Raw genomic sequence first — 56,631 nt, 5'->3', positions numbered from 1 at the left:
TATGCACTATAATAAAAAATTGTGATAAAAATATTCATCATTAGGTTTAGACTTACCACATAACGAATAAACTATTTATTGTGAGAAGTCAAGGCAGGCATCGGAAAAAAATTCGACATGAATCTCTTATGAAAAGTTGCTCTATTAAAGAAGGAATATGCGGAGTGATGTAGAATTACTAGTACATTAGGGAAAAGAAGCATCCTGGTTGACGCTGATTCTTGTCCTGTTAAGATGGAAATTGTCGAAATTGCCAAAGGCTTCGAAATCGAACCAGTATTCGTTGCTTCTTACGCACATATGGTAAATGACTTTGGCGGGGCTGTCTGGAAGTTTGTTGATTCAAGCAAGGAAGCGGCAGACCTGTTCATCATGAATCATGTGAAAAAGGGGGACGTTGCGGTCACACAGGATATCGGCCTTGCCTCAACCCTGCTGCCTAAAGGGGTTTATGTTCTTTCTCCCAGGGGAACCTTATACGAAGAAGAGCATATCCATACCGCTCTTGATATGAGGTATCTCAGCGCCAAAGCACGGCGCCGGGGGCAATACGGAAAAGGCCCTAAGCCTTTCACCCAGGAAGACCGGAGCAGGTTTGTGAAGCAATTGACAAAGATTTTGTCGAATCTTGCAGGAAAATAGCTTTTTTATCACGAATACCTCATAAGTAAAAATGGAGTTGTTCTCATGGCAGAGCGAATTTCCGAAGCGAAACTGGATGAAATCCGGCAGGCTACAGATATTGCCGATGTAATCGGCGATCATGTTCAGCTCAAGAAGCAGGGGCGGAATTATTTTGGCTTATGTCCATTCCATGGAGAAAACTCGCCATCTTTTTCTGTTTCCCCGGAAAAGCAGATTTACCATTGCTTCGGATGCGGCGCCGGAGGCAATGTATTTTCGTTCCTGATGGAGCATGAAGGCTATTCTTTCCAGGAAGCAGCTGTCAAACTTGCAGAAAGAGCCGGGATACAGCTCGATATCGAAGCCGCATCTGCAAAACAAAGCTCGCTGCCTGAAAATCTTCAACAGATGATTGAAGCGCATGAGCTTCTTCGGAAATTTTACCATCATTTGTTAATGAATACAAAGGATGGACAGCACGCACTGGAGTATTTGCTTGACAGAGGCTTTACCAAAGAGTCGATTGAGAAGTTCCAGATCGGATATTCCCTGGATTCATGGGATTTCGTCTGCAAATTCCTTGCAAAAAGGAAATTCAATCCTGAATTTATGGAAAGAGCTGGGCTTATCATCAAAAGGGACAGAGATGGCAGTCACTTTGACCGCTTTCGCGATCGGATCATGTTTCCGATCTTTGACCGCAAAGGAAACACGATTGCTTTTTCCGGAAGATCGCTCGGGGCCGGGAATGAGCCCAAATATCTGAACAGTCCGGAGACAGCAATCTTTAATAAAAGTAAAATTTTATATAATTTCCACCTGGCAAGACCGGCAATCCGCAAGACACACCAGGCGGTCCTTTTTGAAGGATTCGCAGATGTCATTGCTGCCGACCGTTCCTCTGTCGAGAACGGGGTTGCCACAATGGGGACTGCACTGACGCCTGAACATGTTGCAATGCTCAGGAGAAATACAGAGTCTGTCACCATTTGCTATGATTCCGATAATGCCGGGATAGAGGCGGCCTTCAAAGCCGCTAATATGCTGTCTGAGGCGGGCAGCGGCATCAAGATTGCAATGCTTCCTGATGGCATGGACCCGGATGATTACATCAAGCAGTACGGAGCTGAAAAATTCCGCAGTGATGTAATCGAATCCAGCATTACCCACATGGCGTTCAAGTTTCTCTATTATAGAAGAGGCAAAAAACTCCAGGCTGAAGGAGATCGCCTTCTATATATAGAGGAAGTACTTAAGGAAATCAGCCTTCTTGATAAGGCTGTAGAAAGAGATCATTACATGCGCCAGCTGGCAAATGAATTTTCTCTATCGCTGGAAGCGCTGAAGCAGGAGCAAAAGCAGATCTACTTTGCCGAGAAACGAAAAAACCAGGGCAGTTCTGCCCCAGCACAAAAGAAGCATATAATCGTTTCACGGCGCCAGGATTCGCTGAAGCCTGCTTTTCATACAGCTGAAAGAAGATTGATTGCCCATATGCTGAGAAACAGCGATACCGCTTATAAGGTTCAGGAGCTTCTCGGAGGCAGCACCTTTAACATTGATGATCATCAGGCTATCATTACTTATTTATTTGCTTTTTATGAGAAGGGGAACAGTCCCGATTCAAGCGCCTTCTTAAATTTCGTTGAAGATGCAAAGCTAAAGCGGATCATTGCGGATATCGAGATGATGTCGGTTAATGATGAGCTGACAGAGCAGGAGCTCAATGACTATATTAAGCAGGTGTTGAATTATCAAAAGATGTTAATGATAAAGGAAAAGCAGGCTGAAGGGAAGGAAGCTGAACGGCAGAATGACTTTGCCAGGGCGGCATCAATTGCAATGGAAATTATTCAACTGCGTAAATTGCTATAGATAAGCTTTTATACGATTGGTTTGTGATTTTTGGAAGGAGGGGGACTTATGGCTGAAAAGTCAGCCCGTTCAAAAGAGGTTGATTCAGAGTTGACCGTGGAACAAGTGAAAGAACAATTAACGGAAGTCGGAAAGAAAACCGGGGTTCTCGCATATGACGATATCGCGGAAAGGCTTTCCAACTTTGAGCTGGATTCCGATCAGATGGATGAGTTTTATGAGTTTCTTGGAGATCAGGGGGTAGAGCTTGTCGGCGACAACGATGATGCGGACCCTAATGTCCAGGAGCTTGCAAAGGGTGAAGAGGAATTTGATTTAAATGATTTAAGTGTTCCTCCCGGTGTTAAAATCAATGATCCTGTCCGCATGTACCTGAAAGAAATCGGCCGTGTGGATCTTCTTTCTGCACAGGAAGAAATTTCCCTGGCCAAGCGGATAGAAGAAGGCGATGAAGAGGCAAAAAGAAGGCTGGCAGAAGCCAACCTGCGGCTCGTAGTCAGCATTGCCAAAAGGTATGTCGGTAGAGGTATGCTGTTCCTTGATTTGATCCAGGAAGGGAATATGGGCCTCATCAAAGCGGTTGAGAAATTTGATTACCGTAAAGGCTATAAATTCAGTACGTATGCGACATGGTGGATCCGCCAGGCCATTACAAGGGCGATTGCCGACCAGGCAAGGACGATCCGGATTCCTGTCCATATGGTGGAAACAATCAATAAGCTGATCAGGGTTCAGCGCCAGCTTCTCCAGGATCTCGGCCGCGAACCGACTCCTGAAGAGATTGCGGAAGATATGGATCTGACACCGGATAAGGTCAGGGAGATCCTTAAGATTGCCCAGGAGCCTGTTTCACTCGAAACGCCTATCGGTGAAGAAGATGACTCCCACCTTGGCGACTTCATTGAAGACCAGGATGCTACTTCGCCATCTGAGCATGCAGCATATGAGCTCCTGAAAGAACAGCTCGAAGACGTTCTTGATACCCTTACAGACCGTGAGGAAAATGTCCTGAGGCTTCGTTTTGGACTCGATGACGGGCGTACGCGCACTTTGGAAGAGGTCGGAAAAGTCTTCGGCGTAACCAGGGAGCGAATCCGCCAAATTGAGGCGAAGGCACTGCGCAAGCTGAGGCATCCAAGCCGAAGCAAGCGGCTTAAAGACTTCCTCGAATAAAAAAACATTGTCAGGAAATAGTTTACTTCTTAAAATAGAGGTAAACTATTTTTTTTGAAAAAAATGCCTTTGGATTCCGGACAGGATGGGTGAATATGGATAAAGCGAGAAAAGACTTGATTGTAAAAGAAATTTTATACTGGAAGGATAACCGCATGCTTCCTGAGCATTATTGTGATTATCTGCTTGCTTTGTATACAGAAGGGAATCGGCCGAAGGATAAAGCGCGAAAGGCAAAAGGGTTTTATTTTCACAATATTATTCTCTTGCTGCTGATTCCTCTATCGCTGTTATTAATTTATTTTACTGAATTATCTTTCATTTTGCAAATGGGCCTTCTGATTTTTTTTACAATAACTGGAGTTTCTCTTGTCATTTATTTTACTAATAAAGGAATTGCACCGCAACTGCCTCTGGCTGTTTCTGCTTTATTATTGCTTTTGATATCAGTTGAGATCGCATCTCATTTGTTCCCCGGCAATAATGCAGCCTTGTATGGAGCTTTAATGCTCAATTGTCTGCTTTGGGTTGGAGCTGCCTGGAAATTCCATCTGCAGTATTTTGGAATTTCAGGCGCTGTTGGATTTATCATCATAATTATTTCTATTTTCATATAATAAATTAAATTTTAAAGTTTTTAAATGTTGAGAAAATTAATTCCTTCCTCGTATAATGGTAATGAAAGCGTATACAAACTTCGAGGGGGATTAGCATGAATTATGAATTGACTGCCGAACAGAATATGATTTTAAAAATGATCAGGGAGTTTGCTGATGAAGAAGTGGCTCCCGGTGCACTGGAAAGGGACAGGACGAAAGAATTTCCGAAAGAAATCTTTAATAAATTATCGGATATGGGTGTAATGGGGCTGCCGTTCCCTGAAGAATACGGCGGAGGCGGGGCGGATACAGTCAGTTTTGCTATTGTGACAGAAGAGCTCAGCAGGGCCTGCGGTTCGACGGGGATCACTTATTCTGCCCATATCTCCCTTGGCGGGGCGCCCCTTTATCTTTTTGGAACAGAAGAACAAAAGCAAAAGTATCTGGTTCCGATCTGTACAGGAGAATCATTCGGAGCATTTGGGCTGACAGAACCGAACGCTGGGTCAGATGCTGGCGGTACAAGGACGGGCGCGGTAGAAAAAGATGGGGAATTCATCATAAATGGCAGCAAATGTTATATTACCAATGCGAGCTATGCAAAGCATCTGGCCATTACTGCAGTTACAGGCGGTAGCGGAGCGGATAAAGAAATCAGCGCGATCATTGTGCCGACAGATGCAGAAGGCTTTAAGGTAATCGACAATTACGAAAAAATGGGTCTTAATGCTTCAAATACCACAGAGCTTGTCATGGAAGATGTGCGTGTTCCGACTGAGCACTTGCTCGGCAAAAAAGGTGAGGGGTTCAAGCAATTCCTGATCACATTGGATGGAGGCAGGATCGGGATAGGCGCCATGGCTGTCGGCATTGCCCAGGCCGCTTATGATAAGGCGCTGCAGTATGCAAAGGAGAGGACTCAGTTCGGCCGCTCGCTGTCCCAGTTCCAGGCAATTCAATTCAAGCTCGCCGATATGGCGATGAAAATTGAGCTTGCACGCAATATGGTCTACAAAGCAGCATGGCTCAAGGACCAGGGAAGGCCATTTACAAAGGAAGCATCTATGTGCAAGCTGTATGCTTCCGAAATTTGCATGGAGATTGCAGACCAGGCTGTCCAGATCCATGGAGGCTATGGCTATATGAAAGAATATCATGTAGAGCGCTATATGAGGGACGGAAAGCTGACGGAAATCGGCGAAGGCACGTCAGAGATTCAGCGTATGGTGATAGCGCGGCAGATAGGCTGTTAAGGGCAACTGGCTCCATTTTTATGGAGCTCTTTCATTTTATTGGCAAAATAGAGGCGGAATCTTCCAATTTCGAACATACTGTGACAAAGTTCAGTTTAGGGCTTTTCCTTCCAGGGGTTTTCAAGTAAAATAGAGATTGTTTGTATTATATAATATACTTGACTGAGATGTTCTTACATAAGGGAGGTTAAAACACATGAACCGAAATCCATTAATTCCGTTTCTTTTGATTGCTGTGTTAGGCATTGGGGCAATGTTCCTCGTTTCCTTCAAAGGACTGGGCGATGCTAAGGACCTTGCGGCCGAGCAGGAAGGCGGCGGAGAAGAGCAGACCGAAGAGGTTGCAGCCAACCCGGAAGACATTTATAAACAAACCTGTATCACCTGCCATGGCGACCAATATCAAGGCGGGGTAGGTCCTGCTTTGACAGGCGTTGGCGACCGCTACTCACAGGATGAAATCGCTGACATCGTTGTTAACGGTAAAGGATCCATGCCGCCAGGGCTTGTTCCGCAGGAAAAAGCTGGCGAAATGGCTGAATGGCTTGCAGGCCTGAAATAATGTACAGTTAAAGAAAAGCCTTTCTTTTGAAAGGCTTTTCTTTATTTTAGAACTCTATGCATGCTTCAAAAGGCTTGCAGGGCTGCTGGACATTGCTTTCCGGCTTTTTTATACTAAGAGAATATGGTTAATTCGAATCTATGTAAAGTGGTGTGATGTAAAAGATGAATACAGAACAGTTATCGCTGCGGCTTGCCAAGGTCGCCGAATATATTCCTGATGGTGCAGTCTTTGCTGATATAGGCTCAGACCATGCCTATCTTCCATGCCATGTAGTCTCTAAGGGTAAAGTGCCCTTTGCAGTCGCAGGCGAAGTGGCAGAGGGTCCTTTCCAGTCTGCAAGGAATCAAGTCATCCAGGAAGGGCTGGGCGATAAGATAGCTGTCAGGAAAGGGAGCGGCCTGGAAGTAATTGAAGGAGGAGAAGTCGATTGTGTAGCCATTGCCGGTATGGGGGGCGCATTGATCGCCAGCATCCTTGAAGAGGGGAAAGTAAAACTGCCTTCAGTGAAAAGGCTTGTCCTCCAGCCTAATATAAGCGCCATCTCAATCCGCAAATGGCTGGTTGAGAACGGTTGGGAGCTTATAGCAGAGGATATGCTTGAAGAAGATGGAAAGATCTATGAAATCCTGGTCGCAGAGCAGGGAGATCCGTTACGCGCCTATAGGGGGAAGGATGAGCAAAGCGCCTATCTTTTCGGGCCCTTCCTCACAGAGCGGAAAACAGATGTCTTCAAGAAAAAATGGTTGCATGAAATGAAGAATTGGCAAAGGATTCTTCAGGAGCTTGATAAAGCTGCAGATACAGAAGAGACGAGGATAAGGCGGCAGGAGCTCGGACGCAAAATTTCTATGGCAGAGGAGGCGGTAAAAGGTGAAAAAAGTTAATGGCCATCAAATCATCTCTTTGTTTGAAGAGTTTTCACCAAAAAACCTGGCGATGGAAAATGATAAAATCGGACTGCAGATTGGCGGCCTGAACAAAAAGACGGATAATGTCATGATTGCCCTTGATGTGCTGGAGGAGGTCGTTGATGAAGCCATTGAAAAGAATATTCAGCTCATCATCGCACACCATCCCCCGATTTTCAGGCCATTGCAGAAAATCAATACAGATACTTCAGCCGGAAGGATTATCGAGAAGCTTATTAAGCATGATATCAGCGTATATGCTGCACATACGAATCTTGATGTGGCTGAGGGCGGTGTGAATGATCTCCTGGCGGAAGCACTTGGCTTAGAGAACACAGAAGTCCTTGTGCCCACATATGAAACCAGCCTGAAGAAACTGGCTGTTTTCGTGCCGCTGGAAGCAACTGATGCTGTGAAAGAGGCACTGGGCAGGGCCGGTGCCGGGGCAATCGGAGATTACAGCTTCTGTGCCTTCTCTTCGGAAGGGACCGGACAGTTTATGCCCGGGGACTCAGCCAATCCATACATCGGGACGAGAGGCCAATTGGAGAAGGTAAAGGAAGTCAAGGTGGAAACAATTTTTCCGGATCATCTGGAAAAGAAAGTGATTTCTGCACTGATTAAAGCACATCCATATGAAGAGCCTGCGTATGATATTTATCACCTTGAAAATAAAGGCCAATCACTTGGGCTTGGACGGATCGGAACAGTTCCTGAAGCAACGCTTGAAGAATTTGCTGGAAAAATCAAAGAGGCATTCGGGCTTGACAGGGTCCGGGTAGTCGGAGATCTGAACTCCCCTGTCAGGAAAGTGGCTGTCCTGGGCGGGGACGGAAATAAATATTTTACCCAGGCAAAGTTCAAAGGTGCAGATGTGTATGTAACAGGGGATCTGTATTATCATACTGCACATGATGCAATGATGATGGGCCTGAACATCATTGATCCCGGCCATAATGTAGAGAAGGTAATGAAGAAGGGTGTGGCGCTCATCCTTGAAAAAATGGCCAGGGAAAAGGGTTATGATGTGAACTTTATTCCCTCAGAAGTGCATACAGATCCTTTCAAGTTTATTTAAAGAAAAGAGCTGCAGCGATTGCTGCAGCTCTTTTGTTTAGGCCCTCTTAATTTTTGGAAGCACTTTGCTGAGAGGCACTTTTTTCTCGGTTTTCCACGTTTCCGGGTCATTAGGATTGAACTGCTGAAGGAAAGTGATGACTTCTTTTGTGATTGGTGTTGGAGTCGAAGCTCCTGCTGTGACAGCTGCCTTTTTGGCATCTTTCAGCCATTCGATCTTCAGTTCTGAAAGATCGGCAATCCGGTATGCAGTAGTGCCCGCAATTTCCTCGGATACCTGGGCAAGCCGGTTGGAGTTATTGCTCTTTGGATCACCTACTACAATCAGTACATCGGCTTCTCCTGCCTGCTCAGCGACCGCTTCCTGCCGTACCTGGGTAGCCATGCAGATTTCTTTATGAAACTCTGCATGAGGATATTTCTCTTTTATTCTATCCATGACTGTGACAACATCCCATTGGCTCATAGTCGTCTGGTTGGTAACAATGATCTTGCTGCTGTCCAGGGTGAGCCTGCCGACATCTTCTGCAGTTTGTACAAGAGATACTGCATGCGGAGCAACCCCAAGGGCTCCTTCAGGCTCAGGATGGCCTTTTTTGCCGATGTAAATGATCTGATAGCCTTCTGCGTCTTTTTCCCTGATAAGGTCATGGGTCCTTGTCACATCAGGACAGGTGGCATCAATTGTTACGAGCCCCTTGGATTTTGCAATTTCGCGGATTTCAGGGGAGACGCCGTGCGCCGTGAATATAACAGTGCCTTTGTCGACTTTTTCAATGATATCTTTACGGTTCTCTCCATCCAGTGTTATGATGCCTTCTTCTTCAAATGCATCGGTGACATGTTTGTTATGGACAATCATGCCAAGTATATAAATCGGCCGCGGCAGGTTTTTGTCCAAAGCGGCATTCCTTGCTATGACCATTGCGTCGACAACCCCATAGCAATAGCCCCGCGGCGATATTTTTAAAACATCCATTCTCCAATCCTCCCATTGCAGTGGAACTGAAACTTATTTTTAAGAGAATCAACTGCACCTACATTATATAAGACTTGTTGAGATATTACAAAAGGGGGCATTCAATTGGCAGAAAAAATCAATAATCTTACATCGGTTTAGAAGGGAGGAGAGCCAAAACAAAAAAGAATGCCCCGAAAGCTGCATTCTTTACAGATTTATATATAAAGCTTTGGTGAAGAACTGCCTTTTCCTGGAACTCCGGCTCGTTTGGGAGCGTCCGAAGGCTGGTGGGAACCGGCTGTTTCAGGTTTTCTTTTCTCCGGCTGGGAGGGGGCTTTTTTTGTTTCAGAAGCTGTCTCCTTTTCACTTTCTTCACTTCCAGAGCTCTTCAACCCTCTGTACAATTTCCACATGGCCGGAAGATTTTTGACCATCGGGCCATACTGCTGTACCATCGGGCCGAATTGCTGGGCTGTATTGAGCATTTTCTGTGTGTTTGACAAAAATCCCGAGATGCTGGACGGATTGGCGATCGACTTCAGGAATCCGCCTGAACCTGCTGCATTGGCAGCGCCCGGAGCTGCGGCGCGCATGCTATTCAATCCGCCTGCTGCTGATGCTGGATTTCCGCCTTTGCCCAGCAGCTTGGCCAGCAGTCCTCCGCCTCCCTGGCGTGTCTGCTGCATAGGTCCCATCATGGGGCCAAAGTTGGGCCTGGCCTGCACCGGGCCTCTGAATTGCGGCGGCATTCCTCCGCCCTGCATCGGAAAACGGGGTCTAGGCTGCATAATTTGCCTCCTTTATTTAAAAGTTTCTCTTTATGTAAGCTATGCACCTGTCATGAAATTGGTTTAGGTTTCTGCGGAGGTTTCCTTATTTTCATGTCTTGGCAGGGATTTTATTAAAAAGCGTCCGTATGGCTAAAATAATAATATCAACAGTATTGGTGGTCTTTTGCATGAATCTTTATTATAATAATATGATGGACAAAGACTGGTGAGACAAGTTGTCCACTCAGCCAGCGGCCACTAACTATAAGGAGTTAATTATGACGGAAACAAAATTCGAACGATACGAACTTAAGCCATTTATTATAGAAGCTGTCAAAAAGCTCGGGTTTTATGAGCCCACGGAAATTCAGGAACGCCTGATCCCGATCATCCTTAAAGGGGATAGTGCGATTGGGCAGTCCCAGACAGGCACCGGCAAGACACATTCTTATATTTTGCCGATCCTGCAGAAGATCGATCCTTCGAGACAGGAGGTCCAAGCTGTCATTACGGCCCCGACGAGGGAGCTTGCCACCCAAATATATAAGGAAGTCCTTAAAGTAACAGAGCAGGCTGAAGGTGAAGAAATAATCAGCTCCAAACTGTTTATTGGGGGAACAGATAAACAAAGAACGATTGAGAAGCTGAAAGTGCAGCCTCAGGTAGTAGTAGGGACTCCTGGACGGATAAATGACCTGGTTAAGGAAAATGCCCTGTTCGTCTATACCGCTCCAATGCTGGTAGTGGATGAAGCCGACCTGATGCTGGATATGGGCTTCCTAGAAGATGTGGACCAGGTTGCCGGCAAGATGCCTGAAAAGCTTCAGATGCTTGTATTCTCAGCAACAATCCCTGAGAAGCTGAAGCCTTTCCTGAAGAAATATCTGGAAAACCCTAAATTCGTGCACATAGAGCCAAAGCAGATTGCCGCTGCAAAAATTGAGCATTTTCTGCTTCCTTCAAAGCACAAAAGTAAGACGGAAATTGTCTTCCGTGCGCTGGAGGCATTCAACCCATATTTGGCGATCGTTTTTACAAATACAAAGAAAAAGGCCGATGAAGTGGCCGATGCCCTCATGCAAAAAGGTTTGAAGGTAGGCCGCATCCATGGCGACCTCAGCCCGCGTGAACGGAAAAAAATGATGAAGCAGATCATGGATTTGGAATTCCAGTATATTGTTGCGACGGATCTTGCTGCCAGAGGCATCGATATCCAGGGAATCAGCCATGTCATTAATTATGAGCTGCCGACAGATCTTGATTTTTACATCCACCGTGTCGGCCGGACGGCAAGAGCGGGTTCTTCCGGCGTCGCTCTCACGATTTATGAGACGTCAGATGAAGATGCTCTGAACAGGCTGGAAAAGCTGGGAATCGAGTTTAAGCATGTTGATCTTCAAAAGGGTGAATGGATCGATTTAGGCGACCGCAACAGACGGAAAAAACGGCAAAGGCAGACAGATGAGATTGATGCCCGTGCTCAATCCCGTGTGAAAAAGCCGAAAAATGTAAAGCCCGGTTATAAGAAGAAGATTCAAAGGGAAGTCGAAAGCATTAAAAAACGCCAGAGAAGGCTTAAAAAGAAATAAAGGCAGTGCTGCCGGAGGGAGAGAATGCAATGCTTAAAATTGGTTCGCATGTATCGATGAGCGGGAAGAAAATGCTACTTGCTGCAAGTGAGGAAGCTGTATCTTATGGCTCCAGCACTTTCATGATTTACACAGGGGCCCCTCAGAACACGCGCAGGAAGAAAATCGAGGATTTGAATATTGAAGAAGGCAGGCGCCATATGGAGGCTAATGGAATTGACAATATCATCGTCCATGCCCCCTACATCATCAATATTGGAAATACCACAAATCCTTCGACTTTTGAGCTGGGAGTCAACTTTTTGCGTTCGGAAATAGATCGTACTGAAGCAATCGGCGCCCGCCAGATTGTCCTCCATCCCGGTGCGCATGTCGGTGCAGGAACAGAAGAGGGCATAAAAAAAATCATTGAAGGGCTGAATGAAGTCCTGAATGGCGAGGAAAATGTCCAGATTGCTCTGGAAACGATGGCAGGCAAAGGTTCTGAATGCGGAAGAAACTTTGAAGAGCTCGCCATGATCATCGATGGGGTCAAGTATAATGATCATCTATCGGTCTGCTTTGATACATGCCACACGCATGATGCAGGCTATAATATCGTCGAAGACTTTGACGGCGTTTTGAATGAGTTCGATAAAATTGTGGGGATTGACCGCCTGAAGGTGCTTCATATCAATGACAGCAAAAATGAACGCGGAATGAAAAAGGACCGCCATGAAAACATCGGCTTCGGCCATATCGGCTTCGATGCTTTAAGCTATATCGTCCATCATCCGCAGCTCGCAGAAATCCCGAAAATCCTTGAAACACCTTTTGTCGGGGAAGATAAGAACAGCAAGATGCCTCCGTACAAATACGAAATAGAGATGCTCAGAAGCAAGGAATTCAATGAAAACCTTCTTGCGGACATCCTGGAAGGCAAATAAGTGAAATACAGCTGCAGGATGCTGCAGCTGTATTTTTATGAGAAGAGGCTTCAGGCTAAAGAGGTAATTAGTTGCTGCCGATTAGGTGTTAAGCAGAAAAGAATTACAATAACCCTGTTGGTTGCAGTGGAAGGCACGCAGACTCCAGCGGGATTGCAGCGAAAAAGTTGAGACCCCGCAGCACGGAGCGTGAGGAGGCTCAACTTCGCCCCGCGGAAAGCGAAGTGCCTGCAACGGAATTCAACAGCCCCATACTAACAACTATGGTTTTTTATATTGGGTATAGGCTGCGGACTTAACTGAAGTTTTGAGTATATGTTCCTCTAATGAGCAAGGCTTTTCCGCATTTCTATTTGTCCAGCTCCAAAGCCTAGCCCCTCGAGTCATAAGTCACTTAGGAATTGAAGGTAAAGAACACCTTCTATTCCTAAGCGCCTTATGCTTGAGGCCCACAGGATGTGGGTCATGCAGACGTTGCCACAGGACGTGGCGTTTTTAGTCTGCGTTCCTCTAATGAGCAAGGCTTTTCCGCATTTCTATTTGTCCAGCTCCAGCGGCTAGAGACTCGAGTCATAAGCCACCTGAGAATTAAGGGCAAAGAACGCCTTTTATTCTCAGGCGTCTTATGCTGTCGTCTCTGGGCGAGCCGCTTGCGCATTTCTATTTGTCCAGCTCCAAAGCCTAGCCCCTCGAGTCATAAGTCACCAAGGAATTGAAGGCAAAGAACGCCTTCTATTCCTTGGCCCTTATGCTTGTCGGGGCTGAGCAAGGCTTTTCCGCATTTCTATTTCGTAAATTGCATGAACAGCTTGTTTACTTCCCTTGCTGTGTCCGGTCCGGCAATTTTGGCGATTTCCTTAACAATCTTGGAACGTTCTGAATCCTCAAAGATGTTGACCTGTTTACCTCTTAAGTAATTGGCAATTTGCTTTGCCTGCGCCTGATTTATGGATATTTTAAACTGCTTTGCGTATTTTAAAAGCTCTTCTGCCGTTATCGTACTGACTTTATGATTGATGATATTCTCAAATATTTTCACTATCTCCCACCTCCTCTGTACCATATGTACAAAAGCCCGGAAATGTGACTGAAAAGTGCTTACTGTGTAAAAATAAGCCAATGAATCCGGTTCTCTTTACATTCGGGAAGAGTTCCGTTATACTACATAAGTTAAATCGGAATCATTCTTATGTTAAAAGGTGATAAAATATGAAAGACCAAAAACCCATTATTGAGATATCCAACCTCACTTATAGATATGAAAAAGAAAATGTGCTGGAAAATATTAATTTAACTGTCCCTGAAGGGGCGTTCCTTGGGATCGTGGGGCCGAATGGTTCAGGGAAATCGACTCTCCTTAAAATGGTCCTCGGGCTTTTAAAGCCCCAAAAAGGCGAAATTTATCTGTTCGGACAGCCGATCGGAAAATTCAGGGATCAGTCAAAAATCGGTTTTGTGTCCCAAAAGGCAAACTCCTTCAATACCGGATTTCCTGCCACTGTATTTGAGGTGGTTTCAAGCGGCCTGACCAAAAAGCTTGGCCTGTTCCGTTTTGCAGGCAGGCAGGAGCGGGAAAAAGTTGCAGAAGCAATTGAATCTGTCGGCTTGACTGCCTTTTCAGGCCGCAATATCGGCGAGCTTTCCGGGGGCCAGCAGCAGCGGGTCTTCATTGCCAGGGCTCTTGTCAGCAGTCCTAAGCTGATGATCCTCGACGAACCGACGGTCGGGGTCGATGCTCAGAATGTACAGTCGTTTTATCAGATGCTTGGCGATTTGAATAACAAACTGGGCATTACACTGGTTCTGGTAACACATGACATCGGCACGATAACTGATAGGGTGACACATGTAGCCTGCCTGAATAAGCATCTTCATTTTCACGGCAGGACAGAAGAATTTGAAGAGTTCGATCAGAATGAGGTTTCTGAGTTCTACGGACACGGGCTCCATGTCCTTAACCATGACGGCCACCATCATCACCATCATGAAGGAGGCACATTATGATATCCGCGATCCTTCAATATGAATTTTTGCAGAACGCCTTTTTGACAGGAATTATCATCGGCACCATTGCTCCGGTTCTTGGCGTATTCATCGTGGTCCGCAGGCTGTCGCTGATAGCAGATGCCCTGAGCCATGTCACGCTTGCCGGGATTGCAGCCAGCCTTCTCCTGGAAAAAAAGTTCGCAGCATTCAGCGGCCTTAACCCGATGTATATGGGGATGCTGTTTTCTGTTGCAGGCTCCCTCTTCATAGAAAAACTGAGAGCTGTATACAAGCATTACCAGGAACTGGCCATTCCGATCATTCTTTCGGGAGGAATCGGGATCGGAGTCATCTTCATTTCTCTGGCAGACGGCTTCAATACAGATCTGTTCAGCTACCTGTTTGGAAGTGTAAGTGCGGTCAGCAGGACAGACCTTTGGATAATTTTAATCATTAGCGCCGTTGTGGCGGTTCTTATAGTATTATTATATAAAGAACTATTTTTGCTTTCCTTTGATGAAGAGCACGCAAAGGCATCCGGGATTGCGGCGAAGAGTGTGCATTTTATCTTCATCGTAATGGTTGCCCTGGTCATTGCGGCGTCCATGCGGATCGTCGGGATATTGCTTGTTTCCTCCCTGATGACCCTCCCTGTCGCTGCCAGCATCCGCATTGCCAAAGGGTTCAAGCAGACCATTCTTTTCTCGGTGATTTTCGGGGAAATCTCTGTCCTTGGAGGACTGTCGGTTTCCTATTACCTGGATCTTGCTCCAGGGGGGACGATTGTGATGATCAGCGTCCTTATTCTTGTTTTAACCATCCTGATAAAATCCCTGTTCCTGAAACTTGCTTCCGGTGCTGAAAAAGCCGGGGCATAGGCAGGGCCCAGAAAAGCTGCCAGGAAGCAAGGCAGCGCGATTTAAAGAGGTGATTGCAATGAATGTGGAAGAGGCCTTGATTCTTTTAAAAGAAAAAGGATATAAACATACAGGAAAGCGCGAAGAAATGCTGCAGTTCTTTTCTGACAGCAATAAATATCTGACTGCTAAAGATGTATTAGATAAATTGAAGGACGATTACCCGGGGTTAAGCTTTGATACGATTTACCGGAATCTTTCTTTATTTGTGGATTTGGGGATATTTGAGATGACTGAGCTGTCAGGAGAAAAACATTTCCGTTTTACATGCTCTCATCATCATCACCATCATCACTTTATCTGTCTTGACTGCGGAAAAACGAAGGAAATTGATACATGCCCGATGAATGAGCTCCAGGAAAATCTGAAAGGCTACGATGTATCCGGCCATAAATTTGAAATTTACGGCCGCTGTCCGGATTGTGTTCATTGATAATAGAAAAAACCGGCCTTGGGGCCGGTTTTTTCTGTTATTTATCTTCTTTCAGCCACTGTTCCACTGCTGTCTTTGCCTCAAACCAGCTCTTCACCCTTATAACTCCTTCAGGGATCGGGTCGCGGTTATAAGGTGTATCGAAAAGGATGACGGGTATCCCGCATTCTTCATGTATCCTGACCGCATTATCATGCTTGTCTTCAAAGAAAATATCCACATGATGCTTCTTCGCTGTGCTGATTTTGTCATGTGAGCCAATCAATTCAACATGATGGAACTTCAGCTGATTTTCCAGGAACCATTTTTCAGTCAAATTCTGCAGATATGAGCCGCGTGCACTGATGAAGTAAAGCTCATGTTCAGGCTCCCATTCTTTAAGAACCTGTTTTGCTCCTGGCGCCAGGGGGGAATTGGCGTAAATTCTTGGTTCATTATCAAGGAACCATTGGGCAAATTCTTCTTCGCTTATGTCGACCAGAGGATTTAAGTCATATTGTTTTACATCCTCCAGTGTCAGGTTTAATTGGAAAGCTTCATTCAAGTAGGGAATGATCGAGGAAGGGCAGGTCACTGTCCCATCGATATCAATGCCGAATCTTTTCATATGTGTGTTCTCCTTATATGGATGTCTTTTACCATCTTACCAGAACTTGTCCACTCTAAAAAGGACTGCGGGGGAAGAAGCAGGAGAATTGCCTGTTTTTTATCCATACATTAGCATTGTAAAACAGGGAGAAAGTACAGATAATATATAATGCCCCTATAAAAGGGGGCAGCTAATTTGCCATTACTAACAAATCAGGCTTCTGAAAGCGGAGGGATTATATTGGCAGATCAAGAACGCTCTCAGCAAGAACAAGACCTTCGGCACAGTGAAGAGATTGGTGAAAAAAATGAATACGGATCAAGGAATTATACAGAAGAAACAGCCGCCGAAATCGCAGCGCCTGTTTCGTTAGGAAGGGACAGCGGCCGGGAGGACTACCGCGAAGAAGAAAATAGCGGAATGGACCTCTCAGGCGGCATGATGGGTTATGGGGCCTTAGCGCTTTCCATCCTTTCACTGTTTGTCCTGCCGATCCTGTTTGGCGCCGCCGGCATCATTATCGGCTTCATAGCGCGCAGGAGAGGGGCTCGTACCACCGGAGCCTGGGCAATCGGAATCGGAGCCGTATCCATTATCATCGGAATCTTTATCCTTCCGTTCTTTTAAGGCGGGAGCAGAAAAAGACCGGCTCAATTTGAGCCGGTCTTTATTTGCTTTGATTTAAGCGGCTGGCAAGCCGTTTCTAATCATTCATTTGAAGCTGCTTTTCAGCCTCTTGTTTAGCATAGTATTCTTCTGCAATTTTGTCGATTTCAATTTTCAATTCTTCTACCATTGTTGCTTCAGGAACTTTGCGGACAATTTTCCCTTTGCGGAACAATAGGCCTTCCCCGCGGGCGCCGGCAATGCCGATATCTGCTTCGCGTGCTTCTCCGGGGCCATTCACAGCACAGCCGAGCACGGCCACTTTGATAGGTGCTTTGATTTTCTGGATATATTCTTCCACTTCATTTGCAATGCTGATTAAATCGATTTCAATCCTGCCGCATGTAGGGCAGGAAATAAGCGTAGCAGCATTAGATGAGAGGCCGAATGACTTCAGCAGTTCCCTGGCAACTTTCACTTCCTCGACAGGGTCGGCACTCAAGGAAATCCTTAAAGTATTGCCGATGCCTTTGCTTAATATGGCACCAAGGCCCGCGGCGCTTTTCACTGTGCCGGCAAACAATGTCCCTGATTCTGTAATTCCAAGGTGAAGCGGGTAATCAAACGCCATGGCTGCTTTTTCATATGCCTCGATGGCCAGGTTGACGTCAGAAGCCTTCATGGAAACAATGATGTCATGGAAATCAAGGTCTTCAAGGATTTTAATATGATGAAGGGCGCTTTCCACCATACCGTCGGCAGTCGGGTAGCCGTATTTCTCGATGATCCGCTTTTCCAGTGAACCGGCATTGACACCGATCCGGATAGGGATGCCTTTTTCCTTTGCAGCTTTGACAACTGCTTCGACTTTTTCGCGGCGGCCGATATTCCCGGGATTGATCCTGATTTTGTCAGCTCCGCCCTCAATAGCCTTTAGGGCCAGTTTATAATCAAAATGGATATCCACTACAAGGGGAATATTGATCCTTTTCTTTATTTCAGCGATCGCATTTGCCGCTCTTTCGTCAGGGCACGCCACCCGGACGACCTGGCAGCCCGCTTCTTCAAGCCGCTTGATTTCCGCGACAGTCGCCTCAACATCATGCGTCTTAGTGGTCGTCATGCTTTGGATCACAAGTTCATTATTGCCGCCGATGGTCAGGTTGCCTACTTTGACCGGGCGGGTTTTGGTACGATGTATAATTTCACTCAATGGTGATTCGCTCCTTTAAGTATGGAATTGGAACAATATAAGATGAATTTTCGGCAGTGCATTGCAAGATGCCTGCCGGTGTCAAACTATTTCCTATTGTATCAATGAACCGGCTGAGTTGACAAGAATGATGGTTCTGGGATTTATCTTTTCAATTGCTAGTTTTTGCGTAATCCGGAAATTTATAATTTTTGCCTGCCTGGATCCTCCCGGCCTGCACTCCGCTGTTAAGCTTTTCAAAATCAGCTGCTACCTGGGAGATGGAAACAGGAACTGAGCTGTCCAGATGCCTTTCGATGATTGTCAGGACAGTTTCTCCTGGAGCAGCCTTCTGTTCGAAATATGCTAAAGCATCTTCGGCTGGTTCCACAGTGGAAGAGGCTTCAAGCGCAGTACCTTGATCAGGGGCGGGGAGCGTCCCGCGGCTCAGATCATAAAAAATGATATATATGGCAAGCGAAGCAAACAGCAGTACAGCAACCCGTTTCATAGGCACAGCCTCCGATCGGCAGTCTTTTTCCTGAATGTATGCTTGTCCAATAAAGATTAGAACAAACTCAGCTTATAATGAAGGATTTAGGTAAATGTTACTGCTTTTTTACATTCTCTTAACAATTAGTTCCTATAATGGAAGAGAATACAGAGGGGGAGCGATTCATTTTGGCAGGAACAACACAGTATGTAAACACACTCAAAAAAGCCGGCAGCCTATTGCTGAAGCCTTACAAATCAAACAGATTGGATACAGCAAGGAAATCATTAATGGCGAGGCTGTCCTTGCAATTCAGACTGCTGTTCCTTATTTTGGGACTGCTTATCGCGACCATTTCGGCAGTGGCCTATATCTCTTATGAGAAATCTAAAGAAACAACGATAGAGCTTATGGAACAAAGGCTGGAAAGAGAGACCAAAACCTTTTACCAGCTTGCACAAAACCTGATGTTCATTTATGTAGGCAAAGAGGAAGAATTCAATAAAAAAGTGAATCAAGTATTAAAAGGGCAGGAAGCAGACCTGGCAAAGGATGGACTGAACGGCGACTATTTTCTTGTTTCAGGTGATCAGGTGACAGCCTTTGATGTCAGTAAAAACACAACGCTGAAGTTCCCGACAGAATTATTGGATACCATGCAAAAAAAGAAAACAGGGATAGTCCATGAGAATCTGAATGGAAAGGAATATACTCTTTCGTATCATAATGTCCAGGAGCTTAAAGGGGTATTTTTGATTGCCATTCCACAGGAGCAATACCTCCATAGTGTAAATGAGATGGCCGCATACATCCTTTTTGATGCCCTTGCCAGCATAGCTGCTGCCGCCATCCTGATCACGCTGCTGGTCAGGAGCATCACCAGGCCGCTGAACGGGCTGAAGGATATTATGAAGGAAGCGAGGTCTGGCAGGCTCGATCTAAAGGTCGAGACCCGGACTACAGTACCGGAAATTACATCTCTTATTAAGAGTTTTCAAAGTATGATGATGCAGATGAGGGAACTTATCATGCGCATATCGGATACCACCCGGGATTTAACATTGACAGGCGCAGACTTGCAGGCGGTTTCCGGAATGGTGATGGAAGAGCAGGAACACCTCAATGAAGCTATACGCATGGTAAGGGCAGGGGCGGAGCAGACAGCTGGAAGCTCAGAAACCAGCATTCAGCTTTTTCAGGAAATGAAGAGTTCAATTGAAAGCATCTCTCTGAGGATGGGAAGCATGACCGCCAGCGCCAGCTCGATGAACGCGTCTGCTTCTGAGGGAGAGCAGAGCAATAAAGAACTTGTACATACTGTGAAAAGCTATGAACAAGAATTAAAGGCTGTTTCGGCCTCAGTACAGGAGGTCAGGGATTATTCGGATAAGATCGGCCAGGTTGTCACATTCATTCAGGACATATCAGGACAGACAAAGCTCCTTGCCCTCAATGCAGCCATCGAGGCGGCCAGAGCTGGCGAGGCAGGTAAAGGGTTCGCAGTCGTGGCAGATGAAGTAAGGAAGCTGGCAGACCAATCCTCAAGAGCAGCTGAAGAAATTACTGGGACCATTGTTGAAATGGAGAATATTTCCGCAAAAGCTTCAGATGGTTTCCGGGAGATGCAGGAAAACTTTGGAGTTCATCTTGCGGCAGCTGAAAAAAGCAGGGATACCTACGATGTACTCATGCATGAAATTTCATCAGTGAGCAGAATGATTAAAGAATCAGAGAAAGGGCTGGCTGTCCTGAATGGGATCCTGCCGGAAGCCGAGGCATCTGCGGAAGGGTTCGCATCCGTCTCCCAGGAAACACTCGCCAGTGCTGAACAGATGATTTCAGCTTCTGATGAGCAGGCAGCCAAGACTAAGAAAAGCCATGATGCAGGGGAAAGCCTCATCTCCCTTTCCGGCTCGCTTGCGAAAACCATTTCACTGTTTAAATATTAATGGATGATAAAAGGCGGCCGTCGGGGCCGCCTTTTTCGGTTTGCTTTTATAAATAATAAGTTGCCATACTAAAAAATAAAACCCGCAGGCCGGCGGTTAAAAAAACCGTTGGCCTGCAGGTTTGAATATAACGGGATGTTTTACATTTACTGCTTGTTTTTTGGCTGCGGCACTTCCTTTATAGCCAGCATCAGGATGATGATGGATACAAACCAGTTGATCATAAAGCCGCTTGGCACATTTGTCTGCAAAACGCCCATGACCGCAAAGAAGACAGTCGGCAGCGTGACGCTGTATGCGGCCATCCGCCATAATTGCCTGTATTGCAGGCGGCGGCCAGCAATGCTGCGGAGAAGGAGGCCGATCAGCGCCAGTACGGAAACCTCGATGAATTTAACTGCAGTGCTGAACAAGTAAATGACAACAGCCATAATGATGATGAAGATTACCAGTACTGAATCAATGGAATCCAGGAAGCTGACTGCATCTTCCTTAGTCAGGTTCAGGTCCCCGGCCATTGAATAGGGATACGTTTGAACTTGCCCGCCGGCTACGAACATAAATTCATCTTTCAGCATGGCGAGGGCCATATCGGAATCGGCCAGATCTTCTTTATTGGCGGTTCCGGTTGAGTCAAACACAATGGTAAAGCTGTCTTTATTAATGATGATTGGAGCTTTTTGATCAGAATTCAGTTCCCCGTTTTCGATTATGAAATCAGGGATATCCTCTGCCAGGCTTTCGCGGGCGGCATCTGCTCCGGATAAAATGGCCGTGCTGAAATAATAGATGGTTGGCAGGACGGACAGGAGGGTAAGGAGGAAAACATAAAGAATCGTCTTCCCGATCCCCTGAAAACGGAAGGCTGCTATATCCCTGGGGGAATAAAGACTTTTAATAAACTGTTTAAATACATTCATTTTGACACACCCTTAAAAAGATTCACCATTTATTTTAGCCGCAGCGGCCCATATGTACAAGTGTGACCTGCAAACAGTATTGTAACACAATTGTAACATTAGGCTTAAATGTTAAGGTATTGTAAATTTGGCTTAAGGAATCTTTACTTTTTATTTACCCATCATACATAATGATGTGGGGTTTGTAGATTAATGTCGAATCTAAAAAGTTATAGGGGTTGAAAAATGGTGGAACTAAACATCCAGCAAATGCTTTTTGAATTTTTGGGCGGCCTTGGTATTTTCTTATACGGTATAAAATTTATGGGCGACGGCCTGCAAAAATCGGCCGGTGATAAACTTAGGGATATATTGGACAAGTTTACTACCAATCCGGTCATGGGTGTTCTAGCCGGGATCATTGTCACGGTCCTTATCCAGAGCAGCTCTGCTACAACAGTCATCACTGTCGGCCTTGTCAGTGCCGGCTTCATGACCCTGCGCCAGGCGATCGGCGTCATAATGGGCGCAAATATCGGAACAACGGTAACAGCTTTTATCATTGGTATTGATGTCGGAGAATACGCACTTCCAATCATTGCACTGGGTTCCATCATGCTATTCTTCTTTAAAAATAAAAAAGTACATAATATTGGCCAGATTGTTTTCGGGTTTGGGGCGCTGTTTTATGGCCTCGAGCTGATGAGCGGAGGAATGAAGCCGCTCAGGGGGCTGGAAGCATTCCATGATTTAACGGTCAATATGAGCTCCAATCCGGTCCTTGGGGTAGTGGTCGGAACATTGTTTACGGTCATCGTGCAAAGCTCGAGTGCGACAATTGGCATTCTGCAGGGCTTGTTCTCTGAGAATCTGATCAATCTTGATGCAGCTCTGCCAGTCCTCTTCGGGGACAACATCGGTACAACGATTACTGCTGTCCTTGCATCCATAGGTGCATCTGTCGCAGCGAGGAGAGCGGCAGCAGTACATGTCCTTTTCAATCTGATCGGGACAACCATTTTCCTGATTCTGCTCCATCCGTTCAATCTGTTGATTTCCATGTTCCAGGATAAGCTGAATCTTAATCCGGAAATGACGATTGCGTTTGCACACGGGACCTTCAATGCGACCAACACATTGATTCAGCTCCCGTTTGTAGCTGCACTTGCCTTCATAGTCACAAAATTGATCCCGGGCGAAGATTCAGTTGTCGACTATAAAGCAAAGCATCTTGATCCTGTCTTTATTGAACAGTCTCCTTCAATCGCCCTTGGACAGGCGAAGGAAGAAGTGCTCAGAATGGGGTCCTTCGCGGTTAAAGGCCTTGAAGAAACAAACTTATTCTTAAAGACAAAGCTGAAAAAGCATTCAGACAGCACGTATCAGCTCGAAGAAGCCATCAATAATCTTGACCGCAAGATTACAGATTATCTGATTAACTTATCGACAAGTTCTCTCTCAGAAAACGAATCCGAGGAGCATACGGTCCTGATGGATACGGTCAGGGATATCGAGCGGATCGGTGATCATTTTGAAAATATCACCGAGCTGATTGAATATCAGCAGGCCAATAAAGTGAAAATCACTGATTCAGCGATGAATGACCTTGAAGATATGTTCGCTTTGACGATTTCTACGGTGAAAGAATCCCTCGAATCGCTTGACCATAATGATAAGGAAGCTGCAAGGCATGTTGTCAAAAAAGAAGAGGAAATTGACAAGATGGAAAGAAAGCTGAGAAAGCAGCATATCATCCGGATGAATGAAGGGGCATGCACCGGCCAGGCTGGAATTGTCTATGTAGATATCATCAGCAACCTGGAGCGGATCGGCGACCATGCTGTGAATATCGCAGAGGCCGTTTTAGGAGAAGATAATTAGTGTATAGTAAGCAAGAGGGAAACCTCTTGCTTTTTCCTTTTTCAGACAGGGGCAGAAAAATAAAAATCAAAGGTGCTGATCAAGTGGAATATGTATACTGGACGATAATCATCATATTATTTGCGATTGCTTTTATAGGCCTCTTCCTGCCCATCATCCCGAGCGTCCTGTTTATTGTCGGAGGGTTTGTTGTGTATGGGCTTTCTTATTCCTTTGAGCCATTCGGGTGGCTGTTCTGGCTCATCCAGGGGATGTTCGTCCTTCTTCTGTTTGGCGCCGATTATGCCGCGAATCTGATTGGCATCAGGAAATACGGAGGTTCAAAGGCAGGAATCTGGGGAAGCACGATCGGCATTCTGGCCGGCCCTTTTATCATCCCGGTTTTTGGGATACTGATTGGTCCTTTCATTGGCGCCATCGCCGCAGAAATGATTGTCAATAAGAAGGGCATCAAGGAAGCTGCAAAGATCGGGATGGGTTCAGTTGTCGGCTTTGTCAGCAGCATAGCGGCAAAAGGATTCATCCAGACAGTCATGATCGTATATTTTCTTTTTCTCGTTTTGTGATTGTCTTTTGCATAAAAGTCAGAGCAGAGGGTATTGTATATCTGTCAGACAAAGCATTTTGTTTGAAAGGATTACCCAAGTTTGGTAATCTAACATTAAAGCCTTTTAGAACGATTCTATTTTCTGAAAAATGGAATAGATGACGGTCTGAAGCTAATCCATGATACATAGGGAGGAATTACTAATGGCATTTGAATTACCGCAATTACCTTATGCTTACGATGCGCTGGAGCCAAACATTGACAAAGAAACAATGAACATCCACCACACGAAGCACCATAACACATATGTAACAAACCTTAACAACGCGCTGGAAGGCAATGAAGAGCTTCTTTCCAAAACAGTTGAGGAAGTCGTTTCAAATCTTGACGCTGTTCCAGAATCAGTCCGCACAGCTGTAAGAAACAATGGCGGAGGACATGCCAACCACTCTTTATTCTGGCAGATCCTTTCTCCAAACGGCGGCGGCGAGCCGACAGGCGAGCTTCAGGATGCCATCAGCAGCAAATTCGGCAACTTCGAAAGCTTCAAAGAAGAGTTTGCAAAAGCTGCGACAACCCGCTTTGGTTCAGGCTGGGCCTGGCTTGTGGTCAACAACGGTGAGCTTGAAGTAACAAGCACTCCAAACCAGGATTCTCCTTTAATGGAAGGCAAAACGCCAATTCTTGGCCTTGATGTTTGGGAGCATGCATACTACCTTAAATATCAAAACCGCCGTCCTGAATATATCAACAACTTCTTCAACGCAGTTAACTGGGAAGAAGTGTCTAAGCGCTACAGCTCAGCAAAATAATGATTACAGCCTGAAAGGCAGCAGATTCGTCTGCTGCCTTTTTGCATGCAATCTCTGCGTTCCGGGATGAATAAGCAAGTACCCATTGTAGAAGACTACCCTTAGAAACAAAGGGGAGTTTTTATAATATGGGCAAAATGAATAAACTGATCGGCAATATCGAGCTGAATAAAGACCTGACCCTGCTGCTTTTAATCGGGGGGCTTTATTCTTTGAGTGTTGCTCTTTCAAACACATTTGTAAACATTTATTTATGGAAGCAATCCGGGGAATTCAAGGATCTGGGATTGTATAATTTATCAATTGTCGTCATTCAGCCGCTAACATTCATACTTGCAGGAAGATGGGCAAAGAAAATTGACAGGGTCATTGTCCTGCGGATCGGCGTCACTTGCCTGGCACTTTTTTATTTGACTGTCCTGATCATCGGCACACAGGCATCGCAGTTCCTGCTGCTCCTGGGAGGATTGCTTGGTATGGGCTATGGATTCTACTGGCTGGCGTTCAATGTGCTTACCTTTGAAATCACTGAGCCGGATACACGGGATTTTTTTAACGGGTTTCTCGGGATCCTTTCTTCTGTGGGAGGGATGATTGGACCCATTTCAGCTGGCTTCATCATTTCCAGGCTTGAAAAATTCACAGGGTATTCGATTGTTTTCGGACTGTCTCTGGTCCTTTTCTCCCTTGCTGTTTTTTTTAGCTTTTTCCTGAAGCGCCGACCTGCGGAAGGGGCCTATTGGTTTGTCCGCATTTTTAAAGAAAGACATAATAACCCTAACTGGAAGCTGGTCACAAATGCCCACTTTTTTCAGGGGCTCCGGGAAGGTACCTTCGTGTTTGTCATCTCTGTATTCGTTTTCCTAACGACAGGCAGTGAAATGGCCCTTGGGACATTCGGGCTGATCAATTCAGGCATTGCCTTTGTAGCGTATTATCTTGCATCAAGGCTCATAAAAAAGAAATACCGCAAAAAATCGATCCTGGCTGGCGGACTGATTCTATATGCCAGCATCTTTTTTATCATCATTGATGTTACGTACGCAAGGCTGCTCATGTATGCGGCCTCAATTGCCATTGCTTACCCGCTGCTGCTTGTTCCCTATGTTTCCATGACCTATGATGTCATTGGGACAGGCTGGCGTGCAGCTGAAATGAGGATCGAGTACATTGTCGTCAGGGAAGTATTCCTGAATATGGGCAGAGTTGTATCCATCCTCTGCTTCCTGGGGGCAGTCACCTTTTTCAGCGAGGAGAAGAGCATTCCCATTTTATTGCTGTTCGTTGGGGCAGGCCATTCAGTGATTTATTTCTTCTATCGAAAAATTCAAATCAAGCCTGCATAAGAGGGGAGCGCTAGCCCCCCTCTTTTTTGGTATGCAGAGAACTGATTATTTCCTTTTAAATCCAGCAGGCTGTTTATAGAAATATTTTCTGCTTTCTTTTACAATATAAGAAGACAATCCATAAGGAAAGAAGTGTGCTGCTGTTTTGAATAAAAAGAGAAAAAAGAAGAATCATGTGCCCATGAGGCTGAACATGCTGTTCTTTGCTGTATTTCTGCTGTTTTCCATGCTGATCCTGCGCCTAGGCGTCGTTCAGATTGTGTATGGGGATGACTATAAAAGGGAAATTGAGAGGACGGAGGACGTAACTGTCAATAATCCAGTCCCGCGCGGCAAGATGTTTGACAGCACCGGTAAGGTGATTGTGGACAATACGCCGCAGAATGCCATCACTTACACCAATAAAGGTGCAAGCCAGAAAGAAATGCTCAAGGTGGCGGAAAACCTGGCCAGCCTGATTGCCAAGGATACAAAAAAAGTCCAGGAGAGAGATAAGAAAGATTACTGGATCATAAAGAACCAGGATAGAGCAGATAAAAAAGTTACACAAAAAGAACTTGATGCCTTAAAGGAAAAATATGAAGATGATAAAGAGTACAATAAAAAAGTTTATGATCTGAAACTGGATCGCATCACTGAGGAAGAGCTGAATTCCCTCACTGAAAAAGATCTTGAAATACTGGCCATCTACAGGGATTTCACAAGCGGATATGCATTGACTCCGCAGATTGTAAAAAATAAAGACGTCACAAACGAAGAATTTGCTGTTGTCAGTGAAAATCTTCAATTTCTTCCTGGAGTGGATACTACAACAGACTGGGAAAGATATTATGCTTTTGGCAGTACGCTGCAATCGGTGCTGGGAAGGATCTCAAAATCGGATGAAGGCCTGCCTGCCGAAAAGGTTGACTATTATCTCGCCCGCGATTACAGCCGCAACGACCGGGTCGGAAAAAGCTATATTGAACTGCAATATGAAGATGTTCTTCATGGCCAGAAAGCTAAGGTTAAAAATATAACCGACAAAGGCGGCAACCTTTTGAAAACCGAGACAATAAGTGAAGGGCAAAGGGGAAAAGATCTTGTCCTAAGCATCGATATGGAACTTCAGAAGGAAGTAGAGAAGATTATTGAAGAAGAGCTGCGGGCTGCCAAGCGTTCATCCGGAACCGCACTTCTTGACCGGGCATATACAGTCCTGATGGATCCGATGACCGGGGAAATCCTGACTATGGCCGGCAAGAAGATCGTTGATGGCGAGATGCAGGATGATGCCCTGGGAAATATTACGACAACCTATAATGTTGGATCTGCCGTAAAAGGGGCCACCATCCTTACCGGCTATAAAGAAGGGGTCATCCAGCCGGGGTCAGTCATTTTCGATGGTCCTCTGCGGATCAAAGGCACTCCTGTCAAAAAGTCATGGAAGAACTTCGGGCCGCTTGATGATATCAATGCGCTGAAATATTCCTCCAATGTCTATATGTTCCAGACAGCCATCAGGATCGGGAACGGTGTCTATAAGCCGGACAGGCCGCTGCCGCTCGATGAAGAAGGATTTGATACAATCCGGGATTCCTTCGCACAGTTCGGCCTGGGGGTAAGGACCGGAATCGACCTGCCGAATGAGCAGACCGGTTTCAAGGGGATGAGCGACAAGCCTGGTTTCATGCTTGACCTTGCAATTGGGCAATATGATACCTATTCCAATATGCAGCTTGCCCAATATGTTTCCACAATCGCCAACGGCGGCAACCGGATGGAGCCCCATATCGTCAAGGAAATCCGTGAGCCTCTGATGGACAATAGTGAACTGGGGCCAATTCTCGAGGAAATCAAGCCGAAGGTTCTGAACAGGCTTGATATAGAAGAAAACTGGATCAAACGCGTTCAGGAAGGCTTCAGGAGGGTCATGCAGGAGCCGGGCGGCACAGCTTACGGAAGTTTTGGCGGAAAAGGGAAAACATATAAGCCTGCGGGGAAAACCGGGACTGCGGAGGCCTTCTATGATGGGCCAAGAAGGAAGGATTTCGGCAAAGAGCCGCCTGAAACCATGAACCTGAGCCTTGTAAGCTATGCGCCTTCAGACAATCCTGAGGTAGCCATGGCTGTTCTTGTCCCATGGGCCTACCAGGGAAGCGTCGATCATGGAGCCAACAAAAAAATCGGCGAGCGGGTACTGGATGCCTATTTCGATCTGAAGAAGAAGCGTGCCGAAGAAAATAAAGACAAAGAAGAAGCAGTCCAAAAAGTGGAGAATATTGAAGATGTGAAAGAAGGCCAGGAAGCTGAACGTGAAGAAGCAGGACTGTAATGACGGGGTTAAATTCATTACAGCAACTTTAGAGAAGTTTTAAACAAATTGAGCTTTCATTTATGAAGTTTTTAAAAGCATGTTGGTTGGAGTGCAAGGCACGCAGACTACTCATAAAATGCATTCGCATTTTTCTCGTGCCAGGCAATTCAAAGAAGCGGATTCAACATCCTGCGGGAGAAGGCTCAACTCCGCCCCGCGGAAAGCGAAGTGCCTGGAACGAAAATGTTTCATTATATTTCTGAATTCTAAGCCTGTCTCCTCCGGGGACAGGCTTTTTTCTATGTTCAAATATATCAATATTCCCTCAAATACGACAAATTAACACAAAAGGAGACTTCATTTACAAAAGCTTTACATTTAGTTAAAACCAGATTAATAGAAAAGCCTTATTCTAATACTCGTAGGACAAAACAACCAAATCTCTTAGGGGGAATAAAGAAATGAAAAGCTTTAAGTACTTGGCACTATCAGCAATGATCGGGGCAGTGCTAGCATTCACAGCAGCTTGCGGCAACTCTGAAGAAGGAACAACAAATGGTTCCCAAACAGACGGAGGCAACAGCACAGAGCAAGCAAGTGATGAAGATAAGCAGCTTCAAGGCGAAATCAATATCGATGGTTCTTCTACTGTATATCCAATCATGGAAGCTGTCGTTGAAGAGTTCGGAATGGAACAGCCTGGAGTAAAAGTTTCTGTTGCATCATCAGGTACTGGCGGAGGCTTTAAGGCATTCATCGCCGGCGACACAGACTTGAGCAACGCATCCCGCCCGATTAAAGATGAAGAAGCAGCAGAACTTGAAAGCAAAGGAATTGAATACACAGAATTCAAGCTTGCCAATGACGGCCTTTCTGTTGTAGTAAGCAAAGACAATGACTGGGTTGATCACCTGACTGTTGAAGAACTGAAGAAGATGTGGGTTGAAGATGGATCTGTGAAAAAATGGTCCGATATCCGTGAAGGCTGGCCTGAAGAAGAAATTAAATTCTATTCACCTGGTACAGATTCCGGCACATATGACTACTTTGATGAAGTAATCCTTGAAGAAGCGCCTATCGTTGAAAAAGCAACACTTTCTGAAGATGATAATGTACTGGTACAAGGTGTTACAGGAGACAAAAACGCAATCGGCTACTTCGGCTATGCTTATTATGCTGAAAACAAAGACAGCCTGAAGGTAGTTCCGATCGACGGCGGAAACGGCCCTGTGGAACCGAACAATGAAACAGTAGAAAGCGGAGAATATGCACCATTGTCAAGGCCGCTCTTCACTTATGTTAAAAATGAATCTCTTAAAAATGAAGAAGTTTATGCGTTTGTAAAATATACGATTGAAAATGCCGGCGTCCTTTCTGAAGATGTAGGCTATGTAAAGCTGAAGGATGAAGAATATGATGAGGCAATGACAACATTAGAAGGCCTTAAATAATATTTAAAATTTTATGATGGGAAGCGCGTCACCTGTGCTTCTCATCTTGCTATGCGGATGAAAGGGGTTTTCATTTTGGCACTAATAAAGTCATCGGACACATTTTCCGTCCAGGAAATGATTCAGGAAAAAAAGCAAAAGAAAAATGCAGGAAACATTATTGAGAAACTCGTACCCTGGCTTCTGCTGCTGACAGCTGCAGTTTCAGTGCTGACGACAATCGGCATTGTCATGACTCTTATTGTAGAAACATTTATCTTCTTCGACAGGGTAAGCATCGGAGAATTTCTGACAGCACAGAAATGGTACCCTTTCTCTGAATCACAGGGGTCTTATGGAATCCTGCCGCTTGTTTCAGGCACTTTGAAAGTTACTGCGATTGCGGTAATAGTTGCGGTGCCGATCGGACTCGCATCAGCCATCTTTTTGAGTGAGTATGCATCTGACAGGACAAGAAGGATCATTAAGCCGATCCTTGAGGTGCTGGCAGGCATACCGACGATTGTTTACGGTTTTTTTGCACTGACATTTGTAACGCCAATCCTTCGGGATATCATTCCTTCTCTTGAAATCTTTAATGCCCTGAGCCCGGGAATTGTGATCGGCATCATGATTACGCCGATGATAGCTTCCCTTTCGGAGGACGCAATGTCTTCGGTTCCGCGTGCAATGCGGGAAGGGGCTCTTGCAATGGGATCGACTAAGCTTGAGGTGGCCTTCAAGGTTGTCCTGCCGGCAGCATTATCAGGCATTATTGCTTCCGTTGTTCTTGCTGTATCAAGGGCAATTGGAGAAACAATGATTGTAGCAGTGGCAGGCGGATCGACGCCGAACCTTTCATGGGACGTGACAAACAGCATCCAAACCATGACAGCTTATATAGTCCAGGTCAGCCAGGGTGATGCCGGCTACGGGACAACGATCTATTACAGCATATACGCGGTTGGATTTACACTCTTCCTGTTCACTTTAGTAATGAATCTGTTTGCCCAGTTCATTTCCCGCCGCTTTAGGGAGGAATACTGATGAAGCTGATTGACCATACTTCTGTCGTTAACAAAATGAAACCGAGGCTGTATATGAATGTAATGTTTAAATTGATATTCCTGGCAGCCACCATGTTTGGATTATTGATCTTGGGCATCTTATTGTATCGGATACTCACTCAAGGAGCCGGTTACCTTGATATGCAGTTCCTTCAAAGCCTGCCATCCCGGAAGCCTGAACTGGCAGGGGTTAAAACAGCTTTGATCGGGACCATCTGGCTCATGGGCGTCGTTGCCCCGGTATCGCTTCTGCTTGGAGTAGGAACAGCGATCTACCTGGAAGAATATGCAAAGAAAAATAAGTTTACTGATTTCATTCAGGTGAATATTTCAAACCTTGCAGGTGTGCCATCGATCGTTTTCGGGCTGCTTGGTCTTACTGTATTTGTAAGAGCGGCAGGGTTTGGCACAAGCGTTATTGCAGCCGGGCTGACTATGAGCCTGCTCGTATTGCCTATCATCATTGTGGCTTCACAGGAAGCCATCCGTTCGGTTCCGAAAGAGCTGAGGGAAGCTTCTTACGGAATGGGTGCCACCAAGTGGCAAACCATCGTCCGGGTTGTCATGCCTGCAGCGGTACCCGGAATACTGACAGGCGGAATCCTGGCGCTTTCACGGGCCATCGGGGAAACGGCGCCGCTGGTTGTCCTTGGACTGCCGCTGTTCCTGGCGTTCCTGCCAAGGTCGGTGTTTGATATGTTCACTGTACTGCCAATGCAGATTTATAACTGGACCGGAAGGCCGCAGGAGGAGTTCCAGGCGCTTGCAGCCGCAGGAATCATTGTTCTGCTCGTGCTTCTTATCGGCATGAATTCTGTTGCCGTTCTGATCAGGAATAAATTTCAGAAAAGATATTAAGGCTCTCAGACATTTTCAGATTTCAGTCTGCCCAGGGGCAGCAAATCAGTCGAGCTAATAATATAGGATGAAGGGGAGTTTTTCATATGAATGCAACACAAGATAAAGTGAATGCACCAGCTGTTAGAAAAGGCAGCACCCAGGGGTCTGTTAATGAAAAAAGCATCGTATATAAAACGAATCAGCTGAACTTATGGTACGGCGATAATAATGCATTGAAGAATATTGATCTGGATATCTATGAAAATGAAGTGACAGCCATCATCGGACCTTCAGGCTGCGGGAAATCCACCTATATCAAAACACTGAACAGGATGATCGAGCTTGTTCCCGGAGTCAGGACTTCAGGGGAAATTGCTTACAGAGGCAGGAATATTTTTGATAAGTCTTATAAAGTTGAGGAACTGCGCACAAAAGTAGGCATGGTATTCCAGAAGCCTAATCCATTCCCGAAATCCATCTACGAAAATGTTGCGTACGGACCTAGGATCCATGGAATCCGCGATAAAAAGATCCTTGATCAGATTGTGGAAAAGAGCTTGAAGGGAGCGGCCATCTGGGATGAAGTAAAGGACCGCCTGAACCAAAATGCCTTTGGACTGTCAGGGGGCCAGCAGCAGCGTCTCTGCATCGCCCGCTGCCTCGCCATTGAACCTGATGTCATCCTGATGGATGAGCCGACCTCTGCCCTGGATCCTATATCCACCCTGAAGGTTGAGGAGCTTGTTCAGGAGCTGAAGAAAGAATTCAGCATCATCATCGTCACCCACAATATGCAGCAGGCTGCCCGTATTTCAGATAAGACTGCCTTTTTCTTGAATGGTGAAGTGATTGAGTTTTCCAATACAGATAAAATCTTCTCCAATCCAGTTGATAAGAGGACGGAAGATTATATCACAGGCCGATTTGGCTGATGTCCGGAGAATAAGGAAAATCCACTTTACAGGAAAAGAAGGGAGCTTATAATATGGCAATCCGCGAAAAATTTCATTTTGATTTAAAAGAGCTGCAGAATAAATTGATGGAACTGGGCAATTTTGCTGACCAGGCTTTGCTCCGGGCAATTAATGCCCTTGAAAGCAAGGATATTGAGTCATCGCTTGAAATCATGGAGGACGATACGAAAGCTGATGTGCTGTACGAGGAAATCAATGACCTGGCCATCCTCCTGATCGCGAAGCAGCAGCCGGTCGCAATAGATTTAAGAAGAATCATTGTGGCGATCAAGATTGCTACCGACATTGAACGGATAGCCGATTTTGCCGTCAACATCGCGAAATCAACCATCCGCATCGGAAGCGAGGAGCATGTTAAGCCGATCGTCCATATCAAGGAAATGTATGAAATCACCTCCAAAATGCTTAAGATGTCGCTTGAAGCTTTTAATGAAGAAGATGTAAGGAAAGCGAAGGAAGTGGCAGAAATGGATGATCAGGTTGATGACCTGTACGGCCAGACGATACAGGAGCTCCTGCAGATCAATCTGCAAAAGCCTGAATATCTGCCGCAGATCACCCAGTTGTCCTTTATTTGCCGCTATCTTGAAAGAGCTGCAGATCATGTGACCAACATCTCCGAAAGTGTGTTTTACCTGGTTAAAGGAAGGCACTATGATTTGAACAGCTAAAGCAAAAAACCCCGGAGAATCTTGTGGATTCTCCGGGGTTTTCCTATATAAAAAAGGAGGATGAAGCCATGCTTCATCCTCTGCTTCTTTATCTGCCTTTTGTGATGACTGTCGCTATCTGCTGGGAAGTCATTTCATTGTTCAGTTCAAAAGTGCCAAGCTGAATCTTTGTATGCATGCCGCTGGAAATGAGGTACTGCTTAAAGGCAGACTCATTGGTGATGATTTTCGCTGCAGCAAGCTGGCTTGCGATCTCTCCTGTATCCATCCCGCTTGAAATCGTGATGTTATAAGTGATCACTTTTGGTTCTGCTTCGTTTTCCTTCTCATCTTGTTTGGGTTTTTCCGCTGCATCTGCCTTCTTATCGCCTTCATTGGCAGGCTTTTCAGCGGCTTGGCCCTCTGTCTTGCCGCCTTCGGTTTCATTAGCAGGTTTGCCCTTCAATTCATTGTATTCCTTTTCCGTTAAGAGGACATATCCATTTTCCTTTACGCTTGCCTTGGCAGCCTTAGAATCTGAAAGATTGATATAATCGTCCATTGAAAAAAAATAAATCGCACCGATAAGCCCGGCTGTAATCAGCATCCCAAGTGAAAATGCCCGCAAAGTCAGTCTGTTCATGAATATTCTCTCCTTGCAGAAAATTCATTGACGATCTCCTGTACAGAGTCTCTGGAAAGGGAAGACTGCTTTGAAATCTGGTCGATGGACAGTCCCTGCTGGGAAAGGGAGAGAACTTGATTCTTCAAGATGGGATTGACCGGCCCTGGAGAGAGCGGCCTGCCTGCCGGTTTGGCATCTGCTCCGTCTACTAAAAGCTCTTCTTCAAGCACCTTCAGCTTTTTCTTTATTAAATAGAGTTCTTGTATCTGGTGGATTGATACCTGGTCAATTTCTTCACGAATGCTTTTATATGGATCTTTCAGGAAAAACGAGAGTATGAGAAGCAGTATTGCCGCGGCTATCAGCCCGATCATTACATAACCCATTATATTCACCTCAATAATAATTTTTTAGTGCCCCAGTAATTTTACCACTACAGGTGACAAAATTCGACTCTATCTCGCAGGAAAAGTGGGTTTATCAGCATAATCCGTACTTTTGGCTGAGTTTAAAAAAGAAATCGGCCGTGATGACTGGTTCTAAACTCATGCTGAGAAATTATTTTGTCCTTTAGCGCAAGCGGCTCAAAGGACCTGCATAATACGACAAAATGCGTTCATTGTGGGGCCGCGGGTTCAGTGATAACATGAAAGTACTAAGATGGGCCGGCAGGGCATATAATGGCAGGTTGGCTGACAGGAGGTGCAAGATGCTATCTGAAATTATCAGATTAAGAGAAAAAGGGCTTTCCTTCAGAAAAATTGCAAAAGAGCTGGGAACAACACGAGGAAAAGTGCAGTATCAGTGGATGAAACACTTGAAAGAGGCGGACGGTCTAGCGGATGAAAAAGAAAAAAAGCATGCAGCGATGAAAGCGGTCCGGATGCCTGCGGATTATAGCATGAAAGAAGAAGGGATAGCTGCCTGGCAGGTGCAGGATGGAAGCATATATTCCTTCTGGAGGATGGCACCCGTGAAGAGGACCCTTGCTGCGTCATACTTTGAAATCAAGGAGAGTGAGCTGGAGGACGCAATCAGGCTTTATGATATCACCAGCATACTTTTCAATGGCAGCAATGCACACAGCTTCCAGGAACTTGTCCTCGGGACTGGACAGGCTTCCATGCTTTTCGAAGGCCTGTCTCCTGACCGGTCTTATTGCGTCGAGGCAGGAGCCAGGGTCCATGGCAGGTTCATCCCCTTTATGAGATCCAATTCAGTCCAGATCCCGAGGGATTCCGTGGAACAGGCAGGGCGTCTCAAGGACGATCTAAAAGCACACCAAGCTGGAGCTCCGCCAAATTGGATTGAACATGTGAGCACCTACAGCTTTTATACAAATGATAAGGGAGGCGTTTAAACTGGCCGCTACAGGAGGATTCATTGTATACGCAGAAGCGCCTGTCATGAACTTTTATTCAGAAAGCCGGGAGATGCAGGGTGAAATTTTTTCTTTTACCGAAAAGTTCATTCTATTTCTCGGCTATGCCCAGAAAGAACATGGGATTAAGCTGGCAGTGACGCCCATCTACTTCGAGCTTCTTGATCAGCCTGATTTTCAGCAGGAAATGGCTGAATATTTAAAAAAGGACAAACATGCCGGCAAGGCGCTCCGCATATGGGAGGAGCATCAGGGAAGGCTGAATAACTTTGTGCGCCAGCTGGCCAAAAGCGGACAGCTTGAGCTGCTTGCTTCGCCGGCAAGTTCGGCAGTCCTGCCTTTCCTTTCGACTCAAAATGGATTAAGAAATCAGATAGATACCGGAATGTCCATCCTGAATGACTATTTTTCCATCCGTCCAGAAGGATTCTGGTTTCCCAAAGGTGCCTACGAGCAAGGACTTGACCTTTATCTGGCTGAAGCGGGTATCCTATACAGCTATATAAACGGCAGGACGATCGGTTATGCAGACCCGGCACCGAAGGGTGGAAGGAAGAGAGAAGTCTTATCTCCGCACGGGGTGATCATGGTCCCTGTCTATCCGTTCCGGGGGGCTGAAGAAAGGGTTGGCGGAATGCCGGCGGTGAGCCTGCACGATTTCAATGGCTCTAATTTTGAGATACTGTCCGCTATATCAGCGGACTCATCCGTTGAAGCTGCTGAGGAATTGGAACGGGTCCACCTTTCTTCTTCCTTTTTAGAAGACGGAGGAATTCAGTTTGAAGAGATATCCGGCTTATGGGAGGAGGGCTTCTTTCAGGAAAGGAAGCTGGAGAGGGTTTCGGGATCTATGAAAAATAGCCGGGAGCTTAGGATCCATACACAAATGACAAGAGAGTGGATGTTTTTCTTGAATACCGTCGGAGCATTCCCCGAATCCCGGGGGGAATCAGAGAAGCATGCTGAGGCATTCAGGAAGCTTGAGGAGCTATTAGCCGCTGGAGAGGGAGGAGAGACCTTCCCGGAAGAGCTGGAGGGGAAATCACCCATTCTTGCAGCAATTGGAGGCGGAGGAGGACAGATTAAAGAGACGGGCAGTTTGCCAAAGATTCTGATGCTGTCCTGGGAGTACCCGCCAAATATTGTCGGAGGGCTTTCCCGGCACGTCCATGGACTGGCATCGAGTCTTGCGGGGAAGGGCTTTGAAGTTCATGTTCTGACTGCCAGTACAGACGGGGCGCCGATGGAGGAGAAGTCAGGCGGAGTCATCGTCCATCGGGTGAAGCCGCTTGCTGCAGCAGAAGAGAATTTTCTGTACTGGATAGGAAGCTTGAATCTTGCCATGGCTGAAAAAGGGCTTCAGCTGGCACGGCTCCACCGCTTTTCCCTCATCCATGCACATGACTGGCTTGCAGGGCCAGCCTCAGAATCGCTGAAATCTGAGCTCGGGATACCGCTGCTGGCTACTATACATGCAACAGAACATGGAAGGAATAATGGCATTTACACGGAAATCCAGAAGTTCATCCATCAGAAGGAAAGCAGGCTGGCTGAAGCTGCAGACATGCTGATTGTCTGCAGCAGATATATGAGAGAAGAGATTCAGAAGATCTTTCAAATAGAAGGGAAGCCTGTTCACATCATAGCCAATGGAATCCATCCTGGAGATTGTCTCAAGCCGGATGCAGGCTGCCTAAGCATGCTGCCGGTTGATCCGCACAGGAAGCTTGTATTCTCCCTTGGCAGAATGGTGAAAGAAAAAGGTTTTGATACCCTATTGGATGCAGCTGTCCTCATGAAAGATGAGTTTCCGGATGTGTATTATATCATTGCCGGAAAAGGTCCGCTATTGGATCACTATAGAAGGAAAACGGAAGAAATGGGGCTGTCCGGAACCGTCTTTTTTATAGGGTTTATTGGGGACGAGCAGCGCAACGCTTTGTTTTCACTATGTGATATCGCGGTTTTTCCAAGTGAATATGAGCCTTTTGGGATAGTGGCGCTGGAATCGATGATGCATGGCAAACCGACCATCGTGTCCGACACTGGGGGCCTGAAAGGGATTGTCAGCCATAAAGTGACAGGTCTGCTGATGGAGCCGGGAAGTGCCCTGAGCTTTAAGGAACAGGCAGCTTTCCTCCTGTGCAATGAAAAAGAAGCCGGACGGATCGGGAGCATGGGAAGAGCTGCGGCTCTGCAGATGTTCAGCTGGGACAGGATTGCTGAAGAAACCAAAAGGGTGATTGAAGACTGTGTGCTGGGCTGCAGAATCTAGCGGCCATTATTCATTTCGCTGATTACTGACTACATTGAAGGGATAAAGGTGTGAAGAAATGAGACAATCAGCCAATCTGCATGATTTGGATCAAAATAGCGGACGCGCAGGCGGGGGACTGCTCGTCAGGCAGGGAATATGGCTGGAAGGCAGGACCTGCTGGCAGAAAAATGGACGCTCTGAAGACATTTATCCCCAAAAAGGAGTTACGGTCTCTTTTAGCCATGAAAAGGCCGGAACAGAATCTGATTTATTCATTGCAAGTGTGGCGAATGATCAAGCTTCTTCTGTCTCTGTTAAATTGCTGTTTGCTTTTTATCCGGAAGCAGGGGGCGAAGCTTTTTCATTTGTCTCTCCTTTTAAAGAAGCGATTTACCACGCATGGAATAACAAATTGTTCCTGATCACTCCAGATTCACCCGGCAGGAATCAGGCGCAGCTTTCGGCTCTGTCTTTGAGTGCTGCCCTGGACGGACAGATCTGGAAGCATGAAAAAAGGGGGATATTGAATTATGTCCCGATGATCAGGGGCGAGTCTTCCAGTGTGCTGCTTTTAGAGATCTCCGTACCAGCGAAAGAAATGGTCCGGGAGGGTGCTTCTGTCAGCATAAGGCCGCCGGATAAAATTGTTTGAAATCAAAAATTTAAAAGTCATGAAAAACGGACTAGCATTTAAGCTGAATTAATGATATTATAGAAAAGTCGTATGAACGAACTAGGATGAAACATAGTTTGGAGGGAAATTACATGCGTGTGAACATTACGTTGGCTTGCACAGAGACTGGTGATCGTAACTATATTACTAAAAAAAATAAACGTAACAACCCAGATCGTCTTGAGCTTAAGAAATACAGCCCAAGATTGAAGCGTGTTACATTGCACCGCGAAACAAAATAAACAGTGGATTCTTCCACTGTTTTTTTTGTGCCTATTTTTCGAAGTCCGGATCCGTCCGGGCTTTTTATTTTTCTTCTTGGCAAAAACCTCTTAACAAGCTGAATATGCTATGATGAAAAAAATGCTTGGAAGGAGAGACAGTGATTTGGCAGACAAAAACAAGCTTCGAAAAGAAGTGAAAGAAAAGCTTTCGGCAATGGCTAAGCAGGAATATGAACAATATTCCTATCAGCTTGCACAAAGGCTATATAATGAAGAAAGCTGGAAAAGGGCAGGTACGATCGGCATAACGGTTTCCAGGTTCCCTGAGCCTGATACCCTGCAGATCATCCGCCGGGCCTGGGAGGAAGGGAAAAGGGTCGCAGTCCCTAAGTGCTTTCCGGAGGATAGAAGGATGGAATTCAGGACTCTGTCTTCCTTCCTTGAGCTGGAATCTGTGTATTACGGCTTATTGGAACCGGTTGAATCATTGACAGAAAAGATAGAGCCGGGGGAAATCGGCCTGATGATTGTTCCTGGGCTTGCTTATTCTGCAGGCGGCTTGCGGCTTGGCTTCGGAGGAGGCTATTATGACCGCTACCTGGCAGGGTTTATCGGGGACACCATCTCCCTCGCCTTCAGCATGCAAATGGTTCCTGAAGTCCCTGTTGAGCCTCATGATAAAAAAATCGGCATGGTCATTACAGCTCCTGATAATGTTTGATTTTTTATGGCTTGCAGCTTTTGTGCTGCTTGCATCTGCCGTAAGCATGAAGCTGAGGCTTCTGGCCCCTTCAGGGAGCATTGCAGCCGCAGCAGCAGGGATAAGCATAGTGATTGGAACCGGCTGGCGGGGGCTGGCTCTTCTGGGTCTGTTTTTTATAACATCCAGCTTATGGTCGGTATATAAAAAGAATCAAAAAGCAGCAATGGAAGAAAAGCTGGGAAAGGGAGCGAGGAGAAACTGGCTTCAGGTCGCAGCCAATGGGGGGCTTGCTGCGGTTTTCAGCATCATATATGCTTTTGACCCGCAGATCCTGTGGCTTGCCGGCTTTTCCATTTCATTGGCCAGCGCCAATTCGGATACCTGGTCTTCTGAAATAGGGGCTTTAAGCAAATCTCCCCCGATTTCCATCCGGACATGGAGAAGAGCCGCAAGCGGGACATCGGGAGCAGTAAGCGTCCTTGGTTCGTCAGCAGGTGCAGCGGGGTCTCTCGTTATCGCTGCAGCTGCAGCTTTGCTTTTTCCGCTAACAGCAAAGCTTGCGCTGGCCGTCTTCCTGTTTGGATGCCTCGGGAATATACTGGATACTTTTATAGGCGCTTATTGGCAGGCTTCATACAGATGTGCCCAGTGCGGGGCCTGTATAGAAAAAAGCAAACATTGCGGACATCCGGCCGAATTGGTTTCCGGGTTCAGATGGATGACTAACGATGCTGTCAATTTTGCAAGCGGGCTGGCTGCTTCTCTTTTGGGGATTGGCTGCTTGCTTTGGCTGCCATAATACATATAGACGCCCACACTCAATCATTTACCGCTGATGGATAATATGGAGTTTTTCGTTAAAAATAATCTCAGGAGGGATGTTATATGTCACGGATTATTTCCATATTAGCCATTGGCGTCGGGGGATATTATCTTTATCAAAACCGTTTTCGCGTGGTGAATGTAGTACTCGGAAGCACTGTCCTGCGCCGCCTGTTTGTCACTTCATTGATGAATGTACCGGGAGTAAGGAATAAAATGATGAAATCGGTTTTCTCCGGAAACACAGGCTGGTAAGCTTGCCGGAACTGCCCGGAAAAAGGTCCAGCAAGGGCCTTTTTATTTTGGGAAAATGTTTAAGTCCGTTTAGGATGGGGGCAAATAAGGAAAAAATGTATAACTGCTGAACGTTCAGGAGCCGGTGCTAGACAAAAGGAGAGGGCATTGCCTATAGTGTAAGAGGAGAAATGCGCCGGAGTTGCCAAAGAAAGTAGGGGAAGCATTGGTTTACATGGAAGATTATTTATTTTGGAGGCTGGCCTATTTTTTGATAGCCGAAGAAGATTACAGGCTTGTGCAGATGTCGAAGAACCAGAACGAAATCTGGCTCGAAAAACTGGAGAGCAGGGACACACAGGTCGTCAGGCTGCTGCGCAGAAATCTGGATTGGGGAAATTCCCTCCAGCGAGATATTGACCTCACAGCAGCAAATGGAGAAAACATAAGGAAGCAAGTCAGAAAAAGAGAGCTGACGATCCTCAATATATATGTAACAGCCTACCCGCCGGTTGATGATTATACATTCAGGCTGGATACGCCCTCCGGGAAAGGGGGCAGAACGAAGGTGGCCAATATCCTGATTGACCGGGCAGGCTATGAAGATGGGCTGAAGGAAGCAGGGGATCTCCTCAAGACTTCCATTTCATTTGACTTGAAGCAGGAATATGAAGAAGCCGAAATAGAAAACGTAAAGCGTGCTGCCCTGGGGAATGCAGCTGATAAAGTGAAAGCGGATAAGGCTGTTTTTAATCAGGGCAGGCCGATTTTCACCTACCTTTTTATTTTCATCCAGGTGGCCATGTTCTTTTTGCTGGAAGCTAATGGAGGAAGCCAGAAAACCTCTGTGCTGATTCAATATGGGGCAAAATACAATCCTCTCATATTAGAAGGGGAATGGTGGCGTTTCTTTACACCGGTTGTCCTTCATATCGGGCTGCTGCATCTTGTCATGAATACACTGGCCCTTTATTATCTGGGGACGGCTGTAGAAAGGATTTATGGAAGCACCCGGTTCCTGTTCATTTATATTCTGGCCGGTTTCACGGGCGCCCTTGCCAGCTTCCTGTTCAACTCAAGTGTTTCTGCAGGTGCAAGCGGAGCCATTTTTGGCTGCTTCGGGGCACTTCTTTATTTCGGCCTGATTCAGCCCAAGCTCTTCTTCAGGACCATGGGGCTGAACATCCTGATTGTACTCGGCATCAATCTGCTTTTTGGTTTTTCTGTACCTGGCATTGATAATGCCGGTCATCTTGGCGGCCTTGCAGGAGGCTTCCTTGCAGCCGGTATGGTCCATTTGCCAAAAAAAAGAAAATTCGGGATACAGCTCCTTTTCCTTGTTCTGGCGTCTGCCGTCATTTATACCGGGCTTTCCTACGGCTACAGTCCTGACCGTGAGCTTGATGAGGAATCTGTTTTCGTAATGGCGCAGGAATATACCAAAAATAGGGAATATGACAAGGCGTACAGCTTAGTAAGTGAAAGGGTGGAAAGCTCTGAAAGTTCTTCTGCTGAAATGCGGCTCCTTCTGTCTTATCTGGAGCTGGAGAGGGGAGAAGCAGTGAAGGCGAAGAACAGGCTCGAGGAGCTTGTTAATGAGCATCCTGATCTGGATGGGGCGTATTACTATCTCGCCGTTATATCTTATAATGAGCAGGACACAGCAAAGGCAAAAGAGTATGCCGAAAAAGCAATTCAACTGAATCCGGCCCAAGAAGACTATAAACACCTGCTGGATGAAATCAGCAGGACCGAGGCACAGCTTGAATAGAGCTGTGCCTTTTTTCTGGATCCAGCTTTGATGATTTCATCCTGAAAGCAGGCTGGATATTTTCCTGGCATGGTATGTTTTTTCCATCCGTTGTCTATGATGAGACTATCGTTTGGAATAATACGTGTATATTGTCAGGATGTGTAGAGTATGGAAGAAAATAAAAAGCGTGTCAGCCCTGTTCTAAAGGAGAATACCGCCTACCTGAAAGAAGCGCTTGGGGTTGATAAAAGCTTTGATGTGATTCAGCTGGATGTGGAATATGCAGAAAGGGAAATGGCGCTGTATCTGGTCGATGGATTTGTAAAAGATGATATCCTTCACTATCTGATGAAACTGCTGTCAAGCCTTGATAAAGAGCAGCTGGAAGGGGACACCCTGACAAAGCTGGTCAAAACCTATATCCCGTATGTTGAGGTAGAGACTCTGGATGACCTTGACAAGGTTGTCGATGCTGTACTGGCGGGCCCTACAGCTTTGTTTGCCGATGGAGTGGACAAAGCCATCCTCATCGATGCACGCACCTATCCGGTCAGGGGGCCGGAGGAGCCTGACACGGAAAGAGTGGTCAGGGGATCGCGTGATGGATTCGTTGAAACGCTGGTGTTTAATACTGCCCTGACACGGAGGCGGATCAGGGACCGTACGCTGCGCATGGAATATATGCAGGTAGGGAGAAGGTCAAAGACTGATATTGTGGTCAGCTATATCGAGGACATCGCTGATCCGGATACGGTGAAGAAAATAAAGGAAGCTTTATCAAAGATTGATACAGACGGCCTGCCGATGGCGGAAAAAACGGTTGAGGAATTCATTTCGGGCAGGCACTGGAACCCTTTTCCAATGGTCAGGTATACGGAGCGCCCCGACACAGCGGCGACTCATCTGTTCGAAGGCCATGTGTGCATCATGATTGATGGCTCGCCTAGTGTGATGATAACCCCAACCACATACTGGCACCATCTTCAGCACGCAGAAGAATACCGGAACAAGCCGATGGTTGGGGCGTATTTGCGTTTTGTACGATTGCTGGCTGTCTGGGCATCGATCTTCCTGCTGCCTTTTTATTATCTGCTGGCGATTAAGCCTGAATTGCTGCCTGAAAGTCTTGCTTATATAGGGCCGAATGAAATGGGGGAGCTGCCTCTTATCATTCAGTTCTTGATCATTGAGCTTGGGCTCGATATGCTCCGGATGGCTGCCATACATACGCCTTCCGCTCTTGCGACAGCCTTGGGGCTAGTTGCGGCGCTGATGATCGGGCAGGTGGCAGTAGAGGTAGGGTTGTTTATCAATGAGGTTGTTTTGTACCTCGCCATTGCGGCGATCGGCACTTTTTCAACCCCAAGCTATGAAATGAGCCTTGCCAACAGACTTGTAAGGATTTTCCTGCTGCTGGCTACGGCGGCATTCCATGAATATGGCTTCATCATTGCGGTAACATTCCTGATCTTCATGCTTGCAAGGATTAATTCATTTGGAGTTCCATATTTATGGCCATTTCTTCCGTTTAATCTCCGGGCATTCAGGGATGTTCTGCTCAGATCGCCGATCCCCCTGAAAAACAGGCGGCCCCGGTTTCTTCATCCCAAAGATCCGGACCGGTGAAGCCTATATGGATATACTGGAAAAGCCCCTCTCTATTTGAGGGGCTTTTTGCTGTGAAGGATATAGGTTTCAGGCCAATATCGGGTCCTTTATCTGCTTATCCATAAACTAAGGAGCGCGGTTTAGCTTCAAGCTGCGGATTTCCATTGAGATGGCCATGTTTTTCGATTATACTTTTAGTGATGTAACCGCTGCAAAAATATGAAAGCAAACCAATAGTAAGAGGGTTGAGAATGAAAAGCATTTATGATGTACAGCAATTTTTAAAAAAGTATGGGACCTTCATTTATATTGGCGACAGGTCGGCTGACCTTGAGCTGATGGAAGAGGAGCTGATGGAGCTCCGGCAGTCCCAGCTGATTGACCCAAAGGATTTTCAGACTGCCATTTTGCTCGTCAGGCATGAAAGGCAGCTGCTCCATAAAAACAATCAATAGAAGGAAAAGGTGAAAATAATGGCTGAAAAATGGCTGATCGGAGTGGATTTGGGAGGAACGACAACCAAATTGGCTTTTTTGAATTTTTACGGAGAAATTATTCACAAATGGGAGATACCTACTGATAATTCTAATTTCGGTAAGAATATTACCATTAATATTGCCAAAGCGATTGATCAAAAGCTTGAAGAACTGGATCACAGCAAAGAAAATGTCGCAGGCATCGGCATGGGGGCGCCTGGCCCGGTAGATCTTGCTTCAGGCGTAGTTTATAACACTGTAAATCTTGGCTGGAAAGATGATTATCCTTTAAAGGATCTGCTTGAAGTGGAAACCTCCTTGCCGGTCATCATAGACAATGACGCCAATTGTGCTGCATTGGGTGAAATGTGGAAGGGAGCCGGGGACGGCGCAAAAGACCTTGTGTGCGCCACCCTTGGAACAGGTGTCGGCGGAGGGGTGATCGCCAATGGAGACATAGTCCAGGGAACAAGCGGGGCGGCAGGGGAAATCGGGCATATTGCCGCCATTCCTGAAGGAGGGGCTCCTTGCAATTGCGGCAAAACAGGCTGCCTGGAAACAATTGCTTCAGCTACTGGTATTGTAAGGATTGCGCTTGAGAAGCTGGAAAAGGCACAAGATGGGGGCATGCTGCACGAATTGTACAAGAATAATGGAGCCCTATCCGCTAAAGATGTCTTTGATGCAGCAAGGCAGGGAGATTACATAGCCGGGAAGGTTATTGAAGAAGTGTCCTTCCATCTGGGGCTTGTGCTGGCCAATATTGCCAATACACTGAATCCGGAGAAAATTGTGCTCGGAGGCGGTGTTTCCAAAGCCGGAAGCATACTTCTTGACCCGGTCAAAACCCACTTTGCCCGGTTTGCTTTTCCGAGGGTAGCCCAGTCCACATCAATCGATATTGCCACTCTTGGCAATGATGCCGGAGTCATCGGGGCTGCCTGGCTTATCAAAAATAAATGACCAGATTAGCCTTCTGCCTGTGCAGAAGGTTTTTTTGTTGATGAAAACAGAGCATTCAGGAAGATTTTCTGCGATTTAAGGAAAGGGAAAAGGGAGAACCTAAAATTGAATCAAAAAGTCCCCTTTTGGGAGGGAGACAGTCATCGGACTAAAGAAGCATTTTTAACAGAACAGGACAAACCGGAAACCTTTCATTGTTTGAAACGTCTAATAAGATGGGTAAGAAGGGATCAGCCAATATTACATTGTACATTCGGAATGTTAAATGCAAATTGATTTTTTATTGAGAAAGTATTAAGATATTCTTATTGTTTCCAAATTTTAACAAAAACTTGTCCGTCATCCGGCAATGCAGGGAGGTTTGTTTTTTGGAGAAAAAAAGATGGCCTGCTCTCCACCTGATTGGCTTAGCAGCAGCAATCCTTTGGCTTAAAACTTATATCGCCTATAAAACTAGCTTCGATATAAAAATTGAAAACTGGAAACAGGAATTGATCCTGCTGATCAATCCCCTGAGCTTTTTGATGCTTGTTTTGGGAATGGGACTTTTTATGAAGAAGAGAAACCAAGTCAGGTACGTTCTGATCTCAAGCTTCATTATATCAGCGGTCCTTTTTGCAAATGTGGTGTTTTACCGGTTTTTCAATGATTTCCTGACCGTTCCGGTTTTGTTCCAAACGAGTAATATGAGCGATCTCGGAAGCAGCGTGAGCGAGCTGATCAATTTATCTGATCTGCTTTATTTTGCAGACTTCATTTTTTTGGCCGGTATCATGATCTTTAAGCCGCAGATCCTGACGTTCCATGAGTATTCCAAAAAGAACCGGAGGGCCTTTTTCCTGGCCAGCATCGCCATTGCCTTTTTCAACCTGGGGCTGGCGGAAACAGAACGCCCACAGCTGCTGACACGGACTTTTGACAGAGAAATGCTGGTCAAGAATATCGGCACCTATAATTATCATATTTATGATGTGTTCCTGCAGTCGAAATCGTCGGCGCAGCGGGCATTGGCTGATGGGAGCGAGCTGGCCGATATAGGAAATTACGCACGCGCCAGCTATGTCCCCCCGGATGAAGATATGTTCGGGATCGCCAAAGGGAAGAATGTCATTCTCATCTCAATGGAATCTACACAGAATTTTGTCATAAATGAAAAAGTCAACGGGCAGGAAATCACACCTTTTCTAAATGACTTTATCAAAGAAAGCTACTATTTCAATAATTTTTACCATCAGACCGCTCAAGGGAAGACCTCAGACTCTGAATTCCTAGTGGATAATTCACTTTACCCGCCCAGCAGAGGTGCAGTATTTTTCACCCATTCCGGGAACAAGTTTGCAGCCACGCCTGAGATCCTGAACCAGAACGGATATTATACGGCGTCACTTCATGCCAACAATAAAAGCTTCTGGAACAGGGATATTATGTATGACTCTTTTGGCTACCAGCGGTTCTACTCTCTTCCGGATTATGAAGTGACGGAAACCAATTCAGTCGGCTGGGGGATGAAAGATATCGATTTCTTCGAACAGTCGATCCAGCATTTAAAGGAAATGCCGAAACCGTTTTATGCAAAATTCATCACACTGACCAACCACTTCCCTTTCGAGCTTGGGGAAGAAGATCAATTCATTGAACCTTATACGTCCGGAAACAAGACAGTTGATAACTATTTCCCTACTGTCCGCTACACTGACGAGGCAATTAAAGATTTTATCCAAAAGCTTAAAGACGAGGGCTTATATGAAAATTCCATCATCATCCTTTACGGTGACCATTACGGCATCTCAGAGAACCATAATAAAGCAATGGGAGAATTCCTCGGCACAGAAGTCACTCCTTTTGTAAGCACCCAGCTGCAGAGGGTCCCGCTCATCATACACATTCCAGGCCATGAGGGAAAAACGGTCCCGGAAGTTTCCGGGCAGATCGATTTGAAGCCGACCATTCTGCATCTCCTTGGCATTGATACAAAGAATGACATCGAGTTCGGGGCAGATCTGTTTGCAAAGGACCGCCGGGAGTTCACAGTACTGAGGGATGGCAGCTTCATTACAAATAACTACATTTATACACGTGACACATGCTACAGCAAGGAAACCTCTGAACCGGCGGATGCTGAAGCCTGTGAGCCATATATAGAAAAAGCAAAAAGTGAACTTGAATATTCCGACAAAATTATATACGGCGACCTCCTGAGGTTTTATGAGGATTCTCCGTATATCAAACAAAAGAACAAAAATTGAATTACACGGGAATAAGGGGCTGCAGGATAAAATGCAGCCCCTTCCTTTATAGGCCGTAATGATTGGCTTCTTTCTGTCATACATATGAGAGGATGGAAAGGGGGATCTTCATGAAAGCAGCAGTCCGATCAGGCGATTCGCTTTGGTATTACAGCAGGCTTTTCAGGGTGCCTGCAGGCCTTTTGGCTGATTCCAACCCTGGTGTAGATCCAGCAAGGCTGCAAATTGGCCAGGAAATAGCGATTCCCGGCTTTACTGCACAATCCTATACAATCCGCGAAAATGATACTTTTTGGAAAATCAGCGCGTCCCTCGGCATTTCAGTGGATGCACTGCTTCTTTTGAACCAGGATGTAAACCCGAACAGGCTCCAGCCCGGAGAGGAAATCCTGATTCCTGCCAGGGCAGTTTCCCCCGTTGTGAACGGGCGGATAAAATATACATTCGATCAGATGGAAGCAGATATCAGGGAGCTTGCAGATATTTTTCCCTTCATAAAGGTCGGATCAGCCGGGGAGAGCGTCCTTGGGAAGCCCCTCTATGAAATCAGGCTTGGCAATGGCAGCAAGAAGGTGAACCTGAATGCCTCATTCCATGCCAATGAATGGATCACAACATCTGTATTGATGCTCCAGTTGAACACACTCCTGCTTTCTCTTACCAACAGCACTCCCATAAGGGGAATGACAACGCTTCCTTTGTATAATTCAGTCGATCTGTCCATTGTACCAATGGTAAACCCGGATGGGGTGAACCTTGTCCTGGAAGGCCCTCCTGAAGGGATGGAAGCTGAACTGGCAGAAATCAACCGGGGCAGCACAGATTTTACTGGCTGGAAAGCCAATATACGGGGAGTGGACCTGAATAATCAATTCCCGGCAAAGTGGGAGGTTGAAAAAGAGCGGAAGGAAGAGAAGGCTCCTGCACCAAGGGATTTTCCGGGAACCGCACCTCTGACAGAACCAGAGGCTCAAGCGATGTGGTCACTCGCGCAGGAGCGGGACTTTGGCAGGATGCTTGCCTACCATACCCAGGGCGAGGAGTTTTATTGGGGATACGAGGGCTTGGAGCCGCCTGAATCTGAAGTCCTGGCCAGCGAGTTTTCAAGGGTGAGCGGCTATGAAGCCATCCAGTATGTAGACAGTTTTGCCGGATACAAGGACTGGTTTATAAAAGAATTCCAGAGGCCGGGCTTTACGATTGAACTGGGCAAAGGCATAAATCCGCTTCCTTTATCACAGCTTGATGAAATTTATGAAGAAACGCTCGGCATCTTTCTTGCTTCCATATATATGTAATTCATATATTCGCTGATTATCAGTTTTAAATTTTTTGTTATTAAAATATAATATATTTGTAACCTAAAAGAAAAATTTGCTTAGAAACCATTTAAGGCCGCAGAAGGGAAAAAGGATGTGTGGAATGAAACATGAAGACTCTCACCAATTTTTTAAGCTTTTAGGCCCATTCCTGTATGTATTCGCTTTATCCACACTCATCCTTTTCGGGTGCAGCCCCGAATCCTCGAGCCGGGATGGCGGAGAAAATGGGAAAGATCAATCTGCGCCCCAAACAGCCGGCAAGGGGCAGGGAAACCAGGAAGACAAATTCAAGGTGAAGCCTGTAACCGTCGAAGAAGGGGAAATCCAATCCATCAATGGATGGATTGGAAAGCATACTCTGGCCTTTACTGTCGCGGGACAGGAAGGAACACAAGTGATATCACATAATATAAAATCAGGGAAGCAGAACACGATTTATGAGAGTGAAGACCCGATTGCTGCTGTAACAATCAGCCCATCAGGGAAATATCTTCTCATCCAATCGCCGCAGTCCGGCGCTGAAAGCATCATAACCATCATTGATCATGAAGGAGCCCAATTAGCAGAAGAAACGATGGAGCTGTATGAGCTTGCAGTTGAATGGAATGCTTTTGACGAGAACAGCCTCCTGCTTTCAGTGTTCAATGAGGATTGGGAGTTCCAAGTGTACCGCCTTCGGATCAGCGAGAAGAAACTCGAAAAAGTCGGGCTGCCTGAGCCTTTTGCACAATGGATCTCCAAGGACGATCTGTTTTTCCTGGATTGGAGTGAGAAAAGCCCTTCGCTGTTTGCTCCTATGAAAAGAATGGGTCTGCAGGAGGGAGAGGCCCGAACAGTCCTTAAAGATCTGATTAAAGCAGAAGCCCTGCCTGAAGGCATTGTGGCTCTTGCTGTCGATCCCGAGCAGGAAGGGATGGCTGAGTATACGTTCTATGACAGAAGCTTCCAGCTTGTATCTTCTTTTTCAATGCCGCATTTGACAAGATATTCAGACTGGCTGGTCCCTTATTATGCATATGATCAATCCGCCGGTAATTTTTATACCTTTGAACCGCTTTACAGTGCAGAAGCGGACGCCTACACTGAAGGTTTCAGCCTTATCAGCTACAATCCGGTCAAAGAGACCAAAGAAATATTATTCGAGGGGATGGAGAACGTGCCTTTGGGCTGCTCCCCTGAGGGCAGCTGGTGTTTGTACGGGTTCTATTTTGAGAAGCTGCTGAATATGACCGATAAAACAACGTTTGATCTTATGAAAAAAGAATAGGTTTCACTTTTGTTTTATAGAGGAAAAGTCTACAATACAATTGAAACCCATTATGGGCTTTAGAATATGATTGAAAGAGTGGTTTAAGTGGCTATTGCAGATGTAACGATTATCCCGATCGGATCAGATTCGCCAAGTGTCAGTGCATACGTGGCAGATATCCAAAAAGTGCTGAAGAAATATGAAAGCGAAGGGCTGATCAGATTTCAGCTTACGCCTATGAGCACGCTAATCGAAGGTGAACTGCCGGATTTATTCAAGGTTATCGAAGCGATGCATGAAGTGCCGTTTGAAAAAGGGCTTGTACGCGCGGCAACCAATATCCGTATAGATGACAGGCGCGATGTTGCAAGGAAGATGGAAGACAAGGTGGCAAGGGTGCAAAGCCGCCTGGAGGAATTGGAATAACAGAAAAACAGGGCTGCCTGAAGCAGCCCTGTTTTTCTGTGAAATGAAAAAAGCCTGCTGCAGGGCAGAAGCTTTTTTCAATGCATTAGTGTACCGCCGGAAAACCGTGGTGAATAAGAGTCATAACTGCAAACCAGCCAAAAACGGCAAAAGAGCCTCCCCCAAATACAATTCCCAGGAGATTCTTGTTTCTAAGTGCAGAAAAAGTGCCGTATGCTGCCATCAGAGAAACTAAAGCAAAGATAATGACCAAGCCCATGTTGAAAAGCCCCCTTTATCGGATGATCAGATTATTAAAATCTGTATGTAAGTAATGGTTTACATTCGTTATTATTATATATTTTATCTACCCGATTTGTCGAGGTCTAAAAATGACACTTCTATGTCGTATGCCCGTGCAATGCCAGAAGCCAGCTCCTTCAGGTGCGCCTCGATAAAATAGATGCGCCCGTTCGGATGTGCGGCCGATGAAGCCAAATGCTCTTCAAATTGGATCAGGGCCATCTTCCTTTGGAGAGGCTCCCCGGCGGTAATGGCAAATGGAAGAACAAGTTCCTTCCAAAGATAATGTTCCCCATTTTCAGAAAAAATTCCGCAGTCATTGAAATGTTCCCCCGGAATGGCATCTGCAAGACTTATGAGGAGATGCTCGTCTTCGAGCAGGTGTCCTTCTTTCAGCAATAAAGCTGCTGTTTCCCTATCTTGTACTGATTCATACAGATATAAGGTGCCTGCTTTATCCTTCAGGCTGGTTTCATTTCTGAGCAGCAGATCAAACTCCGGCAATTCCTCTATAAGGCTTGAAGCTTCCGCAGCATAAACAATTTTCATTGTCCGTCCCCCTGTTTATATTTTTCCGAAGTATGCAATCAGCTTTAGGTGGTCCTGGTAATAGTGTAAAATATACATAAATAAATGTTCAACTGGAGGCTTTTAATAATGGAGTGGAAACAGATACCTTTAGGACCGATTCAGACAAACAGCTATGTTCTATCGATGAAGGATGGAACCTGCCTGATCATTGATCCGGGCGGAGAGGCGGCAAAACTGGCAGGGTTTATTAAGGGCAATAAGCTGAAGCCGCTTGCTGTGCTGCTGACACATGCCCATTTTGACCATATTGGGGCATTGGATGAAATCAGGGATGAATTCGGCTGTCCTGCTTATCTTCATAAAAAGGAATCTTCATGGCTCCGTGACCCTTCCCTGAACGGTTCACAGTTTTTCAGGATGGGAAAGGTGACTGCAAGGCCTGCGGAGAATCTCCTTGCAGGAGATCAGGAAATGAAAATAGGCGCGTTTTCGTTCCGGATTCTTGAGACGCCCGGCCATTCGCCTGGAAGTGTTTCTTTCTACTTTCCCGAAGCCCGCCTGGCAGCTTCAGGTGATGCTTTGTTCAGCGGAAGCATAGGAAGGACAGACCTTCCCGGAGGAAACCAGGAAAAGCTGCTGAAAAGCATCCACGACAAGCTTCTGGTGCTGCCGGAGGATACCCTGGTCCTGTCCGGGCATGGGCCTGCCACTTACATTGGACAGGAAATGGACTCCAATCCATTCCTTAATGGATTCTGATTATTAAAAGGCGGGGATAAAGGATGCTGGAACTTTTGACACAAATCATCAGCAGCAGCCCATCAAGAAGGATAACAGCTGAGCAGTTTATGGATATCTCTCTATATGATAAAAACAAAGGCTATTATATGGTCCCAGGACCGAAGATCGGCCGCAATGGGGATTTTATAACTTCAGCAAATATATCGGATATCTATGGAAGGGCAATTGCCAAATGGTATCTCCGCCAAACACAGAAGCAGGGGCTCCCTTCCTGTGTTTGTGAGATCGGGGCAGGTGACGGCCGGTTTGCTTCAGCATTCATTGACGAGTGGACTAAACTGTCAGGGGAGCCTGTCACGTATTTTATCAAGGAAGAAAGCCCATATCATAAAGGCCTGCAGTCCTCTCTTTTAGGCGCCCGCGTGGTGCAGATCGATTCCCTTGAGGAGCTCATGCCTTTTTGCGGTTTGATTTTTTCCAATGAATTGTTCGATGCCCTGCCGGTCAGAGTGGTAGAAAAACAGCAGGGGAGCCTGGTGGAAATCATGGTCGCGATGGAGAGCGGGGAGCTCAAGGAAGAGCCTGTTCCTCTGGAGGACCCCGCGGTTATGGCCTATTTAAGGGACAATGGCCTTAAGCTAAAAGAGAAACAGCGCATGGAAATCCCCCTAAGGATGACCGGAATGATTTCTTCCATTTCTGCCATGCTTCAGAGGGGGATTGTATTGACTGTAGATTATGGATATACAGATGAAGAATTGATGGAGCCTGCCAGGAAAAGAGGAAGCTTGAGAGGCTATTCAAATCACAGGCTGATCCATGATTTCTTAAGCTGCCCCGGCAAAATGGACATAACCAGCCATGTTCATTTCGACTCGTTCATACGGGAGGGGGCGAAGCAGGGGTTGAAACTTGAAGGGAAATACAGGCAGGATGAATTCCTTCTTGCATGCGGAATCCTGGAGGACCTCCAAAATCATTTTGATCACAATCCCTTTTCTGCAGCCAGCAGGCGGAACAGGGCGATCAGGCAGCTGATCATGCCTTCCGGGATGAGCGCTGCCTTTCATAGCATCGTGCAGACGAAAGGGCTGGGGGCAGGAACATAAAAAAAAGCGATGGAAATCCATCGCTTTTTCTTTTGCGCAAATTAGTGCCCTCCGGCTCCTGGGGTCATCATAAAAGTTGACCAATATGTGAAGCCAACAAAGAAAACGGTTAAATAAGCGCCAAAAATATAAATATACATACGTTCGGAAAGCTTCAAATAGCTTAGAAGCAGGAAAAATCCTGTTTGGCCGAAGAAGATTAGAGACGTTGTGTACATGTCCCCCAAGAAGAACATGACAGCAAATATGCCCGTCCAGAATCCCAATACTCTGTACATGCGATCCATATGTATCCCTCCTTTAGAGCAAGCAGTTCAATCACTACCATATTATAAAGTAAATCTTATTAAAAAGTAAACAACTCTTTGCTGTTACTTTGTAACCGCTGCATAGTATGAGCAGGATTTGCAGTTATTCATCATATTCTCCGTTTCAGCCAGTCCGGCTGAAGGGAAAAGCCCGCCGAGCATCCCTTCCAGGTATGCGAAGTGCATTTCGCAGACAGTATCCGAATGTTTGGCTGCCACCTCTTTAAATGGGCAGTTATGAATCTGGAAATAAATTTTGCTTTTTTCCGCATTCATGCTGAACTCCGGGGAAAAGCCAGCCGCCAGCGCTGCGCCCTTCAGCATGAAGTATCTTTCATCAATAGAAAGGTCTTCCTCTTTTTTTTGCTGCCTGTTCAATTCTTGTACAAGAAGTTCCCTGCCAAATTTCCTGCCGGTCTCATTCAAAGCTTTTTTGCCTGCTTCTCCAAGATCCATCATCGCTTCAATGCTGATTCTTGCAAGCAGCTGGAAATCACGGAATGGGAAATTCATCTGGATCAATTCTTCGGAGAGCTTATAATGCCTGCTTGGCCTTCCACCTTTTCCCGTCTTCCCGGATTTGGAAACCAGTAAACCGGCATCTTCCAGTTTTGAAAGATGCAGCCTTGCAACATTTGCATGGATGCTGAAGTTTTCAGCAATCTCCTGGACAGTGACGTCGCTGTGCTTCTTCGTTATGAACTGATAAATATGATAGCGTGTTGGATCTGCCAGCACATTTGTCACTTTTAAAGTTTGATCCATATCATCACCTCCATCCCATTCAATTCCATTATAATACAGCTTCTGCAGAAACAGGGGAGGCAAAAATAAATGTTAGAAAAAAGTTCACAAAAAAGTCCAGAAAACAGGTGTAATTTCCTGTACAAAGGTTATACAAGTGGTGTACAATTCATTTAACAACAAACTAACTAACTAATCAACTTAATCAGAAAAGTGAGGGATATAAATGAATGAACTGACTTTCTTTACGTACCCTAGCTGTACATCATGCCGAAAGACCAAAAGCTGGCTCAAGGCAAACTCAGTCGACTTTTCAGAAAGGCATCTCTTCCGTGAAACCCCATCCAGCAAAGAGCTGCTCGAAATTCTGTCCCTGACAACAGAAGGCCTTGATGAAGTTCTGGCCACGCGCAGCAGCACCTTTAAAAATCTGAACATAGATGTGAACGAACTCTCCCTGTCAGAGGTAGTCAAAATGATCGTGGAAGAGCCGAAGCTGCTGAGGAGGCCTATTCTTACTGACGGAAAAAAGCTGGTTGTCGGCTATAATCCAGACGCATTAAAGGGGATTGCCAGCAGGAAGGAACCGCTGAAGCTGAGCAGCTAAAACAGAAAAAAGGGGGATCAGCCATACTGATCCCCCTTTTTTCTGCCGTCTGGAACTGGGCTAGCTGGATTCGAACCAACGCATGACGGAGTCAAAGTCCGTTGCCTTACCGCTTGGCTATAGCCCACTGCTGCTGTGTAATCATAGAATATGGAAAAACGGAAATTTTATGCGGAAAAATAAAAAAAACAGAAGGACATTTGCAGGAACTGTCGAAATAAGTATTATCCCAAAGAAAGGCGGTGTTATATGGTTGAGTAAAATTGAACGATTGGCCGACAGTATCGTATGTGATGCGGTCAGGAGGAATGCCTCGGATATCCACATCCTCCCGCGCAGGCATGATGCCCTGGTCCAGTTCAGGATCGCTGACAGGCTCTTATCGCGGCGGGTGCTGCCTACCGATGACTGCGAGAGGCTGATTGCCCATTTCAAATTCTCCGCTTCGATGGATATCGGCGACCGCAGAAGGCCGCAAAGCGGCGCGTATTCACTTGAGATTGATCAAAAGCTGATCAGCCTCCGATTGTCCACCCTTCCTTCATCCCATCATGAAAGCCTGGTCATCCGCATCCTTCCCCAGGAAGACACTATCCACATTTCAAAAATCTCCCTGTTCCCTGCTATGTCAAATAAGCTCCTGGCACTGCTGAAGCATGCCCATGGGCTTGTCCTGTTCACCGGGCCGACCGGCAGCGGAAAAACGACTACCCTTTATTCCCTCCTGCATGAAACTTCATCCTTATTCAAAAGAAATGTCATCACGCTTGAGGACCCAATCGAGAAGGACAGCGACCTCGTGCTTCAGGTGCAGGTTAATGAAAAAGCGGGAGTATCCTATGCTTCAGGGCTGAAGGCCATCTTGAGGCATGATCCGGACATCATTATGGTAGGCGAGATACGAGATGCGGAAACGGCTGAAATTGCCGTGAGGGCAGCGCTTACAGGCCATCTTGTGCTAAGCACGATGCATACCCGGGATGCCAGGGGTGCCATATACCGGCTCAGTGAGTTCGGGGTTGGATGGCAGGAAATTGAGCAGACCCTGATCGCTGTAACGGCGCAGCGGCTCGTCGAACTGTCCTGCCCGTACTGCAGCGGCAGCTGCCCGCCGCACTGCGGGGGTGCTGCTGCAGGAAAAAGGGCAAGTGTGTTTGAACTATTGACAGGCAAAGCCCTTTCTGCCGTCATGAAGGAGGCCAGGGGGGAAAGGAGCCCTTATCAGTATCCTACTCTGAGGAATGCCATTCTCAAAGGAATTGCGCTGGGTTATATCAAGGAGGCGGAAATGGATCGGTGGGTGTATAATGAGGACTCGTAAATGGACGCTGGATGAACAGGCCGGGTTCCTGAAGAGGACAGGTGAACTTCTGCAGAGAGGCTATCCGCTCAGCGAAGCAATCGAATCCCTGGCCTATCATCTGCCTGACGACAGAAAAGCCGCAATTTCAGAGAGTCTCAATGAACTGAAAGAGGGGCACCCTTTTTTCCGGATTCTCACAAACCTCAAGTTCAACCCCACTTTAATCGGCTATGTCTATTTTGCCGAGCAGCATGGCGGTCTTGCAGAAGCCTTTATAGACGGAAGCGCTGTTATGGAGAAACGAAGCCAGGATATCAGCAGCCTTAGAAAAATCCTCTATTATCCGCTGTTCCTCATGTCAGCCACATCTATTCTATTTTTCTTTGTCCAGCAGACTCTCCTCCCGAGGTTTACTTCGCTGTTTTCTTCCATGGATTTAGAAACCAATTTCTTTACCGAAGCGGTAATGCTGGCTGGTGCCGTATTTCCAATACTTGCTGTCCTTTTCCTTGCCATGTCCGCAGCCGCATTTTTGTATTATTTCCTTAGATTCAAACATCTTCCGCAGATCGACCAGAAACGGCATCTTGCTATGCTTCCTGCAGCCGGACCTCTGCTCCGGCTGTTTTACACCCAGTATTTCACGGCCCAGCTGGGCTATCTTCTAGAAGGCGGGCTCTCAGTCTCTGAGGCTCTCCTCTTATTTCAGCGAAATCCCCGGCAGCCTTTTTACAGCGAATTAGGAGAGTCGATAAAAATCAGGCTCAGAACAGGAGAGAAACTGGATGATATTTTGTCCGGCTTTGCTTTTTTTCAG

58 protein-coding genes and 1 tRNA gene (1 of these 59 cut by a window edge) are annotated in these 56,631 nt (G+C 46.1%); 45 read left to right on the top strand and 14 right to left on the bottom strand.

Annotated features, from left to right (window positions below):
* Nucleotides 1-174: 174 nt before the first annotated feature.
* The 8 genes from AC4E8B_RS17755 to AC4E8B_RS17720 all read left to right on the top strand — a co-directional run bounded on the left by AC4E8B_RS17755 (nt 175) and on the right by AC4E8B_RS17720 (nt 8,075).
* On the top strand, nt 175-642 hold the full coding sequence (locus AC4E8B_RS17755; protein WP_224951682.1) for a YaiI/YqxD family protein: 468 nt from the start codon (nt 175-177) through the stop codon (nt 640-642).
* A gap of 45 nt (nt 643-687) precedes the next feature.
* Nucleotides 688-2,499 (top strand): DNA primase, encoded by a 1,812-nt coding sequence (gene dnaG, locus AC4E8B_RS17750; RefSeq protein WP_490214647.1) that lies wholly within the window; start codon nt 688-690, stop codon nt 2,497-2,499.
* 48 nt (nt 2,500-2,547) lie between these two features.
* Nucleotides 2,548-3,672, top strand: coding sequence for an RNA polymerase sigma factor RpoD (gene rpoD / locus AC4E8B_RS17745; protein ID WP_490214646.1), 1,125 nt, complete (start codon nt 2,548-2,550; stop codon nt 3,670-3,672).
* Nucleotides 3,673-3,767: 95 nt separating this feature from the next.
* A complete protein-coding gene (locus AC4E8B_RS17740) occupies nt 3,768-4,289 on the top strand; it encodes a hypothetical protein (protein WP_490214645.1) in 522 nt (173 codons plus the stop codon).
* A 95-nt stretch (nt 4,290-4,384) separates the two neighbouring features.
* On the top strand, nt 4,385-5,524 hold the full coding sequence (locus AC4E8B_RS17735) for an acyl-CoA dehydrogenase family protein (RefSeq protein WP_490214644.1): 1,140 nt from the start codon (nt 4,385-4,387) through the stop codon (nt 5,522-5,524).
* Between the two features lie 196 nt (nt 5,525-5,720).
* On the top strand, nt 5,721-6,086 hold the full coding sequence (cccA, locus tag AC4E8B_RS17730) for a cytochrome c550 (RefSeq protein ID WP_490214643.1): 366 nt from the start codon (nt 5,721-5,723) through the stop codon (nt 6,084-6,086).
* A gap of 164 nt (nt 6,087-6,250) precedes the next feature.
* Nucleotides 6,251-6,973, top strand: a complete 723-nt coding sequence (locus AC4E8B_RS17725; protein ID WP_490214642.1) for a tRNA (adenine(22)-N(1))-methyltransferase — start codon at nt 6,251-6,253, stop codon at nt 6,971-6,973.
* Nucleotides 6,960-8,075 carry a Nif3-like dinuclear metal center hexameric protein gene (locus AC4E8B_RS17720; protein WP_490214641.1) on the top strand — a complete coding sequence of 372 codons (1,116 nt, stop codon included), beginning with the start codon at nt 6,960-6,962 and terminating at the stop codon, nt 8,073-8,075. The genes AC4E8B_RS17725 and AC4E8B_RS17720 overlap by 14 nt, the downstream gene beginning before the upstream one ends.
* Before the next feature lie 36 nt (nt 8,076-8,111).
* Here the strand turns inward: AC4E8B_RS17720 and AC4E8B_RS17715 are convergent, their stop codons facing one another.
* On the bottom strand, nt 8,112-9,053 hold the full coding sequence (locus tag AC4E8B_RS17715) for a 4-hydroxy-3-methylbut-2-enyl diphosphate reductase (protein WP_490214640.1): 942 nt from the start codon (nt 9,051-9,053) through the stop codon (nt 8,112-8,114).
* Nucleotides 9,054-9,250: 197 nt separating this feature from the next.
* Nucleotides 9,251-9,823 (bottom strand): YqfQ family protein, encoded by a 573-nt coding sequence (locus AC4E8B_RS17710; protein WP_490214639.1) that lies wholly within the window; start codon nt 9,821-9,823, stop codon nt 9,251-9,253.
* 260 nt (nt 9,824-10,083) lie between these two features.
* Between AC4E8B_RS17710 and AC4E8B_RS17705 the strand changes: the two genes are divergently transcribed.
* The gene (locus AC4E8B_RS17705) at nt 10,084-11,394 is read left to right on the top strand and encodes a DEAD/DEAH box helicase (protein ID WP_490214638.1); all 1,311 of its coding nucleotides are present in this window, start codon (nt 10,084-10,086) and stop codon (nt 11,392-11,394) included.
* Nucleotides 11,395-11,423: 29 nt separating this feature from the next.
* On the top strand, nt 11,424-12,320 hold the full coding sequence (locus AC4E8B_RS17700; protein ID WP_490214637.1) for a deoxyribonuclease IV: 897 nt from the start codon (nt 11,424-11,426) through the stop codon (nt 12,318-12,320).
* A 784-nt stretch (nt 12,321-13,104) separates the two neighbouring features.
* On the opposite strand, the gene AC4E8B_RS17695 is transcribed toward AC4E8B_RS17700, so the two are convergent.
* Nucleotides 13,105-13,359, bottom strand: coding sequence for a DUF2624 domain-containing protein (locus tag AC4E8B_RS17695; RefSeq protein ID WP_490214636.1), 255 nt, complete (start codon nt 13,357-13,359; stop codon nt 13,105-13,107).
* A 170-nt stretch (nt 13,360-13,529) separates the two neighbouring features.
* Between AC4E8B_RS17695 and AC4E8B_RS17690 the strand changes: the two genes are divergently transcribed.
* From AC4E8B_RS17690 to zur, 3 genes are read left to right on the top strand one after another with little or no spacing between them, the layout of a single operon-like run.
* Nucleotides 13,530-14,324 (top strand): metal ABC transporter ATP-binding protein, encoded by a 795-nt coding sequence (locus AC4E8B_RS17690; RefSeq protein WP_490214635.1) that lies wholly within the window; start codon nt 13,530-13,532, stop codon nt 14,322-14,324.
* Nucleotides 14,321-15,184 carry a metal ABC transporter permease gene (locus AC4E8B_RS17685; protein WP_490214634.1) on the top strand — a complete coding sequence of 288 codons (864 nt, stop codon included), beginning with the start codon at nt 14,321-14,323 and terminating at the stop codon, nt 15,182-15,184. The genes AC4E8B_RS17690 and AC4E8B_RS17685 overlap by 4 nt, the downstream gene beginning before the upstream one ends.
* A 58-nt stretch (nt 15,185-15,242) precedes the next feature.
* The gene (zur, locus tag AC4E8B_RS17680; RefSeq protein ID WP_490214633.1) at nt 15,243-15,656 is read left to right on the top strand and encodes a zinc uptake transcriptional repressor Zur; all 414 of its coding nucleotides are present in this window, start codon (nt 15,243-15,245) and stop codon (nt 15,654-15,656) included.
* A 37-nt stretch (nt 15,657-15,693) separates the two neighbouring features.
* On the opposite strand, the gene AC4E8B_RS17675 is transcribed toward zur, so the two are convergent.
* The gene (locus AC4E8B_RS17675) at nt 15,694-16,263 is read right to left on the bottom strand and encodes a hypothetical protein (protein WP_490214632.1); all 570 of its coding nucleotides are present in this window, start codon (nt 16,261-16,263) and stop codon (nt 15,694-15,696) included.
* A 177-nt stretch (nt 16,264-16,440) separates the two neighbouring features.
* Between AC4E8B_RS17675 and AC4E8B_RS17670 the strand changes: the two genes are divergently transcribed.
* The gene (locus AC4E8B_RS17670) at nt 16,441-16,872 is read left to right on the top strand and encodes a hypothetical protein (protein ID WP_490214631.1); all 432 of its coding nucleotides are present in this window, start codon (nt 16,441-16,443) and stop codon (nt 16,870-16,872) included.
* A gap of 76 nt (nt 16,873-16,948) precedes the next feature.
* On the opposite strand, the gene ispG is transcribed toward AC4E8B_RS17670, so the two are convergent.
* Both ispG and AC4E8B_RS17660 read right to left on the bottom strand, forming a co-directional pair.
* On the bottom strand, nt 16,949-18,064 hold the full coding sequence (gene ispG, locus AC4E8B_RS17665; protein WP_490214630.1) for a flavodoxin-dependent (E)-4-hydroxy-3-methylbut-2-enyl-diphosphate synthase: 1,116 nt from the start codon (nt 18,062-18,064) through the stop codon (nt 16,949-16,951).
* Between the two features lie 151 nt (nt 18,065-18,215).
* Nucleotides 18,216-18,554, bottom strand: coding sequence for a hypothetical protein (locus AC4E8B_RS17660; RefSeq protein ID WP_490214629.1), 339 nt, complete (start codon nt 18,552-18,554; stop codon nt 18,216-18,218).
* A gap of 170 nt (nt 18,555-18,724) precedes the next feature.
* On the opposite strand from AC4E8B_RS17660, the gene AC4E8B_RS17655 reads away from it, so the two are divergent.
* Nucleotides 18,725-20,485, top strand: coding sequence for a methyl-accepting chemotaxis protein (locus AC4E8B_RS17655; RefSeq protein ID WP_490214628.1), 1,761 nt, complete (start codon nt 18,725-18,727; stop codon nt 20,483-20,485).
* Nucleotides 20,486-20,631: 146 nt separating this feature from the next.
* On the opposite strand, the gene AC4E8B_RS17650 is transcribed toward AC4E8B_RS17655, so the two are convergent.
* Nucleotides 20,632-21,405, bottom strand: coding sequence for a DUF1189 domain-containing protein (locus AC4E8B_RS17650; protein ID WP_490214627.1), 774 nt, complete (start codon nt 21,403-21,405; stop codon nt 20,632-20,634).
* 225 nt (nt 21,406-21,630) lie between these two features.
* Between AC4E8B_RS17650 and AC4E8B_RS17645 the strand changes: the two genes are divergently transcribed.
* The 10 genes from AC4E8B_RS17645 (at nt 21,631) to phoU (ending at nt 33,248) form a co-directional block, all read left to right on the top strand.
* On the top strand, nt 21,631-23,265 hold the full coding sequence (locus AC4E8B_RS17645) for a Na/Pi cotransporter family protein (protein ID WP_490214626.1): 1,635 nt from the start codon (nt 21,631-21,633) through the stop codon (nt 23,263-23,265).
* An 83-nt stretch (nt 23,266-23,348) separates the two neighbouring features.
* Complete coding sequence (locus AC4E8B_RS17640) at nt 23,349-23,831, top strand: DUF456 domain-containing protein (protein WP_490214625.1); 483 nt, start codon at nt 23,349-23,351, stop codon at nt 23,829-23,831.
* Between the two features lie 184 nt (nt 23,832-24,015).
* Nucleotides 24,016-24,624, top strand: a complete 609-nt coding sequence (locus AC4E8B_RS17635; protein WP_009794873.1) for a superoxide dismutase — start codon at nt 24,016-24,018, stop codon at nt 24,622-24,624.
* A 128-nt stretch (nt 24,625-24,752) separates the two neighbouring features.
* Nucleotides 24,753-25,970 (top strand): MFS transporter, encoded by a 1,218-nt coding sequence (locus tag AC4E8B_RS17630; RefSeq protein ID WP_490214624.1) that lies wholly within the window; start codon nt 24,753-24,755, stop codon nt 25,968-25,970.
* 145 nt (nt 25,971-26,115) lie between these two features.
* Complete coding sequence (locus tag AC4E8B_RS17625) at nt 26,116-28,284, top strand: peptidoglycan D,D-transpeptidase FtsI family protein (RefSeq protein WP_490214623.1); 2,169 nt, start codon at nt 26,116-26,118, stop codon at nt 28,282-28,284.
* A 443-nt stretch (nt 28,285-28,727) separates the two neighbouring features.
* Nucleotides 28,728-29,717, top strand: a complete 990-nt coding sequence (locus AC4E8B_RS17620; RefSeq protein WP_490214622.1) for a PstS family phosphate ABC transporter substrate-binding protein — start codon at nt 28,728-28,730, stop codon at nt 29,715-29,717.
* Between the two features lie 51 nt (nt 29,718-29,768).
* Nucleotides 29,769-30,743 carry a phosphate ABC transporter permease subunit PstC gene (gene pstC, locus AC4E8B_RS17615; RefSeq protein WP_490214621.1) on the top strand — a complete coding sequence of 325 codons (975 nt, stop codon included), beginning with the start codon at nt 29,769-29,771 and terminating at the stop codon, nt 30,741-30,743.
* The gene (gene pstA, locus AC4E8B_RS17610) at nt 30,743-31,621 is read left to right on the top strand and encodes a phosphate ABC transporter permease PstA (protein ID WP_490214620.1); all 879 of its coding nucleotides are present in this window, start codon (nt 30,743-30,745) and stop codon (nt 31,619-31,621) included. Before pstC ends, pstA begins: the two co-directional genes overlap by 1 nt.
* A gap of 86 nt (nt 31,622-31,707) precedes the next feature.
* Nucleotides 31,708-32,535 (top strand): phosphate ABC transporter ATP-binding protein PstB, encoded by an 828-nt coding sequence (gene pstB, locus AC4E8B_RS17605; protein WP_490214619.1) that lies wholly within the window; start codon nt 31,708-31,710, stop codon nt 32,533-32,535.
* A 53-nt stretch (nt 32,536-32,588) separates the two neighbouring features.
* Entirely contained in the window at nt 32,589-33,248 is a 660-nt protein-coding gene (gene phoU / locus AC4E8B_RS17600) for a phosphate signaling complex protein PhoU (protein ID WP_490214618.1), read from the top strand.
* A gap of 88 nt (nt 33,249-33,336) precedes the next feature.
* Here the strand turns inward: phoU and AC4E8B_RS17595 are convergent, their stop codons facing one another.
* Together AC4E8B_RS17595 and AC4E8B_RS17590 are read right to left on the bottom strand one after the other, a co-directional pair.
* The gene (locus AC4E8B_RS17595; protein ID WP_490214617.1) at nt 33,337-33,870 is read right to left on the bottom strand and encodes an endolytic transglycosylase MltG; all 534 of its coding nucleotides are present in this window, start codon (nt 33,868-33,870) and stop codon (nt 33,337-33,339) included.
* Nucleotides 33,867-34,238 (bottom strand): hypothetical protein, encoded by a 372-nt coding sequence (locus AC4E8B_RS17590; protein WP_490214616.1) that lies wholly within the window; start codon nt 34,236-34,238, stop codon nt 33,867-33,869. Before AC4E8B_RS17590 ends, AC4E8B_RS17595 begins: the two co-directional genes overlap by 4 nt.
* Nucleotides 34,239-34,561: 323 nt before the next feature.
* Here AC4E8B_RS17590 and AC4E8B_RS17585 point away from each other — a divergent pair, with 323 nt between their 5' ends.
* From AC4E8B_RS17585 to AC4E8B_RS17515, 15 genes are all read left to right on the top strand, one after another.
* Nucleotides 34,562-35,212 carry a DUF4912 domain-containing protein gene (locus tag AC4E8B_RS17585; protein WP_490214615.1) on the top strand — a complete coding sequence of 217 codons (651 nt, stop codon included), beginning with the start codon at nt 34,562-34,564 and terminating at the stop codon, nt 35,210-35,212.
* Between the two features lie 46 nt (nt 35,213-35,258).
* Nucleotides 35,259-37,508 carry a glycosyltransferase family 4 protein gene (locus tag AC4E8B_RS17580; protein WP_490214614.1) on the top strand — a complete coding sequence of 750 codons (2,250 nt, stop codon included), beginning with the start codon at nt 35,259-35,261 and terminating at the stop codon, nt 37,506-37,508.
* Between the two features lie 58 nt (nt 37,509-37,566).
* Nucleotides 37,567-38,142 (top strand): hypothetical protein, encoded by a 576-nt coding sequence (locus AC4E8B_RS17575; RefSeq protein ID WP_490214613.1) that lies wholly within the window; start codon nt 37,567-37,569, stop codon nt 38,140-38,142.
* Between the two features lie 113 nt (nt 38,143-38,255).
* Nucleotides 38,256-38,405 carry a 50S ribosomal protein L33 gene (rpmG, locus tag AC4E8B_RS17570; RefSeq protein ID WP_022544192.1) on the top strand — a complete coding sequence of 50 codons (150 nt, stop codon included), beginning with the start codon at nt 38,256-38,258 and terminating at the stop codon, nt 38,403-38,405.
* Between the two features lie 109 nt (nt 38,406-38,514).
* Nucleotides 38,515-39,108: a 5-formyltetrahydrofolate cyclo-ligase gene (locus tag AC4E8B_RS17565; protein ID WP_490214612.1), complete on the top strand. Its 594-nt coding sequence runs from the start codon at nt 38,515-38,517 to the stop codon at nt 39,106-39,108.
* Nucleotides 39,101-39,889: a DUF92 domain-containing protein gene (locus tag AC4E8B_RS17560; RefSeq protein WP_490214611.1), complete on the top strand. Its 789-nt coding sequence runs from the start codon at nt 39,101-39,103 to the stop codon at nt 39,887-39,889. The genes AC4E8B_RS17565 and AC4E8B_RS17560 overlap by 8 nt, the downstream gene beginning before the upstream one ends.
* A gap of 86 nt (nt 39,890-39,975) precedes the next feature.
* Nucleotides 39,976-40,167 carry a hypothetical protein gene (locus AC4E8B_RS17555; protein ID WP_490214610.1) on the top strand — a complete coding sequence of 64 codons (192 nt, stop codon included), beginning with the start codon at nt 39,976-39,978 and terminating at the stop codon, nt 40,165-40,167.
* 214 nt (nt 40,168-40,381) lie between these two features.
* Nucleotides 40,382-41,917, top strand: coding sequence for a rhomboid family intramembrane serine protease (locus tag AC4E8B_RS17550; protein WP_490214609.1), 1,536 nt, complete (start codon nt 40,382-40,384; stop codon nt 41,915-41,917).
* 150 nt (nt 41,918-42,067) lie between these two features.
* The gene (locus tag AC4E8B_RS17545; protein ID WP_490214608.1) at nt 42,068-43,525 is read left to right on the top strand and encodes a spore germination protein; all 1,458 of its coding nucleotides are present in this window, start codon (nt 42,068-42,070) and stop codon (nt 43,523-43,525) included.
* A 233-nt stretch (nt 43,526-43,758) separates the two neighbouring features.
* On the top strand, nt 43,759-43,962 hold the full coding sequence (locus tag AC4E8B_RS17540) for a YqgQ family protein (protein ID WP_490214607.1): 204 nt from the start codon (nt 43,759-43,761) through the stop codon (nt 43,960-43,962).
* An 18-nt stretch (nt 43,963-43,980) separates the two neighbouring features.
* On the top strand, nt 43,981-44,946 hold the full coding sequence (locus tag AC4E8B_RS17535) for an ROK family glucokinase (protein ID WP_490214606.1): 966 nt from the start codon (nt 43,981-43,983) through the stop codon (nt 44,944-44,946).
* Nucleotides 44,947-45,314: 368 nt separating this feature from the next.
* Nucleotides 45,315-47,192, top strand: coding sequence for an LTA synthase family protein (locus AC4E8B_RS17530; protein WP_490214605.1), 1,878 nt, complete (start codon nt 45,315-45,317; stop codon nt 47,190-47,192).
* A 110-nt stretch (nt 47,193-47,302) separates the two neighbouring features.
* On the top strand, nt 47,303-48,490 hold the full coding sequence (locus AC4E8B_RS17525) for a M14 family metallopeptidase (RefSeq protein ID WP_490214604.1): 1,188 nt from the start codon (nt 47,303-47,305) through the stop codon (nt 48,488-48,490).
* 124 nt (nt 48,491-48,614) lie between these two features.
* Nucleotides 48,615-49,781 carry a YqgU-like beta propeller domain-containing protein gene (locus tag AC4E8B_RS17520; protein ID WP_490214603.1) on the top strand — a complete coding sequence of 389 codons (1,167 nt, stop codon included), beginning with the start codon at nt 48,615-48,617 and terminating at the stop codon, nt 49,779-49,781.
* An 87-nt stretch (nt 49,782-49,868) separates the two neighbouring features.
* A complete protein-coding gene (locus tag AC4E8B_RS17515; protein ID WP_490214602.1) occupies nt 49,869-50,189 on the top strand; it encodes an MTH1187 family thiamine-binding protein in 321 nt (106 codons plus the stop codon).
* Between the two features lie 85 nt (nt 50,190-50,274).
* On the opposite strand, the gene AC4E8B_RS17510 is transcribed toward AC4E8B_RS17515, so the two are convergent.
* Both AC4E8B_RS17510 and AC4E8B_RS17505 read right to left on the bottom strand, forming a co-directional pair.
* A complete protein-coding gene (locus tag AC4E8B_RS17510; protein ID WP_490214601.1) occupies nt 50,275-50,448 on the bottom strand; it encodes a DUF2759 domain-containing protein in 174 nt (57 codons plus the stop codon).
* Nucleotides 50,449-50,531: 83 nt separating this feature from the next.
* Complete coding sequence (locus AC4E8B_RS17505) at nt 50,532-51,020, bottom strand: hypothetical protein (protein WP_490214600.1); 489 nt, start codon at nt 51,018-51,020, stop codon at nt 50,532-50,534.
* Nucleotides 51,021-51,128: 108 nt separating this feature from the next.
* Between AC4E8B_RS17505 and AC4E8B_RS17500 the strand changes: the two genes are divergently transcribed.
* On the top strand, nt 51,129-51,761 hold the full coding sequence (locus AC4E8B_RS17500; RefSeq protein ID WP_490214599.1) for an MBL fold metallo-hydrolase: 633 nt from the start codon (nt 51,129-51,131) through the stop codon (nt 51,759-51,761).
* 23 nt (nt 51,762-51,784) lie between these two features.
* Nucleotides 51,785-52,852 (top strand): class I SAM-dependent methyltransferase, encoded by a 1,068-nt coding sequence (locus AC4E8B_RS17495; protein ID WP_490214598.1) that lies wholly within the window; start codon nt 51,785-51,787, stop codon nt 52,850-52,852.
* 41 nt (nt 52,853-52,893) lie between these two features.
* Here the strand turns inward: AC4E8B_RS17495 and AC4E8B_RS17490 are convergent, their stop codons facing one another.
* Together AC4E8B_RS17490 and AC4E8B_RS17485 are read right to left on the bottom strand one after the other, a co-directional pair.
* Complete coding sequence (locus tag AC4E8B_RS17490) at nt 52,894-53,139, bottom strand: DUF2626 domain-containing protein (RefSeq protein ID WP_009794909.1); 246 nt, start codon at nt 53,137-53,139, stop codon at nt 52,894-52,896.
* Between the two features lie 84 nt (nt 53,140-53,223).
* Nucleotides 53,224-53,925, bottom strand: a complete 702-nt coding sequence (locus AC4E8B_RS17485; protein WP_490214597.1) for a helix-turn-helix transcriptional regulator — start codon at nt 53,923-53,925, stop codon at nt 53,224-53,226.
* A 205-nt stretch (nt 53,926-54,130) separates the two neighbouring features.
* Here AC4E8B_RS17485 and AC4E8B_RS17480 point away from each other — a divergent pair, with 205 nt between their 5' ends.
* Entirely contained in the window at nt 54,131-54,511 is a 381-nt protein-coding gene (locus tag AC4E8B_RS17480) for a Spx/MgsR family RNA polymerase-binding regulatory protein (RefSeq protein WP_490214596.1), read from the top strand.
* A gap of 55 nt (nt 54,512-54,566) precedes the next feature.
* Here the strand turns inward: AC4E8B_RS17480 and AC4E8B_RS17475 are convergent.
* Nucleotides 54,567-54,638: transfer RNA gene (locus AC4E8B_RS17475), tRNA-Gln, on the bottom strand.
* Nucleotides 54,639-54,764: 126 nt separating this feature from the next.
* Between AC4E8B_RS17475 and comGA the strand changes: the two genes are divergently transcribed.
* A complete protein-coding gene (gene comGA / locus AC4E8B_RS17470) occupies nt 54,765-55,832 on the top strand; it encodes a competence type IV pilus ATPase ComGA (protein WP_490214595.1) in 1,068 nt (355 codons plus the stop codon).
* Nucleotides 55,819-56,631, top strand: the 5' portion of a protein-coding gene (gene comGB / locus AC4E8B_RS17465) for a competence type IV pilus assembly protein ComGB (RefSeq protein ID WP_490214594.1). The gene runs 219 nt beyond the window's last position; only the first 813 of its 1,032 coding nucleotides appear in the window; the start codon lies at nt 55,819-55,821; its stop codon lies beyond the right edge, outside the window. Before comGA ends, comGB begins: the two co-directional genes overlap by 14 nt.

The organism is Bacillus sp. SRL543, assembly GCF_984799205.1.
The sequence above is the reverse complement of the archived record's forward strand: the minus strand, read 5'-3'. Positions and strand labels throughout refer to the sequence as shown.

What these genes read in the sequence shown, in the direction of transcription:
- AC4E8B_RS17735 (WP_490214644.1), top strand. Translation starts at nt 4,385, where the DNA reads ATGAATTATGAATTGACTGCCGAACAGAATATGATTTTAAAAATGATC.
- pstC (WP_490214621.1), top strand. Translation starts at nt 29,769, where the DNA reads ATGCGGATGAAAGGGGTTTTCATTTTGGCACTAATAAAGTCATCGGAC.
- AC4E8B_RS17585 (WP_490214615.1), top strand. Translation starts at nt 34,562, where the DNA reads ATGCTATCTGAAATTATCAGATTAAGAGAAAAAGGGCTTTCCTTCAGA.
- pstA (WP_490214620.1), top strand. Translation starts at nt 30,743, where the DNA reads ATGAAGCTGATTGACCATACTTCTGTCGTTAACAAAATGAAACCGAGG.
- zur (WP_490214633.1), top strand. Translation starts at nt 15,243, where the DNA reads ATGAATGTGGAAGAGGCCTTGATTCTTTTAAAAGAAAAAGGATATAAA.
- AC4E8B_RS17710 (WP_490214639.1), bottom strand. Translation starts at nt 9,823, where the DNA reads ATGCAGCCTAGACCCCGTTTTCCGATGCAGGGCGGAGGAATGCCGCCG.
- AC4E8B_RS17500 (WP_490214599.1), top strand. Translation starts at nt 51,129, where the DNA reads ATGGAGTGGAAACAGATACCTTTAGGACCGATTCAGACAAACAGCTAT.
- AC4E8B_RS17565 (WP_490214612.1), top strand. Translation starts at nt 38,515, where the DNA reads ATGATGAAAAAAATGCTTGGAAGGAGAGACAGTGATTTGGCAGACAAA.
- cccA (WP_490214643.1), top strand. Translation starts at nt 5,721, where the DNA reads ATGAACCGAAATCCATTAATTCCGTTTCTTTTGATTGCTGTGTTAGGC.
- AC4E8B_RS17535 (WP_490214606.1), top strand. Translation starts at nt 43,981, where the DNA reads ATGGCTGAAAAATGGCTGATCGGAGTGGATTTGGGAGGAACGACAACC.
- AC4E8B_RS17525 (WP_490214604.1), top strand. Translation starts at nt 47,303, where the DNA reads ATGAAAGCAGCAGTCCGATCAGGCGATTCGCTTTGGTATTACAGCAGG.
- AC4E8B_RS17620 (WP_490214622.1), top strand. Translation starts at nt 28,728, where the DNA reads ATGAAAAGCTTTAAGTACTTGGCACTATCAGCAATGATCGGGGCAGTG.
- rpoD (WP_490214646.1), top strand. Translation starts at nt 2,548, where the DNA reads ATGGCTGAAAAGTCAGCCCGTTCAAAAGAGGTTGATTCAGAGTTGACC.
- AC4E8B_RS17560 (WP_490214611.1), top strand. Translation starts at nt 39,101, where the DNA reads ATGTTTGATTTTTTATGGCTTGCAGCTTTTGTGCTGCTTGCATCTGCC.
- AC4E8B_RS17715 (WP_490214640.1), bottom strand. Translation starts at nt 9,053, where the DNA reads ATGGATGTTTTAAAAATATCGCCGCGGGGCTATTGCTATGGGGTTGTC.
- AC4E8B_RS17510 (WP_490214601.1), bottom strand. Translation starts at nt 50,448, where the DNA reads ATGGGCTTGGTCATTATCTTTGCTTTAGTTTCTCTGATGGCAGCATAC.
- AC4E8B_RS17690 (WP_490214635.1), top strand. Translation starts at nt 13,530, where the DNA reads ATGAAAGACCAAAAACCCATTATTGAGATATCCAACCTCACTTATAGA.
- pstB (WP_490214619.1), top strand. Translation starts at nt 31,708, where the DNA reads ATGAATGCAACACAAGATAAAGTGAATGCACCAGCTGTTAGAAAAGGC.
- AC4E8B_RS17575 (WP_490214613.1), top strand. Translation starts at nt 37,567, where the DNA reads ATGAGACAATCAGCCAATCTGCATGATTTGGATCAAAATAGCGGACGC.
- AC4E8B_RS17685 (WP_490214634.1), top strand. Translation starts at nt 14,321, where the DNA reads ATGATATCCGCGATCCTTCAATATGAATTTTTGCAGAACGCCTTTTTG.
- phoU (WP_490214618.1), top strand. Translation starts at nt 32,589, where the DNA reads ATGGCAATCCGCGAAAAATTTCATTTTGATTTAAAAGAGCTGCAGAAT.
- AC4E8B_RS17595 (WP_490214617.1), bottom strand. Translation starts at nt 33,870, where the DNA reads ATGAACAGACTGACTTTGCGGGCATTTTCACTTGGGATGCTGATTACA.
- AC4E8B_RS17660 (WP_490214629.1), bottom strand. Translation starts at nt 18,554, where the DNA reads ATGAAACGGGTTGCTGTACTGCTGTTTGCTTCGCTTGCCATATATATC.
- AC4E8B_RS17485 (WP_490214597.1), bottom strand. Translation starts at nt 53,925, where the DNA reads ATGGATCAAACTTTAAAAGTGACAAATGTGCTGGCAGATCCAACACGC.
- AC4E8B_RS17580 (WP_490214614.1), top strand. Translation starts at nt 35,259, where the DNA reads ATGAACTTTTATTCAGAAAGCCGGGAGATGCAGGGTGAAATTTTTTCT.
- AC4E8B_RS17650 (WP_490214627.1), bottom strand. Translation starts at nt 21,405, where the DNA reads ATGAATGTATTTAAACAGTTTATTAAAAGTCTTTATTCCCCCAGGGAT.
- AC4E8B_RS17635 (WP_009794873.1), top strand. Translation starts at nt 24,016, where the DNA reads ATGGCATTTGAATTACCGCAATTACCTTATGCTTACGATGCGCTGGAG.
- AC4E8B_RS17590 (WP_490214616.1), bottom strand. Translation starts at nt 34,238, where the DNA reads ATGGGTTATGTAATGATCGGGCTGATAGCCGCGGCAATACTGCTTCTC.
- AC4E8B_RS17540 (WP_490214607.1), top strand. Translation starts at nt 43,759, where the DNA reads ATGAAAAGCATTTATGATGTACAGCAATTTTTAAAAAAGTATGGGACC.
- AC4E8B_RS17480 (WP_490214596.1), top strand. Translation starts at nt 54,131, where the DNA reads ATGAATGAACTGACTTTCTTTACGTACCCTAGCTGTACATCATGCCGA.
- AC4E8B_RS17490 (WP_009794909.1), bottom strand. Translation starts at nt 53,139, where the DNA reads ATGGATCGCATGTACAGAGTATTGGGATTCTGGACGGGCATATTTGCT.
- AC4E8B_RS17550 (WP_490214609.1), top strand. Translation starts at nt 40,382, where the DNA reads ATGGAAGATTATTTATTTTGGAGGCTGGCCTATTTTTTGATAGCCGAA.
- AC4E8B_RS17505 (WP_490214600.1), bottom strand. Translation starts at nt 51,020, where the DNA reads ATGAAAATTGTTTATGCTGCGGAAGCTTCAAGCCTTATAGAGGAATTG.
- AC4E8B_RS17705 (WP_490214638.1), top strand. Translation starts at nt 10,084, where the DNA reads ATGACGGAAACAAAATTCGAACGATACGAACTTAAGCCATTTATTATA.
- AC4E8B_RS17495 (WP_490214598.1), top strand. Translation starts at nt 51,785, where the DNA reads ATGCTGGAACTTTTGACACAAATCATCAGCAGCAGCCCATCAAGAAGG.
- AC4E8B_RS17520 (WP_490214603.1), top strand. Translation starts at nt 48,615, where the DNA reads ATGAAACATGAAGACTCTCACCAATTTTTTAAGCTTTTAGGCCCATTC.
- AC4E8B_RS17630 (WP_490214624.1), top strand. Translation starts at nt 24,753, where the DNA reads ATGGGCAAAATGAATAAACTGATCGGCAATATCGAGCTGAATAAAGAC.
- AC4E8B_RS17555 (WP_490214610.1), top strand. Translation starts at nt 39,976, where the DNA reads ATGTCACGGATTATTTCCATATTAGCCATTGGCGTCGGGGGATATTAT.
- AC4E8B_RS17545 (WP_490214608.1), top strand. Translation starts at nt 42,068, where the DNA reads ATGGAAGAAAATAAAAAGCGTGTCAGCCCTGTTCTAAAGGAGAATACC.
- AC4E8B_RS17645 (WP_490214626.1), top strand. Translation starts at nt 21,631, where the DNA reads ATGGTGGAACTAAACATCCAGCAAATGCTTTTTGAATTTTTGGGCGGC.
- AC4E8B_RS17725 (WP_490214642.1), top strand. Translation starts at nt 6,251, where the DNA reads ATGAATACAGAACAGTTATCGCTGCGGCTTGCCAAGGTCGCCGAATAT.
- rpmG (WP_022544192.1), top strand. Translation starts at nt 38,256, where the DNA reads ATGCGTGTGAACATTACGTTGGCTTGCACAGAGACTGGTGATCGTAAC.
- AC4E8B_RS17740 (WP_490214645.1), top strand. Translation starts at nt 3,768, where the DNA reads ATGGATAAAGCGAGAAAAGACTTGATTGTAAAAGAAATTTTATACTGG.
- dnaG (WP_490214647.1), top strand. Translation starts at nt 688, where the DNA reads ATGGCAGAGCGAATTTCCGAAGCGAAACTGGATGAAATCCGGCAGGCT.
- AC4E8B_RS17700 (WP_490214637.1), top strand. Translation starts at nt 11,424, where the DNA reads ATGCTTAAAATTGGTTCGCATGTATCGATGAGCGGGAAGAAAATGCTA.
- AC4E8B_RS17675 (WP_490214632.1), bottom strand. Translation starts at nt 16,263, where the DNA reads ATGAAAAGATTCGGCATTGATATCGATGGGACAGTGACCTGCCCTTCC.